Below are 57,671 nucleotides of genomic sequence, written 5' to 3'. Positions count from 1 at the left end.
CGCTGATCAGGTCGGCCGGGGTGTCCCGCATCGCGCGGGCGGTGAACGGGTCGAGCACGGCGCTGCCGCTCAGCCCCAGGTTGACCAGGTCCACGGGTTCGCTCGCGGCCGCCACGGCGGGCCAGATCGAGGTCGGACTCGTCGCGTCGGAACCGTGGCTGATGGAGCTGCCGTGGTGCAGCCACACCCGGCGGCCCCGGTCCGGTACGGGCTCGACGGGAGCGTCCGTGCGCAGGGCGACGAGGCGCGTGGACTCGTCGTGCGGCAGCCAGATCTCCACGTCCTTGACACGGTCGGGCAGGTCGGTGAAACGGGCGGTGCCCACGGGCCCGGGCCGGTGGTCCACGGCGCCGGTGGCCATGTCGAAGGTCAGGGTGTCGCCGCCGGACACGGTGGTCCGGGCGGTGAGTCGGCCGTCCACGAGCAGGTCGTACACCCCGTCCGGGCGCGCGGGCAGACCCGCGTAGACCCGCTTGGTGGGCAGGGCGTCGAGTTCGATCACGGTCGCCCGGGTGCGCAGGAGCAGCCGCACACCCGAGGGCTGGGACTCGGCCAGCGCCAGCAGCGGGTCGGTGTTCTGGGCGCGGGCCCGCGCGGGCAACCGGTGCGGGAGCAGCCCGCGCTCCGTGTGCTCCCATTCGGCTGCGCCGAGCAGGAACTCCGTGCTCAGAGGTGTGGTGGTCCAGTGGTGTCCGGTGCGCATGGTGTCATCCGTGGGTTGTGTCGTTCGGGGCGGGCCAGGTCCGCAGCAGGTGGTCGAGGGCGTCCAGCGTCCGTGACCACGTCTTCTGGGTGTCGGGGGCGCTGTGGCTGAAGCTGCCGCCCATCTCCATGGAGACGTAGCCGTGGAAGACACTGCCCAGAAGGCGGACGGCGTGGGTCTGGTCCGGTTCGTCGAGGTCGTAGCCGCGTAGGAGCGCCCGTGTCATCCGTGCGTGCCGGACTCCGGCGCTGGCCGCCGCCGTCTCCGGATCGAGTCGGAACTGGGCGGCGCAGTAGCGGCCGGGGTGGTCGTGGGCGTAGTCGCGGTACACGTTGGCGAGGGCGACCAGGGCGTCCTTCCCGGACCGGCCCGCCAGGGCGTCGGCGGCCCGGTCGGCCAGCTCCTCCAGTGCGAGCAGGGCGATCCGCGTCCTGAGGTCCTGGGAGTTGCGCACGTGCGAGTACAGGCTCGCGACCCTGACGTCGAAGCGCCGGGCCAGGGCCGAGACGGTCACCTGGTCGAAGCCGACCTCGTCGGCCAGTTCGGCGCCCTCGCGTGTGAGGCGTTGCGGAGTCAGTCCTGCCCTTGCCATGGGGATCCTCCTCGTTTCCGAAAGCGATCCTATGTTTGCCTAAGGGTTTTAGGCAAACATGAGTGTGGTTTAGGCGCTTGGGCGGCGCACTCGGGTACCGGTAGTGCCCGGAAACGACACGAGGGGCCGGGGGTGAACCCCGGCCCCTCGTGGGACGGACGACGTGCCGCCGTCCTCGGGCGGATCAGACGATCAGCGCTTCATCAGGGCGAAGGCGCCCCAGTCGGGATACGCACACCTCGCCGCCATGGACCGTCATGGCGGCGGCGGTCCCTAGCCCTCCAGGGTGTCCCGGATGATCGGTACGATCTCGTCCAGCGCGTGGTTGATGCCCAGGGTGGAGCCGCTGGAGAAGGCGTTGGCCAGCTCCGGATCGTCCAGGACGATCAGGCGTCCGGCCTCGGCGGAGCCGATGCCCTGGAGGACCGGGTCCTCCTTCAGGAACGCGGTGGTCTCGGCGTCACCGATCGGGAAGACGATCGTGAGGTCGGCGTCCAGCTCCTCCACGAGCTCGGCGCTCAGGTCCGTGTAGAAGGCGCCGTCGGCCATCTCGACCAGCTCCGGCTTGTACTCGAAGCCCAGCTCGGTGAGGACGTCCACCCGAGTGTCACCGGGCACGTAGGCCCCGTACTGGCCGTCGAAGTAGGCGCCCACGGCGATGGTGAGGTCGGCGAACTCGGGGTTGTCGCCGCGCAGCTCCTCGAAGCGGCCCTCCAACTCGGTGACCAGTTCCTCGCCGCGTTCCTCCTCGCCCAGGACCTGGGCGACCTGGCGGGTCTGCTGCTGCCAGGTGGTGCCGTAGGTGACCTCGACCTCCGGCGGCGGGCCCACGACGGGCGCGACCGGGGAGAGGAGGTCGTGGCGGTCCTGGGAGTTGTCGGAGCGCGTGTCCAGGATGACGTCGGGATCCAGGGAGGCGATCGCCTCGATGTTGGGCTCCATGGTGCCCAGTTGCGTGGGCTCGGAGTCGAACAGGTCGGCCGCCCAGGGGCCCACGCCGGCGCCGCCGTAGTCCTGCCAGTCGGCCACACCCACCGGCTGTACGCCGAGGGCGAGGGCGGTCTCGGCGTCGGACCAGCCGAGCGCGGCCACGTTCTGGGGGCGGTCCTCGATCTCCACGTCGCCGAAGAGGGTCTCGACGGTGACGGGGTAGCCCTCGGCGGTCTCTCCCGAGGAGTCGGAGGAGGCGCCGGAGCCGCCGCCACCGCACGCGGCGAGCAGGACCGTGGACAGGGCACCGGCGGCGACCAGGCCGAAGCGGGTGGACGGACCGGGGTTCATGGGACCTCGCTGGCGAAGATGAGCTTAGCCTTGCCTAAGCTGGGATGGTCCAGATTAGCGTGGCTTGGGGATGGTGTGACCAGTGGGGGAGGGGTGGCGTGAAACACCCGGTCGGGGCCACTCTCGGCGGCCCCGGAGCGGGAGCGCTCAGTCGACCCCGGCGACGCCCGCGCGCCAGTAGCCCACGAAGGTGATGTCGTCCTTGGATACGGCGCGGTCGCGTACCAGAGCGCGGCGCAGGCCGGTGGGCAGGGCGTTCTCCCCGGCCACCCAGCAGTAGGGGCGGCCCTCGGGCAGGTCCGCCGCGCTCACCGTCTCCAGGGCCAGGCGCCCCGGAGTGGCGTGGGCGTCCTCGCGCGGCAGCCAGTGCACCTCCACTCCCGGCGGCACGTCCAGCTGTCGCACGTCCTGCGGGGAGGGGACCTCCAGGTAGACCTTGGCTCGCAGGTCGCGCGGGGCCTGCTCGACGATGGACAGCAGGGCGGGCACGGCGCTCTCGTCGCCGACGAGCAGGTGCCAGTCGGCCTCGGCCGGGGGCAGGTAGTAGATGCCCTCGGGGAACAGGCCCACCTCGTCGCCCTCGCTGGCAGAGATCGCCCAGGTCGAGGCGGGGCCGCCGTCGCCGTGCGCCACGAACTCGATGTCGAGTTCCAGTGCCTCGGGGTCGAACCGGCGGATGGTGTAGTTGCGGACGTAGGGGCGGGTGTCGTCGCCCATGTCGCGGTACTGCGGGTACCAGCCGTCGTCGTCGGCGTCCGGCAGGACCAGTCGCTCCTGGCCGGGGCGGCGGAGGAAGACCCGCACGCACTGGTCGCGGCCGAGGAACTCGAACCCGGCCAGCTCCGGGCCGCTGACGGTCACGGTGATGAAGTGGTCGGTGGTCCGCTCGGCGCGCGCGACCCGGGCACGGATCATCTGGCGGTGACGCGGGGGTTGGATACGCAAGCGGGTGACCCTTCGCGGAGGAGTGTCGGCGGGTGGTGAGGTTAGGCTAACCAATATCATGGGCGGTCGGCAATGCCCGTATCTGCGACAAAGGGGTCATCCTGGTCGGAGGTCGTGTCACCGATGGCTACGCTGTGCTGGGCCCTGTTCTTCGGATCATTCCGCGCTCGCGACCACCAGGTGCTCTCGCTTTCACCGAAACGAAGCTCGGACGGCCAGCCCGGGCTGGCCGTCGCTCCACGGCCAGCGAGAGAGTGCCGGGCCCCGCTGTGCCACGTTGCGGATCTCGCGTAGCAGCGCAGCGGGGAGAATGGCCGCTCGCGCCGGTGGCGGCTCCGCCACCACCGGCGGAAGCATCCAGAAAACAGGCCCCGGCCGAGACGCCCCTGACGGCCCAGGGGCCACTCGCCGCCACGTCCTCCAGCCCGAACGGAGTCTCCCCGTGACCGCGGCCACCGCCAACGCCACCCCGGTCGCCGCCGAACCGGTCCCCACCACCGCGAAGGCCCTGCGCGCGCGCACCCTGCGCCGCCACCGGGGCCGGGTGACCCTCGGCGTCCTCCTGCTCTCCCTCCACCAGGTGTGTGAGGCCCTGGTCCCGGTGGCGATCGGCGTCACCATCGACCTCGCCGTCTCCACCGGTGACACCACCGCCCTGCTCTGGTGCGTGGGCGGACTGGCACTCCTCTTCACCTGCCTGGCCCTCGCCTACCGTTCCGGCGCCCGCTTCACCCTCAACGCCGTCGAACGCGAGGCCCACCTGCTGCGCCTGGAGTCCGCCCGCCGCGTCCTCCACCCACGTGGTGAACGCAGCGGCCTGCGCTCCGGGGAGGTTCTGGCCGTGGCCACCTCCGACGCCGAACAGGCCTCCACGTTCGTGCGCGCCTGGGCCGTGGGGATCGCCCAGGTCACCGCGATCGTCGTCACCACCGTCGTCCTGCTCACCATCAACCTGCCCCTCGGCCTCGGCGTCCTGCTCGGCGTCCCGCTGATGCTCCTGCTCCTGCGTCTGCCCGCCGCCCGCATCACCCGCCGCACCGAGGCCAAACAGGCCACCGCCGCCCGCGCCACCGCCATGGCCACCGACCTCGTCGGCGGCCTGCGGGTCCTCATGGGTATCGGCGCTCGCCACAACGCCTCCCTGCGCTACCGGCGGGCCAGCGACGTCGCCCTGACCGCGTCGGTGGGCGCCGCCGCCACCAACGGCCTCTACAAGGGCCTGGTCACCGCCGCCGGCGCGGTCTTCCTGGCCTGCGTCGCCGGAGTCGCAGGATGGATGGCGCTCCAAGGGCACCTGACCATCGGCGAACTCGTCATCGTGGTCGGTCTCGCGCAGTTCCTCGCCGAACCCGTCCGGGCGCTGGGCATGGTCGGCCAGATGTTCGCGGTCGCCCGCGCCTCCGCCCAGCGCCTCGTGCGCCTGCTCAACGCCCCCGACGCCGTCGCCCCCGGTGACCGGCTCCTCCCGGACACGCTTCCCGAGGTCCCGCCCGCCGTGGAACTGCGCGGCGTCACCCACCGCAACCTCGACGGCGTGGACCTGACCGTGGCCCAGGGAGAGTTCGTCGCGGTGCTCGCCACCGACCCGCGCGACGCCGAGGATCTGGTCGACCTCCTGACCGGCCGTGCCGCCGGAGCCGGGGGCACCACCCTCGTGGGAGGCGAGCCGGTCAACGAACTCGACCTCACCTCGCTGCGCCGCACCGTCCTGGTGGAGGAGCACGGCAGCGTCCTGTTCGAGGGCACGCTCCGCTCCAACCTCGCCGTCAGCCGCGCCTCCCGCGACGACCGCGCCACCCCCGCCGAGCCCGTCACCGGGGACGGCGCCCTGCTCACCGCACTGGCGGCGGCCGCCGCCGAGGACCTGGTGAGCGGCCACCCCGACGGGCTCGACCGGCCCGTCACCGACAGCGCCGCCAACCTCTCCGGCGGCCAGCGGCAGCGCGTCGCCCTGGCCCGCGCCCTCTTCGCGGACCCGCCCGTACTGGTCCTGCACGACCCCACCACCGCGGTCGACGCGGTCACGGAGGCCGCCATCGCCCAGGGCACCGTCGACCTGCGCGCACGGCGCTCACCCGGCGGCGCCACCCTGGTCATCGCCAGCAGCCCCGCGCTGCTGGCCCGCGCCGACCGGGTGGTGGTGCTGCGGGAGGGCCGGGTGCACGCCGAGGGCACCCACGCACGACTGGCCGAGGACGACCCCCACTACCGCGAGGCGATCCTGCGATGAGCACGCAACCCGTCACCAGGCCCGAACCCCCGGAGACCGAACCCGAGGCCCCCGCGGCGGCCGGGCCCGAACTCCTGCCCACCGCCGACGCCCGGCGCACCTGGGCCGTCCTCGGCGACGGGCTCAGGTCCATTCCCTGGGCCACCGCCCTGGCCCTGCTCACCGTCCTCGGAGGCAGCGCCGCCGGGCTGGTCGCCCCCTGGGTGCTCGGCTCGATGGTCGACGACATCTCCGCGGGAGAGGGCCTGGAGGTGATCCTGCGGTCGGCCGCGCTCATCGCCGGGGCCGCCCTGGTCGGGGGCGTCCTGGTCGGGCTTGGGGCCTGGCAGGTCAGCCGGGTCGGCGAGACCGTCCTGGCCCGGCTGCGCGAACGCGTGATGGAGCGGGTCCTGCACATGCCCGCCGCCCGGCTGGAGAAGGTCCGGATCGGCGACCTGCTCTCCCGGGTCGGCGACGACGTCGCCGTGGTCACCAACGCCATCGCGCGCAACGGTCCCGAGGTCGTCACCGCCCTGGCCATGGTCGTGCTCACCACCGCCGGAATGGCCGCGCTGGACTGGCGCCTGGGCCTGGCCGGGCTGGCCGCCCTGCCCTTCTACGTCTGGGCGGTGCGCTGGTACATGCCGAGGTCGGGCCCCTACTACGCGCGCGAACGGATCGCCATGGGGGAGCGCTCGCACGCGCTCATGGGCGCCCTTCGCGGCCGGGGCACCGTGCGCGCCTACCGCCTGGAGGAGGAACACGAACAGGTCATCGCGGACCGCTCCCGCACCGCGATGCGGCTCACCATCGACGTGTTCTACCTCTTCACGCGGCTCGGTGCGCGTATGAACGGCTCGGAGTTCGTCGGGTTGGGCGCCGTCCTGGTCGTCGGCTTCTTCCTGGTGCGCGGCGACCTCGCCACCGTCGGCATGGTCACCGCCGCCGCCCTGTTCTTCCACCGGCTCTTCGGCCCGATCGGGTTCCTGGTGATGAACTTCAACGACGTCCAACAGGCCGGGGCGAGCCTGGCCCGGCTGGCCGGGGTCATCGATCTGCCCGTGGCAGAGGACCCGCGCCCCGAGGAGGGCCCGGCCGGTACCTCCCTGCGCGTGGACGCGGTCAGCCACGCCTACGCGCCGGGAGCGCCCAAGGCGCTGGACGGGGTGACTCTCGGGGTCGCCCCGGGCGAGAGGGTCGCGCTCGTCGGTGCCAGCGGGGCGGGCAAGACGACCCTGGCCGCCGTGGTCAGCGGCCTGCGCGCGCCCACCTCCGGGACGGTGTTCCTCGGCGGCGTCCCCCTGGACGAACTCGGGGAGGCACGCGTGCGCGAGCACGTCTTCCTGGTGAGCCAGGAGACCCACGTGTTCGCCGGGACCCTCCTGGACGACCTGCGCCTGGCGCGCGCCGAGGCCGCCCCCGCCGAGGTGGAGAGCGCCCTGGAGGCCGTCGGCGCCCTGGAATGGGTGCGCGCCCTGCCCGAGGGGCTGGAGACGGTCGTCGGTGAGGGCGGGCACGCGCTCACCGCCGAGCAGGCCCAGCACCTGGCCCTCGCGCGCCTCGTCCTCGCCGACCCGGACCTGGCGGTGCTCGACGAGGCCACCGCCGAGGCGGGGAGCTCGGGCGCGCGCCGTCTGGAGAACGCGGCGGTCGCCGCCACCAAGGGCCGGACCACCCTGGTGGTCGCGCACCGCCTCACCCAGGCGCAGACCGCCGACCGCGTCGTCGTCATGGACCAGGGCCGGATCGTGGAGGAGGGCACCCACGACCAGCTCGTCGCCGACGGCGGCCGCTACGCGAGACTCTGGCGCAGCTGGCAGGGCTGATCCCGCCGGTCGCAGTGTGAGAGGGGCGTTCGCTCGGGCGGACGCCCTCTCCTTTCCTTTGTGTCGGTGGTGCGTGACTCCGCTCTCGGGGCGACGAGGCGTCGGTGGGAAGCGCCTCCTGTGATGCTTCGAACAGGGAACACCGGCTCAGGGAGGCTGGTACACAACTAGTATCTATGTTGTATCCAACCCCCCGGGAGGTCCAGTGAGCGCGAGCGGTGTCGGCGGAGGAGAACCGGTGGTGGGAGCGGCCACGGAGCCGGAATCGGCGGCCGGACGGGCCTACGCCGTCCTGCGGAACCGCATCCTCGACGGGGAGTTCGAGGACGGCAGCATGCTCAGCGAGGGCCGCGTCGCCGCCGAACTGGGCATGAGCCGCACCCCCGTGCGAGAGGCCTTCCTCCAGCTCCAGGCCGAGGGATGGATGCGGCTGTACCCCAAACGCGGGGCCATGGTGCGCCCGGTCCCGCCGCACGAGTTCCGCGAGGTCCTCCAGGCGCGCCAGATCATCGAGTCCGCGGCGGTCCGCACCGTGTGCGCCTCGGCGGGCGGCTCCGAGCGGCTGGTCCGGCGCCTGCGCGAGGTGACCGAGGAGCAACGGCGCGCCTGGGAGCAGGACGACCTCGCCGCCTTCACCCGGGCCGACGTCGAGTTCCACCGTGAGGTGGTGGCCGCAGGCGGCAACTCGATCCTCCAGGGCTTCCACCAGCTCCTCCAGGACCGCCACCGGCGCATGACCACGCAGTCGATCAGCGACGACACCACCCGCGCCGAACGCGTCCTCGCACAGCACGCCGGGCTGGCCCGGCTCATCGAGGAGGGCGACGCCGAGGGCTACGCCCGGGCCACCGCCGAGCACCTGAGCGACATCCACGGCTCCACCGTGTGACACCCGTCCCGCCCCCGCCCCCCGTTCCCTGAACCCGAACCCCGAGGAAGCAGCAGCAGCCATGGCCACGATCGAGGCCCACAGACCAAGCCCGCACGCACGGACCGGAGCCGGGCGGCGCCGAGCCCTACCGGGTTGGCTCGCCGTCTGCGGCACCCTCTTCGCCGTCGCGTGGGGCGGCAACGAGTTCACCCCGCTCCTGGTCATGTACCGCCTGGAGAGCGGTATGAGCGTGCAGGTCGTCAACGTCCTGCTCGGCGCCTACGTCCTGGGGATCGTGCCCGCCCTCCTTGTGGGCGGGCCGCTCTCCGACCGCCACGGACGCCGCCCCCTGCTTTTCCCGGCGCCGGTCCTGTGCGTGATCGGCAGCGGGCTGCTGGCTCTGGGGCCGGACTCGGTCGCCCTGCTGTTCGCCGGGCGCGTGTTCTCCGGTCTGGCACTCGGCCTGGTCATGGCGGTGGGCACCAGCTGGGTGAAGGAGCTGTCCCAGCCGCCCCACGACACCGGCGCCACGGCCGGGTCCGGGGCGGTGCGCGCCTCGCTCGCGCTCACCCTCGGATTCCTGCTCGGCGCGGTCGTCGCGGCCGCCATCGCCCAGTTCGCGCCGATGTCCGCCGTCCTGCCCTACGCGGTCAACATCGTGATCACCGTGCTGCTCGCGGTGGCCCTGCTGCGGGTTCCGGAGACCCACGGGCGGGGGACGGTGCCCGGCGGGCTCCTGGACGACCTGCGGGTCCCGGCAGCGCTGCACCGCCGGTTCCTGCTGGTGGTCGTGCCCATGGCGCCGTGGGTCTTCGGAACGTCCGCCACCGCCTACGCGATCCTGCCCAACCTGCTCGCCCACCGGGTGCCCGGCTACGAGGTCGGCTTCTCCGGGCTGCTGTGCATGGTGGCGCTGGCCAGCGGGGTCCTCAGCCAGCAGGTGGCCAAACGCGTGGACAGCCCGCACTCCTCACGCGCCGTCCTCGTCGCCCTGGGAACCGCCGCCGTCGGCATGGCCTTGGCGGTGTGGGCCTCGGCCGCCCTCACGATCCCGGCCGCGCTGGTGGCGGCGGCGGTGCTGGGCGCCGCCTACGGTCTGCTGTTGGTGTCCGGCCTCCAGGAGGTCCAGCGCATCGCGGGACCCGACCGTCTGGCCGGGCTGACCGCCGTCTACTACTCGCTGGCCTACCTGGGGTTCTTCGTCCCCGCCGCCCTGGCGGCGCTGACCGGATGGTTCGACTACCCGGCCATGTTCGCGGTCGGAACGGGACTCGCGCTGCTGTGCGCCCTGGCCTTCGCCCTGTCCTGGCGACGCCACCTTCCCGCCGCGCACTGACTCAGCACTCGGGCGGGAACTCGTCGGTGCCCACGAGCGCCCCCTCGCCGCTGGTGTGCGTGCCCAGGTACACGCCGTCGTCGGCGGCCAGGAGTTCGGTGTCGAAGCCCAGTGTGGCGATGTCGTGCTCGGCCTCCTCCTCCAGCGCGGCGGCGGAGGTCACCCCCAGGGTGTACTCGGTCTCCGGGGAGTCCGGCACCACCCGGTAGGCCGGGTCCCCGTCCAGGTCGGTGATGGTCCAGTCCTCACCGGGGGCTCCCAGGTCCACCTCCAGGCGGTCGCCCTCGAACTCACGGGTGGCGTTCAGCCGCCACCCATGGTCCTCCGAGGCGAGTTCGATCCGCGCGGGCGGACTCTCCCCGCACCAGGACACCAGGACCACCGGGAACTGGTGGCGTGCGGAGAAGTGACCGGTGGCCACGGCGCCCACCGCGCCGCCGTCGGGCGCGCAGGAGGACAGGAGGAGACAGGCCGAGGGGAGGAGCGCCAGGCGTCGCAGGGCGGCTCGGTCGAGGACTGACATGCCGTGATTGTGCCAACCGCTGTGGCGTGCCGTGCGGGACGCCCGGCGGCTTCGGGGCCGGGCGGGCGGAACACCACAGGTCACGTGAGGGCCGCGACGAATCCCGCGCGCGGTGTCGCTTCGGCGTGTCCCGTCACCGCGGGTGCGTCTCCGATTCGTGATCCGCCCCGCCCTTGACCTACCTCGCCGGGGTTGCGAAGGATGGCGAAATCGGATTTTCGGTGACTTGTGACACGTGGGGCGGTGCGTCACCGTGGACGGGGGCGGCCGCCCGGAGAGGGATGCGTATGCGTTCACGGCGGTGGTCGATCGCGGCCTCAGGGCTCGGGCTCACACTCCTGGCCACGGCATGCGGCGGCGGAGGCGGGGCCGGAGACCAGGTCGAGGTCTTCTCCTGGTGGACCGGCGGCGGTGAGGAGGCCGGCCTGAACGCGCTCATCGAACGCTTCGAGGAGCAGAACGAGGGGATCGAGTTCGTCAACGCCGCCGTAGCCGGGGGATCGGGCACCAACGCCCAGGCCGTGCTGGAGGGACGGCTCCAGAGCCAGGACCCGCCGGACTCCTTCCAGGGGCACGCGGGGGCCTCCCTCCAGGACTACATCGAGGCGGGCTACCTGGCCCCGCTGGACGACTTCTTCGACGAACAGGGGCTGCGCGAGGCCTACCCCGACCAGCTGGTCGAGCAGATCTCCTACGAGGACAGCGTCTACTCGGTCCCGGTGAACATCCACCGCTCCAACGTGATGTGGTTCAACCCCTCGCTGTTGGAGGAAGCCGGGGTGGACGGGCCACCGGAGACCCTGGACGAGCTGGTCGACGCGTTGGAGGCCGTGGACGCCGAGACCGACGCGATCCCCATGGCGGTGGGCGCCCAGTGGACCGTCGACCACCTGCTGGAGTCGGTGCTGCTGGGCTCACTCGGCACCGACGCCTACAACGCCCTGTGGGAGCCGGGCGCCGACTGGGACACCCCGGAGGTGGCCGAGGCGCTGGAGACCTTCGAGACCATCATGTCCCACACGCAGGAGGAGTCCGCCGCCGAGGACTGGCAGGAGGCGTCGCGCCGGGTGTCCGAGGGCGAGGCCGCCTTCAACGTGATGGGCGACTGGGCGGCCGGGTACTTCGACGAACTGGGAGCGCTCCCCGGGGAGGACTACGACTGGGCTCCCTCACCCGGAACGGACGGCACGTACATGTGGCTGTCGGACAGCTTCACCCTTCCGGCGGGCGCCCCCAACGAGGAGAACGCCTACTCCTGGCTCGAACTGGTCGCCAGCCAGGAGGGCCAGGACCTGTTCAACCCCCTGAAGGGCTCCATCCCGGCCCGCTCTGACGCCGACCCGGCCAACTACGCGGACAGTCCCTACCTGGAGTCCGCGCTCGCCGAGTGGCAGGCCGGACCGCAGCTGGCGGGATCGTTCTGGCACGGGGTCACCGTGGGAAACCGGTGGAAGAACGACATCGACACCGCCGTGGGCCTCTACCTCCAGAGCGGGGACCTGGAAGCACTCAACGCGGCCCTGCACGAGGCCGCCCAGTCCGAATGAGCGCGTCCACAGAACCCGGGGCCGCCGCGAACGGCGGCCCCGGCCACCCGAAACGTCCCGTGACGGGACCCCGCGCGCACCCGACACGCTTCCGACGGGCACTGACCAGGGCCCGCACGTGGTTCCCGGGCCTGCTGATGGTCTCCCCGTCGATCCTGCTCATCGGCGTGTTCGTCTACGGCATGATCGGCTGGAACACCCACCTGGCCCTGAGCGACAAGCACGCCCCGATCCAGGACGGCTCCTTTGTGGGGCTGACCAACTTCGTGCAGCTGTGGCAGGAGGCCCGCTGGCCCGCCGCCGTGAGCAACGCGGTCGTGTTCACCGTGGTGTTCGTCGGCGGCGCGCTGTTCCTGGGCTGGCTCCTGGGCCTGCTGCTGGACAAGGGCATCCGAGGCGAGGCGGTGTTCCGCACCCTCTTCCTCGCCCCGATGGCCGTCTCCTTCATCGCCACCGGAGTCGTGTGGCGGTGGCTGATGAACCCGGCGCCCGCCGAGCGCGCCACCGGACTCAACGCCCTGTTCGTCCACCTCAACCTGGACTTCCTCGTCAACGACTGGTGGACCGCGCCCGACTTCGGCATGGCGGCGATGGCGCTGCCCGCCGTCTGGCAACTGGCGGGGTACGTCATGGCGCTGTTCCTGGCCGGGTTCCGCGGGGTGCCCGAGGAGCTGCGCGAGGCGGCCCGCGTGGACGGGTGCTCGGAGTGGGGCGTGTACTGGCGGGTGGTCATGCCGCAGCTGCGCCCGGTCGTCCTCAGCGCCGTCATCATCCTGGGACACATGTCGTTGAAGGTGTTCGACCTGATCATCGCGGTGGCGGGCCAACAGATCGTCGCCGACGTCCCCGCCGTGTACATGTGGGCGATGGTCTTCGAGGTCCGCGACCCGGCCAAGGGAGCCACGATCGCGTCCTACCTGCTGTTCGCGGTGGCGGTGTTCGTCATCCCCTACCTGGTGTGGACCGTGCGCAAGGAACGGAGCGAGGGCCGATGACCCAGAGCGCACCCGAACGGGTGGTCGCCCCCGGCGGCGGCGCCTCCGGGACCACGCGGCGCGGGCAGGCGGTCAAGTTCACCGTCCTGTTCGTGCTGGCGGCCCTGTTCCTGCTGCCGATGTACGTGCTGGCGGTGACCGGGTTCAAACCCTTCGACGAGGCCACCGCGGCCCAGGCCTGGCTGCTGCCGCGCAACTGGAGTCTGGAGGGGTGGTCGACCGCCTGGTCGTCGCTGGCCCCGGGGCTGTGGAACAGCGTGCTGATGGCGGTGCCGAGCGCGGTCATCTCGGCCGTGCTCGGCTCGATGAACGGCTACGTGCTGGCGCGCTGGCGCTTCCCCGGCGCCGACACGGTGTTCACGCTGTTCCTGTTCGGGATGTTCATCCCCTACCAGGCGGTGATGATCCCCCTCCAGCAGATGCTGGTGAGCGCCGGGCTCATGGGCGGGCTGTTCCCGCTCATCCTGGCGCACACGGTGTACGGCATCCCGATCTGCACGCTCATCTTCCGCAACTACTACGCGAGCATCCCGGGGTCCCTCATCGAGGCGGCGCGGGTGGACGGCGCGGGTCTGCTGCGCACGTACGCCCACGTGGTACTGCCGGTGTCGGCACCGGCGTTCGCGGTCACACTGATCTGGCAGTTCACCTCCGCGTGGAACGACTTCCTCTTCGCGGTGTTCCTGACCGGGCCCAACAGCTGGCCGGTGACGGTGCAGCTGAACAACGTGGCCGGGTCCATGGTGGTGCCCTACAACCAGCAGATGGCGGCGGCGGTGCTCGCCTCACTGCCGACGCTCCTCATCTACCTGGTATTGGGGCGGTACTTCATGCGCGGCCTCATGGCGGGCGCGCTGAAGGGCTGACCGGGATCGGCCGCCGGAGACGCCCCCCGGCGGCCGTCCCGTCAACCCCGCCCGGCCGAGTAGACGCTCAGGTGCGTGTGGGCCAGGGAGAACAGCGGGGTGGGCACTCCGAGTTCGCGGCCTCTGGCGACGAGGTCACCGACGATGTGGTCGCCCTCCACCGGGTTGTCGTGGGTCAGGTCCCAGTACATGGACGTGGAGGTGTCGCGTTCGGTGTCGGAGATCACCTTGTCGGCGAACCCTCTGATCCGGTCGCTGGGCGGGTACCCCGCGGCGGTCGCCACGGTGATGGCCTCCGCGAACATCCCCGCGCTGAACTCGGAACCGCCCGGGGCGCGGTTGACCCTGCCGATGGGGGCCCGCATGAGGCAGGTGACGGCGCCCAGGCTGCCCAGGAAGACCCACTTGTCCCACATCTCCTGGCGGATGTCCTTGGTGGGTCGCGCGGTGTACCCGGCCTCTTCCAGGGCCGTGTGGACCCGGTCCAGGTCCACCACGGGGGAGTCGGAGAGCGGGCCGTAGACGAGCTCGCCCAGCTCCCCCACCTCCACGATGCCGCCGTCCTCGTCCAGGCGGGTCATCACCATGCACACCCCGCCGTACACCCGGTCAGGGCCGAAGCGCTCGACCAGGACGTCCAGGTGACGCATGCCGTTGAGGAAGGGGACCACCACCGTCCGGGGGCCCACCGCCGGCGCCAGGTCCTCGACGGCGCCCTCGAGCCCGTAGGACTTCACCGAGAGCAGGACGAGGTCGTAGTCGTCGGTGAGCTCGTCCCTGGTCACCGGACGGACGGGGATGTTCTCGGTGTGGCCGTCCACGGAGCGGATGTTCAGTCCGTGCTCCCTCAGGAGCGCGGCGCGGGCGGGGCGGACCAGGAAGTCGACGTCACGACCGGCCTGGACGAGCCGCCCGCCGAAGTAGCCGCCGACAGCTCCCGCACCCACGACAAGGATCTTCATGTCTCTCCTGGTTCAGCCCAGCCCGATGGATCAGGCAAAACGTATGACGATGGGACGCAACCCCGCAAGGGGTGCCCCTAGCGCCTGTGGACAACGCGGTCCGGGGAGCGGGTGAACGCGGAGCTGAGCAGCAGTCCCACCCCCGCGGCCGTCGCCGCCACCACCGGGACCAGGCCGGGGCTCGCGGCGACCGCCGCGCCGCCGAGGACGCCGCCCAGAGCGGCTCCCACATAGACCGATCCGCTGTGCACAGCCATCGCCTGCGAGGCCGCGTGCGTGCCCGCACGGTCGAGCATGAGCGTCTGGAGGCTCGGCGGCACGGCCCAGGCCGCGGCGGACCAGGCCACGAGCAGGGGCGTCACCGCCCACAGCGGAGCCGGGCGGGCCAGCCACAGCAGGGCGAGCGCGGACATGGTGAGAGCGAAGAGCACCACGGAGCACCGCAGAGTGCGCAGGGCCCCGATCCGGTCCACCAGGTACCCGGAGGCCTGAGCCCCCAGCAGCCCGCCGACCCCGGAGCACACCAGCAGTACGCCGAGCACTACGGGGGTGACGCCGGAGAGTCCGGACAGCACCACCGCGACGTAGGTCTGGAAGGCGAGGTTCCCGGCCACGGTCAGGACGGTGACGGCGAGGACGACCGCCACGGTCCGGTCGACGAGGGGTCGCACCAGGTCGGTCAGCGTCCGGTCATCCTCCTCGACGACCACCGAGGGCAGGGTGCGGGAGGCCAGGACCAGCGCGGTCAGGCCCAGGAACCCGCAGAACACGAAGGTGGCCTCCCAACCCCACAGGGCTCCGATCCACGTCCCGAGGGGGACGCCGAGCAGTACCGCGCCGGTCAGGCCGGTCATGACGGCGGCCAGGTGGCGGCCCCTGCGCTCCGGTGGGGCGAGGGTGCCCGCCAGGGCCAGGGAGGTGGGCAGGACCACCGCGGCCGCGAGTGCCGCGATCACACGCAGGGCCATCAGCGCCGGGTAGCCGTTCACCAGTGGCACGGCGACGTTGGCCGCCGCGAAGACCGCCAACGCCCCGAGGAGCGCTCGCCGTCGAGGGACCCGGGCGAACAGGACCGCCCACAGGGGAGCGGTGAGGGCGTAGACGAGGGAGTAGACGGTGACGAGCTGTCCGGCGGCGGTCTCCGAGACGGTCACCGCGGAGGCGATCGCCGGGAGTACGCCGATGATCACGAAGTCGTCCGTCTGGACCGCGAACGCGGCCAGTACGAGGGGGAGGAGCCACAGGGGAGGCAGGCGGGGACCACGCATGGAGTAAGGGTAACAGCTGTTTCCTGAATGGAGTCGCGTGTTCGCGCCACCTCCTGCTTCGGCGAACACCCGCACGTTCTCCCGCCCCTGAGCGGCATCGGGCCCGGACCGGAGCAGTCCGAGGACGGCGGGGGAGCCGAGGAACAGGGCTGGCTGTCAGGAAGGGGGATTCCCCTTCGGAGGGGCGTCCCCCTCGGACAGTTCCGCGCGCATCCATTCCAGGGCCCCGGACAGGAGCCGGGACACGTGCATCTGGGAGCAGCCCACCTCGCCCGCGATGCGCGCCTGTTGCCAGCCGTCGAAGTAGCGCCGCCGCAGGATGAGCCGCTCCCTGGGCGTCAGCCGGGTCAGGACGGAGCGGGCCGCCTGCCGGTCGACGACCAGGTCCAGACCCGGGTCGCGGACCCCCATGTACCGCTCCATGGCGTTGGACGACTCCTCACCGCGCGGATCCGGAGCGCTGAGCGAGAACGTGTTGTAGGCCTCCGAGACCAGCAGTGTCTCCTCGACGTCGGCGACCGTCACTCCCATCTCCCGGGCGATCTCCTCGTTCGACGGTTGGCGGCACAGGCGTTGCTCCAGGTCCTGCCTGGCCTGGAGCAGGAGCGGGCGGCGCGCCTGGGGTGCGCGGGGTGTGTGCACCGACCACGTGTGGTCGCGGAAGTGGCGCTTGATCTCCCCGGTGACCGTGGGCAGCAGGTAGGAGACGAAGGGCTTGCCCCGGCCGGGGTCGAAGCCCCGGATGGCCTTGACCAGTCCCAGGTGGGCCGTCTGCCGCAGGTCCTCGATCTCCTCGCCCCGACCTCCGTAGCGTCGGGCGATCCGGTTCAGCAGTGGTCGGTAGTGGGCCACGATGCGTTCCTTGAGTCGGACGGCGACGGCGCTGCCCTCTTCCAGAGACCGCAGCTCCAGGAGGATCGCCTCGGCAGAGGCGTCCTCGGGCGGTTCCTCCACGGTTCCGGAGCCGTCGGACGACACTGGCGCGAACCTCGTCGTGTTCGGACGCATGTGAACCTCACAACCAGTCACGTGTGGGCGGTGGAGCCAGGGCGCGGTGTCCTGGTGCTTCCTGGCGGGATCGCCTGCGGTGCCCGGCCGACCTGGTCGGCGCGCGGTACGTCACGGCCAGCGTGCCCTGGATGGACACTTGGGAGAACCTCACATGTCAGGACTTGACGCGTTGTTGTGGACCTGTTGGGCGGCCATGACCGCCCGCGTCGTGGCGGTGAAGCACCCCGACGTGCCAGGGGCGGGACCTTTCACCTCCGGAGCCGTTCACGCCGGATGGGTTCCCTTGACCCGGGTGTGGGACGGGCGGGACCGTGCGCTGACGAGGACCCGCGTGGAGCCCGGCAGGAGGACCTCCGCGCGTCACCCCGTCCGCCGCGTGTGGCGACGGATCCTCTCTTGTGAGCGGCTCGAACGCGTCCGCCCGTGCCCACGACCGAAGCGGCCGAGCCGGCCGTGCCGGGTAAAGATCGCCTCCGCGCGTGTTTGGCGGGACCGGCGCCGGGTCACTCGCCAGTGGAGAGCGCGAAGGTCCGCACTCCGCTGTCAGGGGGTGCGGGCCCGACGAGCGGCCAGGGAGGGCGTATGAGCCGATCGACTCCGCCCGCACCGGTGAACGGTCGGGAGCGGACACGCGACGAGGATGTTCCGGAGCAGCACCGGCGACGGGTCGCGGCGTCGTTCGCCCGGGCCGTGCGCTCCGGAGACCTCGACCTGCCCCTGCCGGGCGGCGGGGACACCCGGCGCCGCTGGCGGGCGCTCCGGGACCTGGCGCGTGAGGACCTGTCCCTGGCCAGGCTCGCGGAGGGACACGTGGACGCCATGGCGATCCTCGCCGAACTCGGCGCCGCGCCGCCCCGGCACGGACAACTGTGGGGGGTGTGGGCGGCCCACCCTCCCGGGCCCAACGTGACGGCCCGGGCCATCGACGGGGTCTGGCGGTTGAGCGGACTGAAACCCTTCTGCTCCGGTGCGCGCACGTGCACGCACGCCCTGGTGAGCGCCGAGGTCGACGAGGGCGAACGCCGCCTCTTCGCTGTCGCCACGGCGGGGGCGGGGACGGTGGAGGGGACGTGGGCCAGCGCGGGCATGGCGGCCAGCGACACCCTGACGTTCGGGTTCGACGACGTTCCCGCCGAGGCGGTCGGGAGTCCGGGCGCCTACGTCCGACGACCGGGCTTCCACCACGGGGGCGCCGGGGTGGCCGCCTGCTGGCTGGGCGGCGCGGTGGCGGTGAGTGCTCCCCTGGCCGCCAGAGCCGCCCGAGAGACGGCGGACGTCCACCTACGGACCGCGTGGGGGAGCGTGGACCGCGACCTCCACGCGGCCGCGGCGGTCCTGGGACGGGCGGCCGACGAGATCGACGCCGACCCCGAGGACACCCTGGGACGGGCCGCACCCCGCACTGCCCGCGCCCGAGCCGTCGTGGCCGGGGTCTGCGGCGACGTCCTGAGACGGACCGGCGAGGCGTTGGGCGCGGGGCCGCTCGCGGCTGACCCGGAGTACGCGCGCGCCGCCGCCGACCTCGCCGTGTACGTGCGGCAGCACCACGCCGACCGCGACCTGGCCGAGCTGGGCGGGCTCACCGCGACGAAGGAGGACGTACCCCATGAGTTCTGACACCCGCCCCGGCGTCCACCCGATAGACGCTGAGGGGACCCCGGAACGGTTCTGGCGGGAGTGGGGCCTCCTGCGGCGGCTGCCCGCGTTCGCTCTGACGGGAATCGCGGACGCGGTCGTGGTCGCGCCCCACCCCGACGACGAGACGCTGGGATTCGGCGGGGGACTGGCGCTGTTGGCGGCGCTCGGCACACGGATCACCGTCGTGGCGGTCACCGACGGAGAGGGATCCCATCCCGAGGGCTGCGCCCTCGCCCCGGAGGGCCTGGTCGCGGCGCGTGCCGAGGAGAGGGCGCGGGCGCTGTCCATGCTGGGAGCCGGGGACGTCCGTGTCGTGCGGCTGGGGCTCCCGGACGGTGAGGTGACGCGACACCGTTCCCTCCTCACCGCACACCTCACGGACCTGTGCGCGGGCGCCCAGCTCTGCGTCACGTCCTGGGCGGGCGATCTGCACCCGGACCACCGCGCCACCGGCCTCGCGACCCGCGACGCCGTCCACGGCGGGGTCCAGCCGTCGAGAACCGTCCGGGGCCCGGGGCCGACGCTGGTCAGCTACCCGGTGTGGATGTGGCACTGGGCCCGTCCCGCGGACGAGTCGGTGCCCTGGGAGCGGGCGCGGGGGATCGACCTGCCCGCGGCCACGCGGCGGCGCAAGGATCGCGCGCTGGGCGCCTTCACCACCCAGACCGAGCCGACCGGTTCGTCGGCGCGGGACCGGCCGGTGCTCGACGAGGGAATGCTCGCGCACTTCCGACGCGACCGGGAGGTGGTGTTCCGGTGAGCGTCGGACGGCACTACTTCGACTCCATGTACGCGGGGGCCGCGGACCCGTGGGGATTCCGGAGCCGATGGTACGAGGCCCGCAAACGCGCGCTCACCATCGCCTCGCTGCCCCGCGAGAGGTACGCGCGGGCCTTCGAGCCAGGGTGCGCGATCGGGGTGCTCACGAAGGCGCTCGCGGAGCGCTGCGACGAGGTCCTGGCATGGGAGGTCGTGCCGGAGGCGGCCTCCCGGGCCAGACGGGACCTGACCGGCGCCGACCACGTGGAGGTCGTCCACGCCGCTGTCCCCGAGGAGTGGCCGGAGGGAGACTTCGACCTCGTGGTGCTCTCCGAACTCCTCTACTACTTCGACGACACCGACCTCGCGACCGTGTTCGCCCGGACCGCCCGATCACTGGCCGGGGACGGCACGGTCATCGCCGTGCACTGGCGACACCCGGTCGACGATCACGTCCGGTCCGGTGACGACGTGCACCGGGCACTCGACGCTGTACCGGGACTGGGCCGGACGGTGCTGCACGTGGAACGGGACTTCACGCTCGCGGTGTACGAGCGCTCCGACACCCGCGGGCCGCTCTCCGTCGCGCAACGTGAGGGGCTGGCCTGATGGAGGCCGTCGCCGTGGTGATTCCCGCGCATGACGAGTCGGAGACCATCGTGGCCTGCCTGCGGTCGGTTCGGGCCTCCCTGCGCCACTGTGGGGTGCCCCCGTGGCACCGCCGCGTGGTGGTGGTCGCCGATGACTGCACCGACGCGACAGCCACGCTGGCCCGGGCGGAGGGAGCCCACGTCGTGGAGGTCGCGTACCGCAACGTCGGAGCGGTACGGCGTACCGGCGTGGAGCTGGCGCTCGAACTCGCGCACCACCGGTCCGAGAAGGACCTGTGGCTGTCCTTCACCGACGCCGACAGCGTGGTCCCGGAGCACTGGATAGCCGCGCAGCTGGCCCTGGCTCGGACCGCCGACGCCGTGGCGGGCACCGTCGAGGTCACTGACTGGTCCGGGCGACCCGCCGAGCTGGCCGAGCACTTCGCGCGCACCTATCCGGTCGTCCGGGGCGACGAGCACCTCCACGTCCATGGGGCCAACCTCGGGGTGCGGGCCTCCGCCTATCTTGCCTGTGGCGGCTTCGAGGCCCTGCGCCTCTCGGAGGACCAGGCCCTGGTCGCGGAGCTGGTGCGCCGGGGCCACTGTGTGAGTCGTCCCTGCGACCTGCCGGTGGTGACCTCGGCCCGGAGCTCCCCACGCGCCGCCGGGGGGTTCGGGGACTGTCTGAACCGGCTCACGCAGCCCGTGATGCGGTAGGAGCACACACTCCGCCGCCCTTCCCGGCGATGGGGGAATCCTGGCTGGTGGGGGTACTGAGAGGGTCTCCCTCACCCCAGATCCCTGGCCTACGGTGGCTGGTATGGACAACCGAGCGGAAGTGCGTGAATTCCTCATCTCGCGGCGCGCCCGGATCAGCCCCGGGGACGTCGGGCTGCCGGCCGGCGCGAAGCGTCGCGTGAAGGGTCTGCGCCGCAGCGAGGTCGCGACCCTGGCCGGTGTGAGCGTGGAGTACTACACCCGGCTGGAGCGCGGAGCGATCAGCGGTGCCTCCCCGGAGGTGCTCAACAGCCTCGTCAAGGCACTGCGCCTGGACGACGCCGAGAGGGCGCACCTGTTCGACCTCGCGCACGCGGCGAGCCCGGTGGCGCGGCCGCCCAAACGACGGAGCGCGAAGAGCTGGTCCCCGCACACCAGCCTCCAGTGGACGCTCGACGCGATCACCGCCGGGCCCGCCTTCGTCCGAAACGGACGCATGGACCTGCTGGCGGTCAACACGCTGGCGCGGGCGTTCTACAGGGACGTCCACGCGATGCCGGGCCAGCCGCCCAACGTCGCCCGGTTCACCTTCCTGGACGAGCGCGCCCGGACCTTCTTCCCCGACTGGGACATGTTCGCCGAGGTGACCGTCGCGATCCTGCGCACCGAAGCGGGACGGGACCCGCACAACAAGGAGCTGCACGACCTGATCGGTGAGCTCTGCACCCGTAGCGACGAGTTCCGCCACCTCTGGGGCGCGCACGACGTCCGTCACCACGGCACCGGATTCAAGACCTTCGACCACCCCGTCGTGGGTGAGATGACCCTGGCCTTCGAGGGGATGGAGCTGGCCGCCGAGCCTGGTCTGACCCTCACCGTCTACACCGCGGAGCCCGGGTCGGCCTCGGCCGAACGGATGAGCCTGCTCGCCTCCTGGGGAGCCAGCGAGTTCCAGGCCGAGCGGGCCGTCGACGAACCACACCCGTGAGGGCGGCCCCGCGCTCCGGGGCAAAACCGCGGTCAAGAGGCGGCCGCCCCGCCGTTCGCGACGGGTCAACGGTGGACGCGGGCACGACCATGGGAACCGACCACCACGAGACCGCACCACGGGAGGACCGCCTTGGAACACGTCACCGGCACCGCGACCCTCAGGGGACCGTCCGAACGCTTCACCGGCGACGTCTACCTGAACATGATCGAGGCCCCCGCCGAACCGGCCCGCCTGGCCGCCGCGCTGGTGCGCTTCACCCCCGGTGCACGAACGAATTGGCACTCCCACACCCTGGGCCAGGTTCTGCACGTCACGGACGGTGTCGCGCTGGTGGGCACCCGCGACGGCGCCGTCGTGCGCGCCTCCCCGGGCGAGACCGTCCGGTGCCCGCCCGGAGAGGAGCACTGGCACGGCGCCACCGACGAGGCGTTCATGTCACACCTGGCCCTGGTGGTCGGGGACGGCCGCGGCGACGGCACCACCTGGCTGGAGCCGGTCACCGATCACCAGTACACGGAGGCTCTGGCCTCCGCCACCAGCCGAGCGAAGAAGGAAACCTCATGACGACGATCGCGATCATCGGCGCGGGCCCCGGCCTCGGCGCCGCCGCCGCTCGGAGGTTCGGCCGGGAGGGGTTCTCCGTCGCACTGGTCTCCCGCAACGAGGACAGACTCGACCAGCTCGCCCGTGACCTCGCCGCGGAGGGGATCGAGGCGCGCGGCTACGGGGCCGACGTACGCGACCGGCCCTCCCTGACCCGTGCGCTGGAGTCGGCCGCCGGGGAACTGGGGACGATCGAGGTGCTCCAGTACAGCCCGGTCCCCAGCCGCGAGTTCCTCCGCCCGGTGCTGGAGACGACCCCCGAGGACCTGGCCGCGGCGGTGGAGTTCTCCGTCCTCGGCCCGGCCACCGCCGTCGGTCAGGTGCTGCCCGGGATGGGTGAGCTCGGCCACGGGACGATCCTGCTGGTCAACGGCTCCAGCGCCGCGACGCCCAACGGGAACGTCGCCGGAACGTCGACGGCGTTCGCCGGGGAGTCCGCCTACGGACACATGCTCCACGAGGCCCTCGCACCGGTGAACATCCACGTCGGGCAGCTCATCATCCCCGGAGCGATCGGAGGGGGTGACCCCCGCTACGCTCCCGAGGCCCTCGCGGACCGGTTGTGGACCGTCCACGACGAGCGCGGCCCCTTCCGCACGACCGTGTGAGCCGGGCGGGCCGCCCCGAGCTCAGGCTTCGGGGATGTCACGCCCGAAGGCCTCGGGGGTGACCGACACGGGGTCGGGACCTCCCCGGACCCCCGTGTCGAGCGCGTCGATCGTGGTGAGCTGGTCCGTCGTGAGCTCGAAGTCGAAGACGTCGAAGTTCGCGGCGATCCTCTCGCTCCTGACCGACTTCGGGATCGCGGACCGGCCCTCCTGCAGGTGCCAGCGGAGCATGACCTGGGCGGGCGTCCTGCCGTGGGCCGCCGCGATCTCCCGGATCACCGGGTCGTCGAAGGTGGACCGCTCGCCGTGGCCCCGGTAACTGGTGATGCCGCCCATCGGTGACCAGGCCTGGGTCAGGATTGCCTGCTCCGTGTCCGCCGCCTGGGCGTCGGACTGCACGAAGTAGGGGTGGACCTCGATCTGGTTCACCGCGGGTACGACGTCGGTCCGTTCGAGCAGGTCGGCCAGGACGCCGGGCATGAAGTTGCTGACGCCGATCGCCCGGACGCGCCCGTCGTCCAGCAGGGTCTCCAGCGCCCTGTAGGCCTCGACGGTGTCGTCGAACCTCGTGGGGACGGGCTGGTGGAGCAGCAGCAGGTCGATCTGCTCGACGCCGAGCTTGCCCGCGCTCTTGTCGAAGGCGTGCAGGGTCCGGTCGTATCCGTAGTCGCTGATCCAGACCTTCGTCTCGATGAACACCTCGGACCGGTCCAGGCCCGAACGGCGGATGCCCTCGCCGACCTCGCGCTCGTTGAAGTACGCGGCGGCGGTGTCGATGAGCCGGTAGCCGACGCTGAGGGCCTCGGCGACGGACGCGGCGGTGACCTCGGGCGGGGTCTGGAAGACGCCGAAGCCCAACGCGGGCATCTCCACACCGTTGTTCAGGGTCAGATTCATGTCGTTCCTCCTTCGGTCGTCCGATCTGGGGGCCGCGTCGACACCCGTCCGTGATGGCCGACGTCGTTCATGATGTCGAAGGAACGCGGGGACTCTCCAGCGGTCGGGCGTGCGTCTCCCGCTGGGTCCCCGACCCGGACGAACGGCGGTCACACCCGCCCCTGGTTTCTCTGCCGGAGACTAGCCACCATCGAATTCGACAATGCTGGTGTGTGTCAATGTTTATCCGCAATTGTCGCAAAATGGGATGTGATTTGCGGAATGTTGAGCGGTGAAGACCCGATGCGGCCAAGGTGTTCTCTTTCCCTGTCCGGGTTCTTCACCTGACGTCACTGATGCAACAGAGATGCGGGGCCGGGTCATTCCGGTCGCGGCAGTTATGGCTGTATCCAACCGAGTGAAGGAACCCGTGTCGGGCGTGATCTCGATGGTCGGGCGTCGCTTTGACGGTGCGTGCGGGTTCGGGATTCCGGAACCGGCGTCGAGGGACGCAGGGGGTGGGGCCGCTCAGTTCGCCAGGTCCGGGTACAGCTCGTCGTAGGGGACGTCAGGCGTCCGGAACGGATCGGCGTCCACTGAGCAGTCGGAACTGAGGATCGGAATGTGCCGGCCCGCCCCGCGGCCCTCCAACTCCTCCAGATAGTCCACATGTCCGCTGCCAGTCGGCTCGCGGGTGACCCGGAACAGGTGGTTCCGGACGCTCGCGGTCAGGGTGCTCTCGTCACTCGCCTCGAAGCCCAGCAGCGTCGCGCGGGCCGCGATCGTGGCCGCGTCGTAGTAGACCAGGCTGTAGCCGCTGTAGAAGTCCTCCGGAACGGAGGTGCTCTCCGTCTCGGCCCTCACCGTCGTGGTGACGGCCGCCCGGTAGTCGTCGAACCCCTCCGGGCTCCAAGCGCCCTCTTCCAGCCAGGAGGGATCGAAGGCGCTCGCCTGGACGAGGCGGTAGTGCTCCCCGGCCGAGTCGTCGTCGGCGGGCGCGCACTCCGTGCCGGAGTAGGACCTGATCATGTCCGGAAGCAGTCCGAGTTCCATGGAGTACACCGTGATCGGGACGTCGGATTCGGCCCTGCAACCGCGCAGTTCCAAGGATCGCAGGAAGGTCTCCAGGTCGGAGAACCGTCCGGCGAAGAACACCGCGTTGGTCCCCGGGTTCGCGCAGATCTCGTTGGCTATGTGATCGAAGTAGACAGTCGTGTTCGCCGAGCCGGCGCTGCCCTGGAACGTCAGCGAGTTCTGGACGAGATAGGGGTCGAGATACCGGCGGAACTGATCAGCCAGATCCAGTGAGAAGGTGTCGGCCTCGTTCTCGTCGACGAGCAGCAGCCCCCTGGCCGGTTCCTGGTCCGACTCGGCCTCACGGTCCAGGTGGTCGCGCAGAGCCGCCGCGAAGTCCTCGTTGTTGGGGGCCGCTCGGATGAGCCCGGGCGAGTGCACATTGTTGATCGTGGTGGAGGTCGAGGAGCCGGCGACCATGGGAATCCTGAGCTCGGACAGTTCCCGGGCGACTTCCTCGGTCTTGGTGGTGGTCGAGGACTGCCCGATGACCACGGACAGGGGAATGTCGTCGTGGACCATCGATTCGAGGGCGTCGATGACCGCATCGGTGCCTTGCTGCACACTCCCCTCGTTGGCCAAGTAGAGCTGGAAGATCCGGCTCCCCTCGGCGACCACCTCAACTCCGGAACCGGTCTCCGCGAATCCGTTCTGTCGCATGAGCGCGACATAGGTCCCCTCGACGGCGCGGACGATCTGCTCCTCGCTCAGGTCCGCGCTCCCGTCGAGTGAGAACGACGTCATCATCACGATACGGAAGGCCTCGACGTCGTCCCGGGAGGCGGCGAGCTCCTCGACCTCGGTGTTCATGCTGTGGATCCGGCTGGTGAGCCAGTCGAGATCCGCTTCGAAGGAAGAGGAGCCGTCGTTGACGCCGACGCATTCGCCTTCGATCTGCTGGAGGCCCGTCCCGCAGACCAGGTACGGCCAGCCGAACACGCCCCCGACCATGGTGGCGACGAGCGCCACCACCGTCGAGAGGACCGCTGCCGCCCGGGTTCGCCTGAACCGCCGCCGTTGGAGCGGTGAACCGATCCTGCGCACGAGCTCGGATCGGGTGAGCGGGAACTCGAGGTCCCCGATGGAGGATCGGCCCTGTTCCATGCGTCCTCGTTCTCAGAAGTCGATATCGGAGTCGAGTGGGTTCACCGGGCGTTCCAGCGAGATGCTCTCGTGGAATTCGGCCTCGGACTGGAACGGGTGGGAGTCCTCGCAGACGGCTCCCAGCTCGTGGAACGCGGTCCTCACGCGCAGGTGCACGTCCCTGGTGTACATGCTCTCGAAGGGGTCCTCGATGACCCATTTGCCGGCGACGATGCGCAGGATCCTCGACAACCGGTGGTCCAGCGGGGCTCCGTCCGACCGACGAGGACCCCGGTTCTGTACGAGGAACCCGTAGCGCTGCAACGGAGTGAAGCCGTCCGCGCCGGGGTCGTCGATCGGCGGCTGCGGTACCGACGTGGTGTGTCGGATGAGGTCGAGCACCTCGGATTCACGGCCGGGCAGGTCGAGCAGCGCGTCGAGCTCCCGGCACACCGCCATGAGGTCGCCGGACCCGAGCGTGTAGTAGTACCAGTTCGGGGTGTGGCCGCTCGCCCCCTTGTCGGACCGCGTCGCGAGCCGGCGGAAGGCCTCGTCGCGGTCGCAGCGCACCCATGTCGGTTCCTTCTGCCAGCGACGAAGCAGCAACCGCATCATCAGCGCGCGGGCCGAGCGTGCCGCTCCCGAGTTCTCGTTCCATGCCAGCCAGTGGCGGTCGTCGAGTCCGGTGAGGTCCTCGCCGAGGTCGTAGGTCCGGATGAGGTGATCGACGTCCTGGAGGTCCTTGGCGAGCGAGCAGATCGTCAGCGCTTCGAGCGTCCGGCTCTTGAGGTCGAGCTCGGAGTGTTTCAGCAGGGCCTTGATGATGGAGTCGCCCAGGTGCTCCTGCAGTGTCGGGGCGTCCTCAGCGCCGCCGCGCTTCTGACGGAGCAGGTGCTGGAGTCCGTTGTAGGCGCGCAGTCCGTCGATCGCCGGATCCTGGAGCAGATAGCTGGTGGCGGCCACGTATCCCCCGGTGAGTCCGAAGATGAGCCCGGGGAAGTAGTCGTCGATGCGGTGCGGTGTGCGGTCCGCCAGTTCGCGTGCCTCGGAGGGACTGAAGTCCGGGGCCGGGACCGCCTTCACCCTGCTCAGGAGAGGCCTCTCGGGAGTGCTGCTCACCAGCAGCAGTGGTATCCGGCCGGCCCCCTGGTGGGCGGGCGAGGACTGCGCGGACCGGAACAGTGCGAGCAGCCCGCCGCCCCTGCTGGCCGGCTGCTTCAACGCGTCGACGTCGTCCAGGAAGACCACGCGCCGGTACTGGCCGGCGGCTTCGGCCTGATCGCGCAGATCGGCGAGGAAGGCGTGGACGAGCCACTCGTTGTGACTGGTCTGGATCATCCACTCGGTCTCGCGGTCCCGATCAGCCTTCTCGGTTCCGGCCTGTTCCGGATAGGGGTTGATGAGCGAGCCCCAGGCCCGGGTCTTGAACCACTGCTCCACGGCGGCGCCGATCTTCCTGCGCGGCAGCGCGAGGGCGTGGCTGATCGGACGTGCGGCGCCGAGCTGGAACTTGAGGAAGAGCAGATTCACCTCCACCACGACGGTGACGGACGTGGCGGCATTGTCACGACGCCCGCGTCGGGCTCCGCGGTCGGAACGTGCCTGCCGCCTCCAGTGTCTGACCAGATCCGGCCAGAATCTGGTGTAGTCGCTGACGGGGGTGAGGCCGTCGAGCAAGGCGGTGAGCACCAGGTCCAGCCTCGGGAAGTGGCAGCGCGGCAGTCCCGGTGTCCTGGCGCTCAACTGGTCCCGAATATCGCGGAAGAGGTCCGGCACGGTCTCCGGTCGGTATTCGTTGCAGTTGACGAACGCGGTGGGGGTGATCAGCCGCATGATCTCGTTGGACTGGGTGAGCAGGGTGGTCTTGCCGCTCCCGGAGGGGCCGTGGACGATGAGGTTCCCGGACTCGTCCGAGTCGTCCCGGCAGGAATCGAGAATGTCGTCCAGGGGGCGGTCGCGGAGAATGGTCGATCCGGACACGTCGACCTGGGTGGACATGGGACGGAGTTTCATCTGGGAGAGATCTCCTGGATCGGCTTCGACCGAGGATACTCGACAGGGGCGGGATTCGCTGGCCGCAATTCGGATCACGCGAGGTCGGTACCCGCGTGCCGCTTCGTGCAATTCCTTGGAAACCCCTGGTAGAGGTGGAGGGATCGGTCTGTTGAAACTCCTGGCCTGGGCAGGGATTGATCCGCGGAGTTCGCGTGGGACGGCATCAGGGCCCTTGGCGCGGCAGGCTTGCGGTAGTAGACTCTTCTGCCGCGGATTCTCTGTGTCGGGGCTTGTTCGCTGCGCCCGTCGTAAGGATGTGACCGCGCAGGACGGCGAAGATCTCCACGGGCCTGCCTACGGACTCGACTCCTGTCGGTGCCTCAGTCGTGTCGGCTCTCCGGGTCAAGAATGGTTGCGCGTCAAGGCGGCCCTGTGAGCCAGTGCCGAGGCTTCCCTTTTATTGCACGGGTGGTCCGACCGAGGAGCTTTGCGTCTTCTGCATTTCCCCGGGACATGAGGATTCGAGCCCACTTCCTTAAAGTACGTTTCTGTTCGTACCGGAGTGAAGTGCTCTCTGTCTTCACGCCTTGGTTCTCGGCCCGGGTCGGCCGTCCCGAGGACCCTTTCACTCCTATCGGAGGTGATCTTCGGCGTGGAACGCGGTTATATCGGGGAAAGTGCGGAATGGGCCCGGTGCGGCTCCGAACAGCGGTCCGTGCCCGACCATGTCCGAGGCCGCGCGTACACGTCGAACTGGAGGGCGCCGGCGTCGGCGGCCAGGGCCCGTCCCCGAGAACTCCCGGGACGGTTGCCCCTGCCCCCGCCACCCTCCAGGATGGGGCGTACCGGAGGCCCCGGGGCCTCACCGACCGACGAGAGCACAGGTGCCATGACCGCTTTGACGACCTCCAGCCGTGTGGACGACATCCTCCGGCGGAGCGCGGCCAGGACCCCCGCGAACACCGCGCTGGTCTTCGCCGACCGGGAGTGGACCTACTCCGGACTCGACGACGCGGTCACCCGGGCGGCCGCGCGGCTGCTGGCGACGGGCGCGGCCAAGGGTGACCGCGTCGCGGCCTATGGCAGGAACTCCGACGCCTACCTGATCGGTTTCCTCGCCTGCGCGCGGGCCGGGCTGGTGCACGTGCCCATCAACTTCGCCCTCAGGGGCACGGAGCTCGCCTACCTACTGGAGCAGTCCGGCAGCACCGTGGCCCTGGTCGACCCGGCGTTGCGCTCGGCCGTGGACGACCTGCGCACCGAGACCGGCGTCGAGCAGGTGCTGGAACTGCGCGACGCCCCCGGCTCGCTGCTGGAGGAGGCCACGCGGGGGCCGGTTCCCGATCTGGACGCGGAGGTGGCCGACACCGACCTGGTCCAGCTCCTGTACACCTCCGGTACCACCTCCAGACCCAAGGGCGCCATGATGACCCACCGGGCGCTCGTTCACGAGTACCTCTCGTGCCTGGTGGGGCTGGACCTGGACGCCGGGGACAACCCGTTGCACGCGATGCCCCTGTACCACTCGGCTCAGCTGCACGTCTTCCTCCTTCCGTGGCTGGCGGTGGGTGCCCGCAACACCCTGGTGGAGACTCCCGACCCCACGGACCTGCTGAACCGGATCGAGGCCGACGGGCACGGCGCCTTCTTCGCCGCCCCCACCCTGTGGGTGGCGATGGCCAACCACCCCTCGTTCGACGACCGGGACCTGTCCAGCCTGCGCAAGGCCTACTACGGTGCCTCGATCATGCCCGGACCGGTCCTGGACCGACTCCGCGCGGCCCTGCCCGACCTGGGCTTCTACAACTGCTTCGGCCAGAGCGAGATCGGCCCTCTGGCCACCGTGCTGCGCCCCGAGGAGCACGAGGCCAGGCCCGCCTCCGCGGGGCGTTCGGCCCTCTTCGTGGAGCTGCGTGTGGTGGACGAGAACGGGGAGGAGGTCGCGCCGGGCGAGCTCGGCGAGGTGGTCTACCGGTCACCGCAGCTGTGCCTGGGCTACTGGGACAAGCCGGAGGACACCAAGGAGGCCTTCCGGGACGGTTGGTTCCACTCCGGTGACCTGGTGCGCGCCGACGCCGAGGGCTACATCGAGGTGGTCGACCGGATCAAGGACGTCATCAACACCGGTGGGGTGCTGGTGGCCTCCCGGGAGATCGAGGACGTGCTGTTCTCCCACCCCGGGGTGGGAGAGGCCGCTGTGGTCGGAACCGCTGACGAGAAGTGGATCGAGGCGGTGACGGCGTACGTGGTGCCCGCGGCGGACGCCGACACCGAGACGCTTCCGGAGCAGTTGGTGGCGCACGTGCGCCACCAACTGGCGCCGTTCAAGGTGCCCAAGACGGTGCGGGTGGTCAGCGAGCTGCCCCGCAACGCCTCGGGCAAGATCCTCAAGCGCGAACTCCGCGACCGGTCGGCCTGACCCCGCGCGGCCCTCCGGTCACACCGTGACCGCCCCCTGGAGGGCCTTCCACGCCTCGACCACGTGGTGGTCCCGAGTGAACGTCCCACCTGTGGCGAACCGGAGGATCAGGCGCCCCTCCCGTTCGGAGTGGGTCAGGAACGTCGTCCCCTCGGTGTGCGGGGCCGGAGAGCGCGCATACCTCGCATCCGTCCGATCGGGGCGGTTTCCCCTATGGTTGGGGCGAACGGCTTCTGGCTGGGAGGGATCGCCGTCCCGAGACGGTCGGAGACCGCCCGGCCGCGTGGCGCGGCCCCCTGTGTGTAGAGGTAGATGCTCCTATGTCCGACGGTTCCTCCCAGTCCACCGCCGGCGGTTTCGACCGGCCCTCCCCCATCGACACCACCCGGACGCACTCGGCCCGGATCTGGAACTACTGGATGGGCGGCAAGGACCACTACCCGATCGACCGCGTCGCGGGCGACCAGGTGGCCGAGTCCTTCCCGGAGATCGTGGACCTGGCCCGCACCAGCCGGGAGTTCCTGAACCGCGTGGTGACCCACCTGACGGAGGAGGCGGGGATCCGCCAGTTCCTCGACATCGGCACCGGGATGCCCACCGCGAACAACACCCACGAGGTGGCCCAGGGGATCGCTCCCGAAAGCCGGGTGGTCTACGTGGACAACGACCCCCTCGTGCTCACGCACGCGCGCGCCCTGCTCGTGGGAACCCCCGAGGGCGTCACCGACTACATCGACGCCGACCTGCGTGACCCCGAGGCGATCCTGGAACGGGCAGCGAAGACCCTGGACTTCGACCAGCCCATCGCCCTCATGCTGATGGGAGTGCTGGGCCACGTCCCGGACGAGGAGCTCCAGCCGATCGTGGGGAAGCTCCTGGACGCGCTGCCCTCCGGCAGCTACCTGGCCAGCTACGACGGCACCAACACCAACGAGGCCTACAACGAGGCCATCGAGGAGGGCAACAAGCACGGCGACGACCCCTACCGCCTGCGCAGCCCGGAGGCGGTCGCCGCTCGCTTCGAGGGCCTGGAGCTGCTCGAGCCGGGCGTGGTGCCCTGCCCCCGGTGGCGTCCACTGGAGGGTGAGCTCAGCGCCCGTCGCGGTTTGGACCAGTACGGCGGAGTGGCCCGCAAGCCCTGAGAGCCGGGTTCCCCGATTCCGGCGTGAACCGCCCCGGGGGCACCCGACCAGGGCTTCCCCCGGACCCGGGATCAGGTGTTCAGGTGTTCAGGTGCCGCCAGCGGACCGGATCGAAGTGGGCGCGGATGCCCTCGCTCCGCGGTAGGTCACCGCGTTCGGAGCACTCCAGGACCAGCATCTCCTCTTCTCCCGGATCGAAGGCGTACTCCACCCGCTCCACCCGCGAGGACACCCCGCAGTCGGCCAGGAACTCCCGCATCCGGTCCAGCGCCGGATAGCGCGTGAAGTCCGAGTGCCGGAACAGCGGGTACAGCCGCACCTGCCAGCGGGACAGCCGCACCAGCTCCAACAGCGCCTCCCTGTGGAACTCCTCGTCCAGCTGCCTGCCGTACGAGAACAGCAGGTGGGAGCTGAGCACCAGGTCGAAGGAGTGGTCGGGGAAGGGCAGGTGCGGCAGGGAACCCTCCACGTAGCGCTCCGGGTGCGCGGTCACGTCCGCGCCGAACCTGCGCGCCGACTCCGAACGCAGCCGCGTGTACTGCTCCGGACCCTCGAACCACGTCCACACGAAGTCCGACTGGTGTTCGACCAGATCGGCGTGCTTGTGCTCGTTCTCCAGCAGGGCCAGCTCGGCCAGCTTCCCCCGGTTCTCGCCGTACTCGGGATCCACCGCCGTGACGTCGGAGCCCCGGGCGCGGGCCTCGGCCGTGAAGCTCGCGGCGCCGCCGGGGCAGTCCAGGATCCTCAACGACAGGTCGTGGTCGGAGAGCCCGAACATGGACCGGTACTCCGCGAAGTCGCGCGCGCTGACGAACACCCGCTCACCCCCGCCCGACGAAGGGCATCGACGTGGGCAGCACCGTCAGGTACTGCACGTTGGCCCCCGGCGGCATCGAGGCCATGAGGAGCAGGGCCTCGACGAAGCGGTCCAGGGGGAGGGTCTGTTCCACGGCCGTCCCTCCGTCGGCCTGCCTGGCCGGGGGTTGGGGGCGCCCGTCGGAGGGTTCCACGTTGCCCACGTCGATCTGTCCGCAGGCGATGTCGTGCTCGCGCCCGTCCAGCGACAGCGCCTTGGTCAGGCCGAGGACCGCGTGCTTGGCCGTGGTGTAGGCGACGGCGTTCGGCCGGGGCGCGTGCGCGGAGGGCGCCCCGTTGTTGATGATGCGCCCGCCCCGGGGCGACTGCTCCCGCATCACGCGGAACGCCTCCTGGGCGCACAGGAACGTGCCGGTCACGGTGGTGTCCATGATCCGGTTCCAGTCCTCGAACCGGACGTCCTGCACCGGCACCCTGGGCACGACCGCCCCGGCGTTGTTGAACAGCAGGTCCACCCGGCCGAACCGCTCCCGCACAGCGGTGAACAGCGCCGCCACCTCCTCGGGACGTCCGATGTCGGTCGGGACGGTCAGCATCCGGTGCGCGTCCCCGCCGGCCAGGGAGACCGTCTCCTCCAGCGCCTCCTTGCGTCGGCCGGCGATCGCCACGGACCACCCCTCCGAGAGCAGGGCGAGCGCCGCGGCGCGTCCCAGCCCGCTGCCGCCGCCGGTGACCACCGCTACCCTGCGTTCCGGGGTGGCACCCTCGCTCATCGGGCACCCGCGCTCATCCAGGCCCGCAGCACGCGGCGGCTGCCCGGACCGGGCACGTCCACGTAGGGCGACCGTCCGTGCAGGACCCGCGAGTTGCGGATGACCAGCAGGTCACCGGCGTCCAGCAGGAGCTGGAAGGCGATCTCCGGCCGGTAGAGGACCTCGTCGAGGACGTCCAGGGCCTCCCACTGGCGGTCGGTCAGGGGCGGGCCGCCCCTCTCCGGGGAAGTGCGTACCGTGCGGGTCTGGTAGTAGCAGCCCACGGTCCCGTCCTCCTGGGTGAACAGGATGGGGGAGACGATCACCTGCTGTCCCGCCCGGCCGGTGCGGTCGAAGGTCCAGTCCTCCTCCAGCGTGGCGAGCACGTCCGGGCGCTCACCGCCGATGATGCTCCGCACGTGACGGGCACTGGCGAGCTTGGTGTACCCACCGCCCCGGACCGCGGGCTGGAGGCACAGCAGCACCAGGAGGTCGCAGGTGTCGCAGTGGAACCCGAGTTCGGTGTTCCCGTCGCCGTCCTGGTCCCGAAGCACCCGGAACAGGTCGCCCTCGGCGTTCTGCGGGATGATCTCGCCGAAGTCCCGCAGCACGAAGGAGAGCGCCGAGACGATGTCGGCATCGTCCGCCGCGGGGTCGATCAGGTTCGGCACGTGGGCGAAGCCCACTGATCGGATGCTGTCGGCGCTGAACGCGCGCAGCCGCTCGCGCACCCGTGAGGCACCCTCCCAGCGCTCCGCCCGAGCGTCCCGCCACAGCAGCGAGCGCTCCTCGTCGGAGAGCGGCATCGACCACAGGTCGCGCCGGGTGTCCAGGGTCGTGCTTCCCCAACCGATCTCGGTCGTGGTGTTCTCGGTCATCTGGCGGGCCGTTCCCTTCGTCGTGGGATTCACTGGGGCGGTTCGGGGAGGAAGCCGACGTCCGTGGCCCAGGCCATGGCCGCCGACCACCACTCGCGGGTCGGCGGCGCGAAACGCACGCCGACGCGATCGAGCGCGGACGTCGTGTGGGAGCTGTCGACCACCACGTTGCGCGACCCCAGCTGGGACCAGGCGGAGGCCAGCCGGGCGGCGGTCGGGTGGGTCCGCTCCACCCGGGACAGCGCCGCGGCGAAAGCGTGGTCATCGGTGAGTCTGACCGGATGGCCCAGGGAGACCAGCCAGGCCACCAGTTCGTCGTGCGGGACCGTGTACGGGGACTCCACGTGGTACACGCCCGGCGCCGCGTGCGTGTGGGCCACCATCGCCGCGATCCCCGCAGCCACCGTGTCCACGTGGGAGAACGCGAACGACTCCGAGGGGCGGCTCGGAGCGGCACCGGCCAGGACGTAGCCGCGCACCAGCTGGTAGATCCGGTTGTCCTCCACGTTTCGTTGGAAGGCGCCGGTCCGGCTGTGCGCCGCGACGTGGCCGCTGCGGTGGACGTAGCACTGGCGTCCCGAGGCCGCCCACGAGCGGACCTCCTCCTCCGCCGCGAACTTGGTCCTCTCGTAGGGGGTGCGGAACCGCTGCCCGATCCGCAGGTCGGCCTCGCTGAACCTGCGCGGTACGCCGTCCACGCCCCCCGCGACCGCGAGCGTGGACAGGTGGTGCAGGCGGGCGCCGGGCACCTCCGCGTCGATCCACGCGAGCAGGCGGCGGACCCCCGCGACGTTGGTGCGTTCCAGGTCGTCGGGGGGCGCGACCAGGCGCACGTCCGCCGCCGCGTGGACGACCGCCCGGACGTCCCGGACCCGTTCCAGGCCGTCCTGCGACAGCCCCAGACCCACCTGGTCGACGTCACCGGCGACCACGTCGAACCCGCCGACCCGTCGGTCCGCGCCGTCGATCGCGGAGGCGAGCCGCCGAGCCGCGTCGGCGTCGTCCGCGCCCCGGACCAGGCAGGTGACGTGCGCGTCGCGGTCCAGGAGAGCGGCCAGCAGGTGGCGGCCCAGGTATCCGGTGGCACCGGTGAGCAGTACGCGGACCGGTTCCCGGACCCGGACGCTCGCGCGAGCGGTTCCGGGCTTCGGGGCGCCGGTGAGCAGCAGCTGGCCCGAGGTGGAGACGGCGCTCCTGTCGGGCTCAGGGGGAGCGCTCCCGACCTCGCCGGCCACGGTCCCACCGAAGGCGGAGACGATCCCGTGGGCGTCCTCGTGGGACAACCGCGGCCAGGCGTACACGAGGTCGGCCACCAGCCTGCCCTCGACGATCCGCGTGGTGAGCCGCAGACGGTGGTGCGGGTCCGCGCTGGGACAGCGCGCCGCCCCGCCGTTCTCGGGGGCGACGGACCAGGCCAGCGACGGTTCGTCGGGCAGTTCGAAGGTGCCCAGGAAGTTGAACCCGGCCTCGGGGCGCGGGACGTCGGCGTCCATCGGGAGCTGCCGCGCCTCCCGCACCAGGTGCTCGACCCGCGCGGTGGTCTCGGCCGAGGCGGAACGGACCACGGTCCGCACGTCCACGGCTCCGCCGACACTTCCCGAGCCGGTGGCGGAGCCCGGGTCGGTGCCGGGAGCCGCCACGGTCACGTGTTTGACGGCCGTGAACCAGCCGACGGTGTCCATGTAGGCGTCGCCGCGGCTCGTGGTGTCGCGACCGTGGGTCTCCACCTCCACGGTCAGCCGCGGCCGACCGTTCCGGCGCAGGACGGCCTCGGAGAAGGCCGAGATCAGGAACGCCTCCAACCGCTGGGAGCGCCCGTGACGGCGGACCAACCTGGCGGTGGCGCCCTCGTCCAGGGACCAGGTCAGGGCCGCCGGCTCCATGCCGGGGTCGGCGGGCGGCCGCGTGCGGAGCGGAGCCGCCCGTTCCGGTGCGGGGGGCGCGGCGGTCGCCGCCCACCGGTAGAAGTCGGCGGTCACGGGCATGCGGGGCGCGCTCCCGGTGAGCGCCGCCCGGTAGGCGTGGGCGAGGTCGTCGAGCAGGACCCGCCAGGAGAGCCCGTCGATGGCCAGGTGGTGCACGATGACCGCCAGCCGGTCGTCGGCCCCGGCACCGGAGAAGTCGCCGCCCGTCCCGGAGAACAGGTGGATCCGGACCAGACGGCCCGACTCCGGGTCCAGCCCCCGGTGCAGCTCGGTACAGGTGGCCTCGACCGTCTCCGAAACCCCGGCGGGGTCGGTGGGGAGCCGGGAGAAGGTCACCGCGTCCGTCTCCTCAGCGGGGCGGGGGAGACCCGGACCTCCCGTCGCCACGGGCTGGCGCAGCGCGGGATGGCGGCGCAGCACCTCCACCACGGCGCGGGAGAGGGCGGGCGGGTCCACCGGGACCCCGCACCGCAGGACGGCCGACTGGTTCCAGTGCCTGGGGTCACGCACCCGCTGTTGGAAGAACCAGCGCTGGGCCGGTGCCAGCCTCCCGATTCCGTCGACGCCCGTGTCTTCCGTCGGGTCGGCGGCCTCCTCCTCCGAGAACGGGGTGGCGGCCGCCGCCAGCCGCACCGCCGTGGGGTTCAGGTAGAAGTCCTCGAACGCGACCCGGTACCCGGACCTGCGCAGCGCCGTGACCGTGCGCATGGCCAGGATCGAGTCACCGCCGAGCTCCAGCACGTCCGTGTGCGGGGCGACCAGGGGCAGACCGAGAGCGCTCGCCCAGAGGTCGGCGATGGTCTTCACGAGGGGGTCCCCGGCCGGTGCGCGGACCGCGTCCGGGGGCGCCGACACGTCGGAGGCGGTCGCGGGATTCCTCCCCCCGAGTTCCAGGACCCGGTCCACCAGCACGGACAGGCCGTCCCTGTCCAGCTTGCCGTTCGGGCCGGTGGGGAACTCCGGCACCACGACCAGCGGTTGGGGGACCGAGTACGCGGGGAGCCGGTCCAGCAGGTAGGAGCGCAGGGAGGCCACCAGGGCCGCCTCCGCTCCGCCGTCCTCGCCGGTCACCGGTCGCACCGCCGCCAGGAGCTGGGCCCCCGCGGGGTTGCGGCGCACGATCACCGCCGACCGCGCCACCCCGGAAAAGCCGTCGATCACCCGCTCCACGTCCGCCGGGTCCACCCGGTAGCCCCGTATCTTCACCTGACGGTCGGTCCGACCGGCGAAGACGAGGTCGCCGTCCGGACGGCGGCGACATCGGTCACCGGTCCGGTACCTCGGTCCGTCGTCGTGCGGGAGGAAGCGGAGCGCGGTCTCCTCCGGGCGCCCGAAGTACCCCGGCGTCACACCTGGACCGCCGATGAGCAGCTCACCGTCGGCGCCGTCCGGTACCGGACGGCCCTCGGCGTCCACCAGGTACAGGCCGTTCTGGCCGATGGCCGTCCCGATGGGGACCGTCGCCTCGTCCTCGGGAAGCTGGGAGGGGGAGACGGCCACGAAGCAGCTCGCGCCGATGGTGGCCTCGGTCGGACCGTAGTGGTTGACCAGCCGGCCGGCCACGCCGTCGTCGAGGAGCCCGGCCGCCAGGGAACGGGGCAGCGCCTCACCGCCCAACAGCAGGGTGTGCAGTCGCGGAGCCCGACGCGGCCGCCCCTCCAACAGGGCGGTCATGTGGGAGGGGGTGGTCTTGAGCACGGATACCCCCGCCGCGGCCAGACAGGACCAGAAGGCCTCCGGGTCGCGGGCCCGGTCGTCGGGCACCACGTGGACCGACCCGCCGGTCGCCAGGGCCAGCAGCCAGGAGGTGTGCCCGAGGTCGGCGGCGAGCGTGGTGACGTGCGCGACGCACGGCGCGTCCTCACGGGTGAGGCCGAGGCGGTCCCGCAGGGAGAACGCGTAGTGCACGGTGTTGGCGTGGGTGACCGTGACCGCCTTGGGTTCCCCACTCGAACCCGAGGTGAAGGAGAGATAGGCCGGGTCCGAGGCACGCACCCGCGGCGGGGCCGCGCCACGGGGCTGGCCGCCGTGAGCCCCGACCATCGCGTCCAGGTCCACGACCTCGGTCCCGCGCGCCCCGGGCGCGGTGTGCCCGGGATCGGAACTGAGCACGTGCCCCACGGCGATCGCGTCCAGACGCCTGCGGACGTCGGGGCCGCTCCACGCGGGATCGACGACCACGGCGGCCGCGCCCGCGCGCAGGACCCCGTACAGCAACACGCACACCCGGATGTCGCGCGGACCCAGCACCGCGACCCGGTCACCCCGACCCACGCCCTGATCGGCCAGGCGGGCAGCCACCCGGTCCGCGGCGGCGAGCAGCCCCCCGTAGTCGAGGGAGCGAACCCCGTCGGAGAGCGCCGGTCGGTCCGGGTGGGAGCGCGCGCCGCGCGCCAGCAGGTCGGAGAGTGAGAGGTCCGGGATCGTCGTACCTGTCAAGGGGGTGGGTCTCCAGTTCAGGCGGTGTCTGCTTGGGACGGCCCGGCGCCTGTCCCCCTGGGCCTTCGTCCCCGCCCGTCACCGGCGAGGGGTTCAGGAGAACAGGACCCGTCTCACCCGGCCGGTGCGTTGTCCGGGGCACCCGCCACGAACGCCTCGGTGCGTTCGTCGGGCGCCAGGCGCCCGTACAGGGCCCAGGCGACGGTCCGGTGCAGCCCGTCCAGGTGGATGAGTCCGGTCCGCACCTCCAGGTCGGAGTAGTCGGAGTGCGGCACCGGGCGGGTGCTCAGGTAGACGGGCGTCAGGGGCCTTTCCCCGAACAGCGCAAGCTTCTCCGAGCAGATCGGGTTGGCCGCGGACATCTCCGCGCCGCCCGAGCGGACCAGCTCCGCGGCCTCGCCCACCGTCCGGCCCGACCGGGGGACCAGCTCGCGGCCCCCACCCTCACTCAGGTGCCAGGGCAGCACGATGCCGAGGACCTCGTCCCTGGACAGCAGGACCCGGTGCCAGGTGCCCAGGAGCTCGTCCGCCATGTGCAGGACGTCCTCCCCGTCCTGGTTGGTGTTGGACACGTGGGCGCGGTCGACGGGGTGGTCGCCCCGGTAGACCTCCAACACCTCCGAGAAGGGCACCGTGCCGATCAGTTTCATGTGGTGGAGTCCCGTCCCGTCGTGTACTCGGTGAAGTGCCGCTCGGCGAACAGCTCGGGCCAGCGCCCCCCGCTGAGGTCGAGCTCGCGCGCCCGAGCGAGCATATGCCGCCAATAGGGCTTCACCGGATGCCATCGCGCGTCCGCCTGGCAGTAGGAGGCGTCCACGAAGTAACGGGGGTGAGGGTCGCCCTCCCCCTCGGGGGCGGGTCTGCGCGCGTGGAACAGGGCGGAGTTCATCAGGACCGTCGAGCCCGGGGGGAGCCGGTCGATGACGGCCTCTCCCGGGAGCTCCTTGGTGCCCAGGTGGGCACGGGACTGCTTGGAGGCGTGCTCCAGGTGGGAGCCGGGCAGGACCGCTAGGTGGCCGACGCTGGGGTCGAGTCCACCGAGGTAGTGCAGGGCGTGGACCATCAGCAGGCTCGGGTCCTCACGGTCGTTGGCCTCGTGGTCGTGGTGCCAGGCCTTGCCGCCGGTCGACTCACCGTGCCGGTCGCTGTGCAGGTGGTGGAAGACGAAGGAGGGCCCCATGAGTTCGGCGATCACCCGCATCAGCGGTTCGTGGGTGAGGAGTTCGCCGTGTGCGGGAAGCTCCAGCTCCAGGACCGGGGGCGTGCCGTGGGTCTCCGGGTCGACGCAGGCGGCGATGGAACGCGCGCGCAGCCCCTCGTCCACCCAGCGGTCCACCTCGGGCAGGAGACGCTCGACCAGGTGCGCGGGCAGGAAGCCGGGGAGGACGAGGTAGCCGGACTCCGTGAACTGTCTCCGCCGCGCGGTGGCGCCGTCGAGTTCCGGGGAAAACGTGTGGGTCAAGTCTTCGCCCCTTGTTCGTGCTCGGGTGTCGGGTCGATCTCCGGGGAACGACGGATTCCCTCCCGGAGGAATCCGTCGTGGAAAAGGCGCCGTGCCCGGGTGCGAGGGGAGGCGCGCCTGGCCAGGGGTGCGGGTGAGGGCTATTGGTGTGGCTGTCCGTGGCCATCAGGGGTGGGTGCCCGGAGGGTCGAGAGTATTAGTTTCACTTTGTCCGGATCGTTGTCAAGAGAATCGGGGAAACACGATCCTGGCCTGGAACTTCTCCCCCCGGGGAGTGCTTGCGGGAAATTCACGGCACCCGTCGAGTATGAATTCATCGGGGGAAGGGTAAGGGTGGTTGCGGCGGCCGTGCGCTCCCGGGGAGGGGAGCGGTCCTCGGGGCACCCCCACCTGAAACGAGTCGCGTGACCCCTGCTCAGGGTGGGTGCTGCTGGACGCCTCGCGGAAGGCCCGAAGGCCGGTTTCCGTCGTCGAAGCCCCGTGTCGGCGGGGTCCGCATGAGAGGAGTTCCTTCCTTTTTCCCAGGTCGATTCGGGCATTTGGGATGAAGGATGAATGCCGTAACAGCTTTGGAACCGAGTTCCTGAAAGCAATCCGAAGATCGTTTATCCGTTCCGGAGAGTGGCCGATTCCGGACGGTCGAATGGACCCGTGTGGGTGCTGGCCCCAGGGGTTCCTTCATGATATCGATAGCCCCCGCCGCTTTATCTCCGCGTTCCGGAAGAACGGATACCGAGGCGTGCTTGGGGGTGGAGTCGCAACGGAGATCCAGGGCGGGGAAACGCACCATGGGCTCCCCGCGTCATCGCGGGACGGACTGAGAAGGAGTGGGACGGTCCCCTTGCCGGTGCGCACGAGGACCGTGATGATGAATCCGACCCTCGCGCCTGAAGGGGCGTCCCGGCCACGGGCGGGCGTTCGCGCACTCTCCCACAGCGGGGTCGGCACTACCTGACCCGACGAGGAGAGAACGGAAGGTGAGAGGTCGGAGTGAACGCCGCCGGTCCCGCCCCCGACTGGGGCGCGACTACTGGAAGCTGTGGTCCGCGAGCGGGATGACCAACCTGGGGGACGGGCTCATGACCGTCGCCGTGGTGTGGCTCGCCTCCGCGCTGACCCGCGACGCCCTCCTGGTCTCGCTTGTCGCCCTGACCACCCGGCTGCCCTGGCTGCTGTTCTCCCTGCCCGCCGGGGTGATCACCGACAGGTACGACCGGCGCCTGCTGGTGGCCTGGACGGACACCGGACGCTTCGTCGTGGTCGCGGCCTTCGGTGCGTTCGTCCTGCTCACCGAGGGAGGACTGCCCACCCCCGAACAACTGGCCACCGGTGGGGGAGCCCCCGCCTCGGCGACCGCGCTGCTCATCGGCCTCTACGTGATGTCGTTCCTGGTGGGCTGCGCGGAGGTGGTCCGGGACAACGCCGCCCAGACCCTCCTCCCCTCCCTGGTGGACCACCGGCTGCTGGAACGGGCCAACGGCCGGCTCTGGGGCGTGGAGGTGACCGCCAACAACTTCGTCGGGCCACCGCTGGCCGGGGTCCTGATGGGCCTGGCCCTGGCCGTCCCGTTCCTGTTCAACGCCGGCCTGCTCGCCGCCGGAGCCGTGCTGCTGTTCACCCTCTCCGGTACCCACCGCCCACGGGGAGTCCCGGCCGGGGCCGGCCGGATCGCCTGGCGCGCGGAGATCGGCACCGGCCTGCGGTGGCTGTGGAACAACCCGGTCCTGCGCGCCCTGGCACTGCTGCTGGGAGCGCTCAACCTGGCCTCCGCCATGATCATCTCCCTGTTGGTGCTCTACACGCAGGACGTGCTGGGCCTGTTCGAGGGCTGGCAGTTCGGGATGGTCCTCACCGGTTCGGCCACGGGTGCGCTCCTGGGGTCGCTGCTGGCCGAACGGATCATCGCCGCCGTGGGGGAGGGGCGCTGTCTGCTCGGCTCGATCACGGTGATGGGGGTCGGGCTCGCGCTCTTCGGACTGGTGCCCGTGACCGCCGTCGTGTGGGTGTCGGGCGCTGCGGTCGGCGTCGCGATCGTGGTGTGGAACGTCATCACCGTCTCTCTGCGCCAGCGCGTCATCCCCGACCACCTGCTGGGCAGAGTGAACGCGGTCTACCGGTTCTTCGGCTGGGGCACCCTGTCCGTGGGCACGCTCCTGGGCGGCCTGGTGGTGGTCGGCCTCGAACCGGCCCTGGGGAGGGAGTGGGCGCTGCGCGTGCCGTTCCTGTTGGCCGGTGCGGCCCACCTGCCCATGCTGGTGTTCGCCTGGGGCCGGGTGACCGGGGAGAGCCTGGCCCGCGCCCGGGAGGCGGCCCCGGGGCCCACCTGACCCCGTGTGTCTCAGTCGATGGGCAGGGGCGAACTGGGTTTGGTGACGCTGATGGCGAAGGTCGTCTCGATGGAGGAGACGGCCGGGATGGCGCGCAGCTTGGTGCGCATCAGCTCCTCGTAGGCGGGGAAGGAACGGGCGGCCACCTTCAGCAGGTAGTCGTGGTCGCCCGCCAACAGGTAGGACTCGGTGACCTCCGGGATCCCCCGAATGGCCTCCTCCACCCGCTCCGCCACACCCGTGCCGTGGGAGTCCAGGCGCAACCGCACGAACGCCGTGATGTCCAGCCCGACCGAGGCCGGGTCGACCACCGCCGTGTACCCGGCGACCACGCCGGACTCCTCCAACCGCCGCACCCTGCGCAGGCAGGGGGAGGGCGAGAGCCCCACGCGGTCGGCCAGGTCCTGGTTGCTGATCCGTCCGTCGCTCTGGAGTTCGTGCAGGATCCGCAGATCGATCTCGTCCAACCGTTGCATGTGGCAGATTCTGCCAAAACCATCTTGCCTGGAGCAATAAACAGCAATCGTCGGTCGCGGCGATCCCCGTACCTTCACTCCCATGAGCAGACCTACCGGCGCGACACCCTCGCTCCCCCTATCCCTGGCCGCGATGGCCGCGACCGTGGTGCTGTGGGCCGGGTTCGCCCTGAGCATCCGGGGGATCGGCGCCTCCGACCTCACCGCCCTGGACGCCGCCCTCCTCAGGTTCCTGACCCCGCTGGTGGTGCTGGCGCCGTGGATCCCCCGGGCCGTGCGGCGCGTGCGACACGAACGCCCCGGCGTCCTGGTGGCGCTGTGCGTCGGCGCCGGACTCCCGTACTTCCTCCTCGCCGCCTGGGGCGGCTCCCTGACCAGTGCGGCCCTCGTGGGGATCGTGATCCCCGGGACCGTCCCGCTGTTCGTCACCGCGCTCGCGTTCGCGCTCTGGCGCACCCGGGCCCGCCCCGCGCAACTGGGCGCCCTCGTGCTGATCGTCCTGGGCGCGGCGGTGCCCGTGGCGGCAGCGGTCGCCCCGGACCAGGCCACGGGGGTCGCGATCCTGCTCTGCGCGGGGCTGGTGTGGTCGGTGTACACCCTGGCGCTGCGGGAGACCACCCTCGATCCGGTCAGCGCCGCGATCGTCCTCTGCGCGCCCTCGGCCCTCCTGGCCGGGGTACCCGTTCTGCTGGGCCTGGTGCCCTCCGCGTTGCTCGGGGGCGCCGCACCCCGCGACGTCCTGGTCTACGCCGCCGTCCAGGGCATCGGCGTCGGCGTGCTCGCCGCCCTGTGCTACGCGACCGCCATCCGCGGCCTCGGAGGTCCGGCCGCCGCCACCCTCGGCGCGCTCAGCCCGGTCGTCACCCTGGTCGCGGCCGTCCCGCTGTTCGGCGAACCCGTCACCCTCGCGACCACCGTCACCCTGCTGCTGGTCCTCACCGGTGTGGTCGCCTTCAACCTGTTCGGCGCGGGGCGCCCCACCGGGACGGTACCTCCCTCCCCGCTGCCCGCCGCCCACCCGACTCCACCCTCCTCGGTCGAGGCCGTGGACCGCCGTCCCGAACTGGAGACCTCGTGCTGATGCCGTCCACGTTCCCGCCGCGCACCGACCCCCTCTGGAGGCTCACCGCCGCCTGCGACGCCGACACGCGTCCCGACCGCCTCGATCTCCTCGTCGGCGTCTACCGCGACGACACCGGGTCCTCCCCGGTCTTCGGAGCGGTGGCCGAGGCCGAACGGAGCCTCGCCGCACGCTCACCCTCCAAGGAGTACCTGGGCCCCGCCGGCAACCGCGACTTCACCAACGCGCTCACCCGCATGCTGTTCCCCTCCGAGGACGTCCGAGCCCGTACCCTGGCGGTGCAGTCCGTGGCGGGCACCGGGGCGCTGCGGCTCCTGGCCGAACTCCTGGCCGCCACCGGCCCCGACCGCACCGTTCACCTGGGCACACCCGCCTACCTCAACCACCGCACCATCCTCACCGCCGCGGGTCTGCGCGTACGCGAGTACCCGATGCTGCTCCCCGACGGCCGCCCGGACCCGAACGCCTCCCTCGCGGCCGTCGCCACGGCGGCACCAGGCGACGCACTGCTGATCCAGGGGTGCTGCCACAACCCCACCGGTGCCGCGATGCCCACCCAGAGCTGGGAGGAGCTTGCCCACGCGATGGCCGAGCGCGGGGTGGTGCCCTTCGTCGACCACGCCTACTTCGGTCTGGGCGACGGTCTCGACGCCGACCTGGAGGGCGTGCGCCGCATGCTCGACATCCTGCCCGAAGCGGTGGTCGCGGTCAGTGCCTCCAAGGCCTGGGGCCTGTACAACGAACGCACCGGCTGCGCGATCGTGGTCTCCGACGACCCCGCTCGCCGCGCCCTCGCCCACAGCGTCCTGGAGACCACCGCCCGCGCCGGGTACTCGCAGCCACCCGACCACGGGGCGCGGATCGTCCACGAGATCCTCACCCGCCCCGAACTGCGCACCCGCTGGTCGGCGGAGCTCGACTCCATGCGCCTGCGCCTGGGGCACCTGCGCGAGGGGCTCACCGACGCCCTGGTGCGACGGACCGCCTCCGCGGAGTTCGAACCGTTGCGGGAACAGCGCGGCATGTTCCTGCGTCTGCCCCTCAGCGAGGACCAGATGGGACGGCTGCGCGACGAACACGGGATCCACGGCCTCCCCTCAGGGCGGATCAACCTCGCCGGCGTGCCCACCCTCCTCGTCGACCGCGTCGCCGACGCCATCACCCGGGTCCACGGCGGGCCCGAGGCGGCACGGCCGGTCCTCACGGGCGCCCGGGGGTGAGTCCGGAGGGGCGTGCTGGCCCCGGCCGTGGGCCCCCACCGGACCGGGGGTCAGGCCGTGGCCCCGGACTCCTCTGCGCGCTCGCCGTCCGCCCGCCCGGACTCCGCGCCCTCCTCGGAGGACCCGGACGAGGAGGACGCCCGGTTGCGCAGGAGTGCCGCGAGGACCGCGGCGACCGGGGTGGCGAGGAACAGGCCCGCCACCCCGCCGAGGATCCCGCCGACCGTCACCACGACCAGGACCACGGCGGACGGCAGCTCCAGGGCGCGGCCGTAGATGCGCGGAGCGAACACGTTGCTCTCCAACTGCTGCACCAGCAGCACCGCCCCGAGCACGATCAGTGCCACCACCCAGTTCTCGGTCACCAGAGCCACCAGGACGGCCAGCAACCCGCTCAGGAAGGCACCGATGATCGGCAGGAACGCGCCCACGAAGGTGAGCACGATCAGCGGGATGGCCAGGCTCGTGTCGATCAGCAGGATCAGCGCGATACCGATGCCGATCGCGTCGATCACCCCCACGAGCGCCACCCCGCGCACGTAGTTGCCCATCACCTCGTAGGAGACCCCCGCCGAGTGGCGCAGCACCGGGCGGGACCGGACCGGCAGCAGACTGGCGATCCAGTCCATGAGCTTGTCGCCCGAGTGCACGAAGTAGATGGTCAGGACGATGATCAACACGATCCCCAGCACGACGCGGGTCACCGCGGTGGTCGCCGTCCATGCCCCGCTCAGGACCTGGTTGCTGTTCTCGGTGATCAGGGACTGCACCTGCTCCCAGGCGCTGTCGATCGCCTCGGTGAGCAGTGCCGGGTCCAGGCCGAAGGGCAGAGCCATGGTCTGGAGCTGGGACACGGCACTGTTGACGCTGGCCACGAGGTCGTCGAAGCTCGCGATCGCCGGGGTCACGATGAGGGTGACCACGCCGCTGTAGATCGCCAACGCGATCAGCATGGTGATCGTCGTGGACGACCCCCGGCCGAACCCGCGGCGTCTGATCAGGTTGGGGCGGCGCAGCCAGTTGGCCAGGGGCATCAGGAGGGCGGTGAGGAACACCGCGATGATGAGGGGGAGCGTAACCACGGACAGCCTGGTGAGCGCGTAGACCAGAAGCCCCGCGACCACACCGACGACCAGGATGCGCCAGGCGGCGTCGGCGGCCACACGGAGCAGGTCACCGGCGCGCGCGCCGTCGTCCGGGTCCGGTGTTCCGGGGCCCGACCGTTCGGCCTCGGACCGCTCACGTGCCCGCTCCCGCTCGACACGGGCCCTGCGGGTGGCGTTCCACTTGTTCACGAGGGCCCCGACGCCCGGCCACTGGGCTTGCACATGCGCTCCGTTCTCCGATCGGCGCGGACACCGTCGTCACGCGCCACGAACCGCGTCGACCAGCACTCCAGAACCTTCGGTGAGTGATCAGCGACACGGGGTGACAACGAGTCTGGCGTCCGCGCGCGGCACGCGGCGGGAGGCGCGCACCGCGTCACCGGATGGGCGTGTCGCCCGGAGTGCCCCACTCACCCGCCGCTGTCGGTACCCCCGAACGCGGCGCCGGGCCGCGAGCGGGCCAGGGCCCGACACCCGAGCCACCGTTCACCCCGGCTCGGAAACGCCGGTCCGGGCGCGACAGGGGATCACTCGGAGGGTTCGGGCAGGTCCGGGCACTCGATGGTCGGGTTGACACCGACGTAGTTCAGCGGACCGACGAAGATCGTGACCACGACACTGCCCACGGAGGAACAGGACGCCTCCGAGGCACTGAAGTCACCGCGCTGGACCGCTGCCGCCACACCGATGGCGAGCCAGACGAGGACGAGTACCGAGAGGGTGGCGCTGGTGCGCATTGCTGCCTCCTGGGGGGCGGGGCCGGTGACTCTCCGACTGACCTACCCCGGGAAGGCCCCCGCCTACCGGACCCGGGGCCCGAGCCGGGAGCGCCGCCAGCGCGAAAAGCCGTGGCGGCCCGGCCTTGCCGTCCGTAGGGTGCCATCCCATGAACGACACTCCCGTTTCCCCCGCCACCACCCCGCGACTGGTGGAGATCACCGACAACAACTTCCAGGACGCCCACCGGATCAGGGTCCGCGAGGACCAGGACCAGTACGTCGCCCCCGTGGTGTACTCCCTGGCACAGGCCTACACGAACCGCGACACCGCGTGGCCCCGCCTGCTCATGGACGGCGACGAGGCGGTCGGGTTCATCATGGTGAGGTTCGCCCCCGACGACGAGGACTCCGACTTCCGCGCCGAGATCTGGCGGCTCAACATCGCGGAGAAGCATCAGGGGCGGGGGTACGGCCGCCACGCGGTGGAGGGCGCGCTCGCCGAGGCCCGGCGCCGTGGCTTCTCCCGGGTCACCGTCACCTGGGTTCCGGGCGAGGGCAGCCCCGAGGGCTTCTACCTCGGCCTGGGCTTCCGAAAGACCGGCCGTGTGGAGGACGGGGAGATCGTCGGCGCCATCGACCTCGACTGACCCCCGGCGCGGTCCCGGAACGAGTGGGATTGCCGCGAGGAAACCAGAACCGAACACGGGCACCGGCGCATCGAACGGTGCGTGGCCCAGACGGCGCCCCGAAGCGTTGACGCCGTAACCGCTGTCTGGTTTCGTACAGAAGCCCGAATCCCTCGGGCCCCTACACCAGCGACCCCCGATCCCACCTCCCCCGCCGCCGGAGGCCGGACACGTCCGCGGTAGCCGAAGGAGTACGTGGATAGTGAGCCGTAAGACGGTGCCCACCGACCCCACCCCCCACGAGCGGGGCCGATCCCGGCGCCTGCTCGGCACCCTCGCTCAACGCACCCGCGCCGGATCCTCCGGGCTGGTGCTCAGCCTCATGGCCACGGCCCTGGTCAGCACGGCGTTCGGCGTCGGTGCCCTGGGCCGGTCCGACGACATGTCCGACGGCGCCGCCTGGCTCTGGAGCGCGGTCACCAAGGAAGCGGTCCGTGTCAACGGCAACAACGCCGAGATCGACCTCGTGGCCTCCCTGCCCGAGGCGGGTGAGGGGCCCGTCGAGGTCGAGCAGAACGACGACTACCTCCTCCTCACCGACCCGCAGACGGGCAAGGTCACCTCGGTCGACCTCAACAACCTCGGCTTCTCCGGCAGGCTCGAACTGGGCTCCGGCGACCACGGGGTGGTGCTCGGACGGGAGAGCGCCGTGGTCATCGACCGCGCGGGCGGCCAGATCAGGGCCGTCAACCCCGCCACCCTCCAGGCCACCGGAGCCTCCCTCACCCTGGAGGGCCCCCTGGTCGGCGGCGCCTTCGACGACGCCGACACCCTGTGGGTGGGCGCGCCCACCCAGGGCCACGCCGTCGGGATCAAGGTGTCCGAGGGCGAGGCGGCCGTCACCCAGACCGTCGCGGTGGCCTCACCGGGTTCCGACATCGGCGTCACCGTCTTCGACGACGGCGCGCTCGCCGTCGACCGCGGCGGAGAGGACGTGGTGGCCATGCGCGAGGGGGACGACCCGGTGATGGTCACCATGCCCGCGCCGATGGCGGGCTCGGCCATGCCCGCCCGCACGCGCGGCGAGATGGCCGCCGTCACCAGGACCAAGGACGACGAGATCGTCACCCTGATGCACCCCTACGGTGCGGCCGAGACCACCCGGTTCCCGGTGGGCAGGCCCGGCGGCGGACTGGCCGTCCCGTTCTCCGGGCGCGTCTACGTGCCCTTCGAGGACGAGGGGGTCGTCCGCTCCTACGCTCCCAACGGGCGAGAACTGGACACCGTCACCCTGCCCGGGGCCGAGGGGGCGCTCGAACTCCAGGTGCGTGAGGGGAGCCTGTTCGTCAACTCCCCGGAGACCAGTGTGGCCGCGGTGGTGGACGACACCGGTCAGGCCACCCTGGTGGACACCGACGAACCGCCGCCCGGGCCCGGTGAGATCCGCGGGGACACCCCCGCGCCCGACCCGGTGGCGCCCGCACCGCCCAACGGACCCGCGACCGAGGCGGGAACCGGCGGCCCGGGGGAGGGGACGGACGGCGGTTCGGCCGGCGGAGGGACCGGAGCGCCGACGCCTCAGAGCGAAGGCGAGCCCGAACGATCCACAGGCCCACCCGGTGCGCCCACCCCCGTCACGGCCGAGGCCGGAGACGGCAGTGTCGAACTGAGCTGGCCCGAGGCCTACTCACCCGACGCCTCCGTGGAGTCCTACGACATCACCTGGGAGGGTGGCCAGACCACAGTCGAGGGTTCGGAGCTGCACACCCTCATCACGGGCCTGGACAACGGCACGGCCTACCGGTTCCGGGTGAAGGCCACCAACGCGCACGGCACCGGGCCCGCCGCCCAGTCGCCGCAGGTCACCCCCAGCCAGGAGGCCCCGAGCTCGCCCGGCGGCGTCTCGGTGGAGGTGAGCGGCAACGAGACCGCGACCGTGTCCTGGACCGGCGCCGACAACGCCGTGGACTACCTGGTGTCCGCGGCCGCCGAGGGCGGGGCCTCCGCTCCCAGCAACCGCACCACCGGGGAGACGTCGCTGGAGGTGACCGGTCTGGAGCCGGGCGCCACCTACACGTTCACGGTCACCTCACGGGGCGAGGGCGGGGTCACCGGCGAGTCCGCCAGCAGTTCCCCCGTGACCATGCCGGAGATCCAGGTGGGTACCCCGGGCGAGGTCGCGCACAGCGTGTCGGGCAGCACGGTGACCGTCACCTGGACGGCTGCGGACAATGCCGAGGGATACCGGATCACGCCGCACGGCGACGGTGTGGAGATCGGTTCCGAGACGACGGTGGATGGCGGGGCCACCTCCCACGCCTTCACCCGGGGCGACCAACGGTGTTTCTCCTTCACGGTCACCGCCGTGGGGTCGGGGACCACCGAGGGCGGCTCCGCCCGGAGCACCCCGGCGTGTGAGAGGTGGTGACGGTGGCGGACCAGTCAACGGATCAGAAGGGGAGCGCGACGGTGCCCAGGAGCGTGTTCGGTAGGGGACGTTGGGCGGCGGTGGCGGCCGCCACCACGGTGATCGCGTCCGGACTGGTGCTGACCTCGTCCACCGCCGCGCAGGGTGCCTCGCCCGCCGAGCAGTGCACGACGGCCCATCCGATGAACGACGCACCCGACTACACCCAGGATGCCGACGGTTGGCCGAAGACGATCCCGGGTGACCCCGGCGGCTCGGTGTACGTCTTCTACGAACCAGTCCACGGCTACAACTGCGCGATCGTGGTCTCCAACGGCGACTCCACCTACGTCGACATCGGCCTGCGCCGCAGCGACGGTGCCGGGGAACCGGGATGGATGGACACGACGGGGGCGAGCGCCGGTCCGGTCCTGATCCCAGCCATGGAGGCCTGTATCGACGTCACGGCCGCCGTTGGGGAACGATCCATCACCAGCCGGAACACCAACTGCGGATCCTGACCCCGCGCGAGTGCCCGGCTGGGCGTCCGCCGCTCCGGGGAAACGCTCCCGGTCAGCAGGCGCCCCCAGAGACGCCTGAACCGGGGATCCCCTGGCCCATCAGGTCCTCGCAGCGTTTGATCGCTGGAGACACGTGGAGCCCAGGCCACACCCCTTCCGTGCATCGCTCAGCGGTCCCGGTGCTTCGAGCCCTCGGGACGCCACACCGGCGAGATCGTTTGGTGCCGACAGGGCCTGGTCGGCGAAGGTGTCCGAGACTCATGTGAGTGGGCCCTCAGCTCCTCCTGCGCGCGGCTCGCCAGCCCGGTGCCCCGAATCCCCGGGCCCACCGCTGTGGCGGGGATGGTCTTCGCGCGTGCTGATCACCGGGGATGTGGGTCGGTGGGGCGAAGTTTCAGCTCCTCCTGCGCGCGGTCCAGCTGTCCCGGTGGTTCGTGCACCCCGGGACCCCGGGGCCCGCCACATTTCGCGGGCCCCTTTCACCCGCACCGGAACCTCACTCCACCGGGTCGGTCCAGGCCACCTGCACCTGCTCGGGCGGGCGCCCACGGCGGGCCAGCAGCGCGCGGCCCGGGGGGAGGCGGCGGGAGACGACCCCGTTGGCGAGCCGCCCCTCCATCCGGTCACCCGAGAACAGCAGCCCCGGAGTGGCCATGTCCGTGAGCGTCTGGGAGACCGGATCGAACATCGACCTCGACGCGCCGCCGGTCCTTCGCGCCGTGACCAGGTGCAGACCCAGGTCGGCTCCCTGGGTCAGGAGGTCGGCCAACGGGCTCAGGGGGTTGCTGCGCCCCGCCACCATGTCCAGGTCGTCCACGAACACGAACACCTCCAGCCCCTCCCACCAACTGCGCTCACGCAGCTGCCTGGGCGTGACGTCCGGCCCGGGGAGACGTTTGCGGACCAGTCCGGCCAGTTCCCCGGCGACCCCCTCGGTCTGCTGGGGACTGGTGCTGTACGCCAACAGGTACTCCGGGGGGACCAATCCCAGGTGCGCGCGGCGGTAGTCGACCATCACCACGCCCACCTCGCTGGCAGGACGGGAGATCACCTGCCGGACCAGGGCCCGGATCAGCGTGCTCTTGCCGGTCTGCGGGTCCCCGAAGACCATCAGGTGCGGGTCCTCGTGCGGGTGGTACAGCGCGGGCCCCAGGTCACTCTCTGCCATGCCCATGACCAGGTCGGAGCCCTGCTGCCTGGGCAGGAGCTCCGCCAGGGAGACCAGGGCGGGCAGCACCCGGACCCTGCGCACCGGGAGGTCGGGCCACCGGGCCGAGAGTCTGTCCACCGCGTCGCGCACGCCGTCGCCGAGATCGGCGTCCTCCGCGACACCGTCCAAGCGGGGGAGCGGCACCTGCACGAACGACTCGTCCGCTCTCAGCCCCCGGCCGGGCACGTCCTTGGGTAGGCGCTCGGCGACCTTGCGACCCAGCTGGGAGTCGTAGGGGTCGGTCAGACGCAGCTCGAAACGGCCGCCGAAGAGCGATTGCAGCTTGGTGCGGACCTGGTTGGAGGCGGAACTGGTCAGCACCGTGTGCACGCCGAGGGAGGGGCCGCGCGAGACGATGTCGGTGAGGACGTCGTCCACGTCCGGGTAGGCCTCACGCAGCCCCGCCCAGCCGTCGATGAACAGGAACACGTCTCCGTGGGTTCCTGCGGGGACGTTCCCCTCCGCCCGCGCCTGGCGTAGAGCGGCGGGTGAGTCCAGCCGCCTCTGACGGAAGACCGCTTCGCGCTGGTCCAGCTGGACGCGCACGTCCGCGAGGATGCGCTGGGCCAGCTCCAGCTCGGAACGGCCCGCCACCCCCGCCACGTGCGGCAGTTCGGCGAACGGTGCGAGGGAGCCACCGCCGAAGTCGATGGCGTACACCGCCACCCGCCCGGGCGGGTACCGCCAGGCCAGGGTGGCGATCAGGGTTCTGATCAGGGTCGACTTCCCGGACTGGGGGCCGCCCAGAACCACGATGTTGCTCTCCCCGCCGGTGAAGTCCAGGTCGGCCGGGCACTGGCGCTGTTCCCGGGGCAGGTCCGCCAATCCGATGATCGCCCGAACCTCGTCGGGGGCGGGCTCGATCGCGGTCCCGTCCTCCCGCGTCCGGGTCTCGTCCAACTGTTCCAGCAGCTGGTCGAGGGTGAGGACGGAGGGGAGCGGCGGGACCCAGACCGGGCGGACCGGTTCCCTCCCGGAGTCCACGATCCGGTCCACCGCCACCTGGAGGGTGGTGGGAGCGTCCTGCTCCGGCCTGTCCTCGGTGTCGGCGCTCTCCGCCCGCTGGGCGGGCCGCACCAGCGAGGCCAGCCCGTTGAACGAGATCAGCGGCAGGACCTGCGGAACCTCCTCGACCTCCTCGCGTGTGGGCGGCACGTACGGCTGGGAGACCATGGCCGCCTTGAAGCGCTCGAACACCGTGGTGTCGACCTTCAGGTAGCCCGATCCGGGCTCCGGCGGCAGGTGGTAGGCGTCCCCGACCCCGATCGCCTCCCGGCTCTCGGCCTCGGAGAAGGTCCGCAGACCGATCCGGTAGGACAGATGGGACTCCAGGCCCTTGATCTTGCCCGAGTCCAGCCGCTGGGTGGCCAGCAGCAGGTGCACGCCGATCGAACGGCCGATCCGGCCGATGGCCACGAACAGCTCCGCGAAGTCCGGGTGCGCGGTGAGCAGCTCGGAGAACTCGTCGATGATCACCAGCAGGTGGGGGAGCGGTTCCAGCCCGGGTCGGCGGGCCCGCGCCCCCTCGTAGGCGTGCAGGTTGGGCAGGTTGCCCGCGTCCTTGAGGACCTGCTGGCGCCGGTTCAGCTCGCCGAACATCGCCTCGCGGAAGCGCTCCACCAACCCGTCGTCGTCGGCGAGGTTGGTGATGAGACCGGCGCTGTGCGGGAGCCGGTCGGTGTCGGCGAAGGTCGCGCCGCCCTTGAAGTCCACCAGTAACAGGGCGAGCTGGTCGGGCGGGTGGTTGATCACCAGTGAGGCCACCAGGGTGCGCAGCATCTCCGACTTGCCCGAACCGGTGGCGCCCACCACCAGCCCGTGCGGCCCCATGCCCCCGAACGCGGACTCCTTGAGGTCGAGCAGCACGGTGTTGGCCTCGGGGCCCACCCCGATCGGCACCCGCAGGAAATCCCCGGTGCCCCGGGGCCGCCACGCCCGCTCGGTGTCCAGTCGGGCGACGTCGGGCACGCCCAGGATCTCCGGCAGCCCCACCGTGGCGTGCATGGCGTCCGAGCTGTCGCTGGCAGCCAGTCGCAGCGGCGCCAGGGATCGCGCGAGGGTGGTGAGGAGTTCCCCGCCGACCCGGTCGAAGGAACCCTCTAGGGGAGGGTCGTCCTCCGTCTCGGGGCCCTGGCCGGGCTGCTGCGGCCTCGGTGCGCGGTCCTCCCTCAGGGAACCGTCAGCCGACACGTACAGCCGGGTGTCCACGTGCCCGGGCTCCTCCCGGCGGTCACCCACCAGGAAGACCAGGTGGACGCCGATGTCGGCCAGCGAGGTCACCGGGGGCTCGGCCGCCAGCCCGGACAGGGTCGCCTGGAACTCGCCGTCCACGAGCACCACGAGCCGCTGCGTGCCCGGTCCGGGAGGCGCGCCCCGCCTGCGCTGCATGTCGATGGTGCGCTGCTCGATCTCGGCCGTCAGCAGCTCGGTCATCTCCACGGTGTTGCCCGCCACCAGCCGGGCGGGCAGCGGACCGTCCTGGACCCCGTCGAGGGCGTTGTGGGGCAGCCACTTGGTCCAGTCCCACTCCGCCGTCAACCGCTGGTGCCGCACCACACCCAACCGCACGTCCTCGGCGGCGGAGAAGGTCACCAGCTGCGCCGCCAGGGCGCGGGCCACCTCCCGGCCCGCCGCCCGGTCGCCGACCACCGACACCACCCCGCACTCGCGCAGGCGTAGCACGAGCGGCTGCTCGGACACGTCCGAGTACAGGTCGACGATCTGCTCGGCGATGCCCTGGCAGACGGGGTCGTAGACGATCAGGGGGTTGGTGCGGTCGATGTTCAGGTTCAGCCGTCTGGCCAGGGGGCGCGAACCCTCACCGATCCGCAGGTCGAGGAAGTCGGGGTCCCCCGGGCGCCGTTCCCAGCGCCGCGCGGTGAGCCGGGCGGTCTCCTCCAACAGGTGCGGCTCCGGGTGCCGGAACAGCGACGCGGCGCGTTGCAGCCCCGCCACCTCCCGAACCGTCTCGCGCAGGTGGTCCAGGTAGTCCAGGTACCGTTCCCGCTGCTCCCGGATGCGCTTGCGCGGCCCGTTGCGCTGGGCGACGAACATGACGATGCCGACCGCGACGCTGGCCAGCATGATCATGGCCCCGGCCACCGCGAACAGGGGGCGGTTCCCCATGGTGATGGTCATCATCAGCGAACCGGACCCGGTGATGATCGGCATGATGATCATCGCCGAGGAGCTGGCGGCCGGGGGGTTCTCCGGCAGCTGCGGCGGGGTCGCGATCACCAGGGGTGTCCTGCCGGGATCCGGGACCGCAGTGCGGGCGGGACGATGAACCAGCGTCGTTGTCACTGGCGCCTCTCCTGTCGCGTGCGCCCGGATCGCCCGGTACGCGCTCTTGCTACCGTGATGATCCCGCGCCCCGGCGGTGCCGGACAAGCGGCGACCACGGGCCTGTGGACAACCGGACCACGGACCGGTGTGATCCTCGTGCGGGCCCAACGGTTCGCGCCCGCCAACGGACGGTCGTGCGCCGTCCACAACTGACGTCGAACGCGGGGAGCCCCCAGGTGAGCGGATACTGCCGGGTCACGGTGACCGGACCGGATCGGTGGGCCGACCTCGTCCTGCCCGGCGCGGTGTCGGTGGCGGCACTGATGCCGCAGGTCGTGCGCGTGTGCTCCCCGGCCGACGACGGGCTCCAGTCCGCCCGCTGGAACCTCGTCGCGGTGGACGGCACCCCCATCCCCTCCGCCGGTTCCCTGACCGACGCCGGAGTCCGTGACGGGGACGTCCTGCTCCTGGACCGGGTCACCGCCCCGGACCGACCGTCGTTCGTCGACGACGTACGCGGCACCGTCGAGGACCGCGTCGACGAGCGCGCCTGGCTGTGGAAGCCCACCACCACGTTCGGGTTCGGCCTGGCACTCACGGCGCTGGGACCGCTGCTGCTCATGGCGGCCATGGTCCTGATCCGCACCTCGCCCCTCGACCTCGCCGTGTCCGTTCTCGGGCTTCTGGCCGCGCTGGGTGCCCTGTGGTTGGCCGGGTCCAGGAACCTTCCCGGAGTGGCCCACGCCGCGCAGGTCGCCGCCTGCGGCTGGGGCGCCCTGACCATCGTGCTCGCCGTCCTGGGAGTGAGCGCCGTCGCGCCCTCGCCCATCGTTCTGGCGCTGTTCGCCTGCTTCGGCGCGCTGGCCGCCTCTGCTGGCGGCTGGGCGCTGGCCCACTTCCTGCTGCCCTACCTCGCCGGGCTGAGCGTCGTCACGGTGTCCATGGTGCTGCTCGTGGGCTTCGGCCTGTTCACCGACGGCCCCATGGCGGTGCGCCTGCTCGCCGTCCTGCTGGCCCTGGGCATCGGCGCCCTGCCCCGGATGGCGCTCGCCCTGGGCGGGCTGTCCGGGCTCGACTACGAGGTGCGCCAGGTCGGCCAGACCGACAACGAACGCTTCGAGGAGAGCCTGGCCAACAGCGACCGCATGCTGACCGGAACCATCCTGGGGGTGTCGGCCGCCGCCACGATCTCCGTGGGCCTGCTCGCGTTCACCGGTGACGCGCGCCGGGACCTGGTCCTGGCCGCCCTGGTCTCGCTCGCCCTGCTGATGCGGTCGCGCCTGTTCGACCGGGTCTCCCACGTGCTGCCGGTCCGGCTCACCGGCGTGCTGGGACTGGCCGTGACCGGGGTGGCCGCGACAACGGCTCACCCCTGGATGTCGGGTGTGCTCCCGGCAGTGGGGCTGGTGCTGTGCGTGGCGGTGGCGGCCGTGAGCGCTATCCGTCTGACCGACGTGCCCAGGGCCTCGCTGCGCCGCATCCTCAACGGGGTGGAGATCGTCGTGGTCGCGGGGATGTGCGTGGCCGCCGTCTGGGCCCTCGGCGTGTACGAGGCCGTCTCCACCATCCGCATCGGAGGCTGACCTCCGCTCGCGTGAGGGGGAAGGCGAGGAATTCACCCTCCGCCTCCTGATCGGCTTCGAAGACGCGTCCGGCGGCGGCCTCAGCGTCGCGCGAGATGGTCGTGCCGTTGGCCTCGCCCGTCCGCACGGCCTGCTCGTGGTCGATGTGGAAGTTGGAGAAGGCACCGTTGATCCTGGCCTCCACAGCGGCCTCGTCGAGGTTCTCCGCCACCGTCCCGAAGCGTGGGGGGACCCCGTCCAGGGCACCGCTCACCCGCTCGGCGATCCGTGCCGCCGCCCCGGCCTCCGCAGGGTTGGCTCCACCCTCTGAGTCACCCGTGGCCCGCCCTTCTTCGCTTCCGGGAGCGGGGACCACCCCCACGAGGAGGGCGGCGACGGGTGCGCGGGAAGGGCGCCAGCGAACTGTGGGACGCCGATGAGGGCCCTGGAGGTGAGAATCTGTCCTGTTTCGGTCACTTGGCGTCCTTGTTCTGCAATCGCGTTGACAGGGGACGCCGCCTTCACTACTTTCCGGTTCGAGTCGTGAATCTGTGACCGCGAGCAGACCTCCCCGGTGCTCACAGAGCGACCACGCCCCTGATACCGGCGTCGAGTTCGGACCAAGGGGAGAGTCCACGGGGAGAGGACGGACAGTTGACCAACAACGTCGGCACGGAACAGAGCAACACTCTGTCCCAGGGCGGTACGCGCCTGGACGAACAGAGCCGTGGTCTCAGTGACCGCATGCAGTCCCTGATCGACGTCCTGGACCAGGACGGTCAGGCGCTCCAGGGCAACGCCCTCCGGGCCTACCGCCAGGGCCAGGCCGAACTGGTGACGGGCTTCCAGGCCCTCATCGACTGGTGCAACAAGTACGGCGTCAACCTCAACCTCGGCCAGGAGAAGATCAACTCCGCCGACGCCCAGAGCGAAGAGGACTTCTCCAAAGCCCAGAGCGAGCTCAGCTACCTGAGCCGGAACATCTGAGTCGGAACCTGAGACCGAAGTGGGGGAGAGGACGCCATGGGCGTGAACAAGTACGAGGTCGGCGCGGACATTGACGCGCTGGACCAGCTGAGCGTCGACCAGCGCCAGTACCTGGGCTACTTCAAGGCGATCATGCAGGAGCTCGACACCCAGGCCAAGGACACCGTCGCCAGGTTCGAGGGCGGCGACGAGGCCTTCCAGGCCAGGGCGGCCGAGTTCAACAACGCCTTCGAGATGACCAACCGGGGCTTCTCCAGGATGATCGACGCCGTCGACGGCACGGTGGACGGCTACCGCGAGACCAAGAGCTACCTCAACAACCTGTTCGAGTGAGCCACCCCTACGGGCACCAGGGTGCGGCGGGGGGCCCCCCCCCACCCAGGGCCCCCCCCCCCCCCCCCGGGGGGCCCCCCCCCCCCCCCCCCCCCCCCCCCCCCCCCTC

The 57,671-nt window shown here is 71.4% G+C and carries 46 protein-coding genes (1 of these 46 cut by a window edge); 25 read left to right on the top strand and 21 right to left on the bottom strand.

The genetic code is table 11. The features are described from left to right. The 4 genes from BDW27_RS20420 to BDW27_RS20405 form a co-directional block, all read right to left on the bottom strand. Positions 1 to 703, bottom strand: the 5' portion of a protein-coding gene (locus BDW27_RS20420; protein ID WP_110051093.1) for a GDSL-type esterase/lipase family protein. It extends 488 nt beyond the left edge of the window; only the first 703 of its 1,191 coding nucleotides appear in the window; the start codon lies at positions 701 to 703; its stop codon lies off the left edge, out of view. Between the two features lie 4 nt (positions 704 to 707). Next, on the bottom strand, positions 708 to 1,295 hold the full coding sequence (locus BDW27_RS20415) for a TetR/AcrR family transcriptional regulator (RefSeq protein ID WP_110051091.1): 588 nt from the start codon (positions 1,293 to 1,295) through the stop codon (positions 708 to 710). 273 nt (positions 1,296 to 1,568) lie between these two features. Next, positions 1,569 to 2,576 carry an ABC transporter substrate-binding protein gene (locus BDW27_RS20410; protein ID WP_110051090.1) on the bottom strand — a complete coding sequence of 336 codons (1,008 nt, stop codon included), beginning with the start codon at positions 2,574 to 2,576 and terminating at the stop codon, positions 1,569 to 1,571. A 147-nt stretch (positions 2,577 to 2,723) separates the two neighbouring features. Beyond that, on the bottom strand, positions 2,724 to 3,491 hold the full coding sequence (locus tag BDW27_RS20405) for a siderophore-interacting protein (protein ID WP_017547143.1): 768 nt from the start codon (positions 3,489 to 3,491) through the stop codon (positions 2,724 to 2,726). A 472-nt stretch (positions 3,492 to 3,963) separates the two neighbouring features. Between BDW27_RS20405 and BDW27_RS20400 the strand changes: the two genes are divergently transcribed. The 4 genes from BDW27_RS20400 to BDW27_RS20380 all read left to right on the top strand — a co-directional run bounded on the left by BDW27_RS20400 (position 3,964) and on the right by BDW27_RS20380 (position 9,763). Further along, positions 3,964 to 5,751 (top strand): ABC transporter ATP-binding protein, encoded by a 1,788-nt coding sequence (locus BDW27_RS20400; protein ID WP_233515854.1) that lies wholly within the window; start codon positions 3,964 to 3,966, stop codon positions 5,749 to 5,751. Next, positions 5,748 to 7,556: an ABC transporter ATP-binding protein gene (locus BDW27_RS20390; RefSeq protein ID WP_233515853.1), complete on the top strand. Its 1,809-nt coding sequence runs from the start codon at positions 5,748 to 5,750 to the stop codon at positions 7,554 to 7,556. Before BDW27_RS20400 ends, BDW27_RS20390 begins: the two co-directional genes overlap by 4 nt. Before the next feature lie 205 nt (positions 7,557 to 7,761). Next, entirely contained in the window at positions 7,762 to 8,445 is a 684-nt protein-coding gene (locus tag BDW27_RS20385) for a GntR family transcriptional regulator (RefSeq protein WP_110051086.1), read from the top strand. A 61-nt stretch (positions 8,446 to 8,506) separates the two neighbouring features. Next, on the top strand, positions 8,507 to 9,763 hold the full coding sequence (locus BDW27_RS20380; protein ID WP_110051084.1) for an MFS transporter: 1,257 nt from the start codon (positions 8,507 to 8,509) through the stop codon (positions 9,761 to 9,763). Between the two features lies 1 nt (position 9,764). On the opposite strand, the gene BDW27_RS20375 is transcribed toward BDW27_RS20380, so the two are convergent. Next, complete coding sequence (locus BDW27_RS20375) at positions 9,765 to 10,286, bottom strand: hypothetical protein (RefSeq protein ID WP_110051082.1); 522 nt, start codon at positions 10,284 to 10,286, stop codon at positions 9,765 to 9,767. 287 nt (positions 10,287 to 10,573) lie between these two features. Between BDW27_RS20375 and BDW27_RS20370 the strand changes: the two genes are divergently transcribed. The 3 genes from BDW27_RS20370 to BDW27_RS20360 are packed head-to-tail and all read left to right on the top strand — an operon-like array spanning position 10,574 to position 13,694. After that, a complete protein-coding gene (locus BDW27_RS20370) occupies positions 10,574 to 11,833 on the top strand; it encodes an ABC transporter substrate-binding protein (protein WP_110051081.1) in 1,260 nt (419 codons plus the stop codon). Continuing rightward, the gene (locus tag BDW27_RS20365; RefSeq protein WP_017547150.1) at positions 11,830 to 12,828 is read left to right on the top strand and encodes a carbohydrate ABC transporter permease; all 999 of its coding nucleotides are present in this window, start codon (positions 11,830 to 11,832) and stop codon (positions 12,826 to 12,828) included. Before BDW27_RS20370 ends, BDW27_RS20365 begins: the two co-directional genes overlap by 4 nt. Continuing rightward, positions 12,825 to 13,694, top strand: a complete 870-nt coding sequence (locus BDW27_RS20360) for a carbohydrate ABC transporter permease (protein WP_017547151.1) — start codon at positions 12,825 to 12,827, stop codon at positions 13,692 to 13,694. The genes BDW27_RS20365 and BDW27_RS20360 overlap by 4 nt, the downstream gene beginning before the upstream one ends. 41 nt (positions 13,695 to 13,735) lie before the next feature. Here BDW27_RS20360 and BDW27_RS20355 read toward each other — a convergent pair whose 3' ends face one another. The 3 genes from BDW27_RS20355 to BDW27_RS20345 all read right to left on the bottom strand — a co-directional run bounded on the left by BDW27_RS20355 (position 13,736) and on the right by BDW27_RS20345 (position 16,932). Beyond that, positions 13,736 to 14,656, bottom strand: a complete 921-nt coding sequence (locus BDW27_RS20355; protein WP_199560717.1) for a ketopantoate reductase family protein — start codon at positions 14,654 to 14,656, stop codon at positions 13,736 to 13,738. Between the two features lie 77 nt (positions 14,657 to 14,733). After that, positions 14,734 to 15,924 (bottom strand): MFS transporter, encoded by a 1,191-nt coding sequence (locus BDW27_RS20350; protein WP_110051079.1) that lies wholly within the window; start codon positions 15,922 to 15,924, stop codon positions 14,734 to 14,736. 156 nt (positions 15,925 to 16,080) lie between these two features. After that, the gene (locus BDW27_RS20345; RefSeq protein ID WP_110051077.1) at positions 16,081 to 16,932 is read right to left on the bottom strand and encodes a sigma-70 family RNA polymerase sigma factor; all 852 of its coding nucleotides are present in this window, start codon (positions 16,930 to 16,932) and stop codon (positions 16,081 to 16,083) included. Between the two features lie 585 nt (positions 16,933 to 17,517). Here BDW27_RS20345 and BDW27_RS20340 point away from each other — a divergent pair. The 7 genes from BDW27_RS20340 (at position 17,518) to BDW27_RS20310 (ending at position 22,841) form a co-directional block, all read left to right on the top strand. Beyond that, positions 17,518 to 18,552 (top strand): acyl-CoA dehydrogenase, encoded by a 1,035-nt coding sequence (locus tag BDW27_RS20340; RefSeq protein ID WP_233515851.1) that lies wholly within the window; start codon positions 17,518 to 17,520, stop codon positions 18,550 to 18,552. Further along, positions 18,542 to 19,333, top strand: coding sequence for a PIG-L deacetylase family protein (locus BDW27_RS20335; protein WP_017547156.1), 792 nt, complete (start codon positions 18,542 to 18,544; stop codon positions 19,331 to 19,333). The genes BDW27_RS20340 and BDW27_RS20335 overlap by 11 nt, the downstream gene beginning before the upstream one ends. Further along, positions 19,330 to 19,941 (top strand): SAM-dependent methyltransferase, encoded by a 612-nt coding sequence (locus BDW27_RS20330; RefSeq protein WP_017547157.1) that lies wholly within the window; start codon positions 19,330 to 19,332, stop codon positions 19,939 to 19,941. Before BDW27_RS20335 ends, BDW27_RS20330 begins: the two co-directional genes overlap by 4 nt. After that, positions 19,941 to 20,639: a glycosyltransferase family 2 protein gene (locus BDW27_RS20325; RefSeq protein ID WP_110051074.1), complete on the top strand. Its 699-nt coding sequence runs from the start codon at positions 19,941 to 19,943 to the stop codon at positions 20,637 to 20,639. Before BDW27_RS20330 ends, BDW27_RS20325 begins: the two co-directional genes overlap by 1 nt. 103 nt (positions 20,640 to 20,742) lie before the next feature. After that, complete coding sequence (locus tag BDW27_RS20320) at positions 20,743 to 21,627, top strand: helix-turn-helix transcriptional regulator (RefSeq protein ID WP_110051072.1); 885 nt, start codon at positions 20,743 to 20,745, stop codon at positions 21,625 to 21,627. 132 nt (positions 21,628 to 21,759) lie between these two features. Beyond that, positions 21,760 to 22,194 carry a cupin domain-containing protein gene (locus tag BDW27_RS20315; protein WP_110051070.1) on the top strand — a complete coding sequence of 145 codons (435 nt, stop codon included), beginning with the start codon at positions 21,760 to 21,762 and terminating at the stop codon, positions 22,192 to 22,194. Continuing rightward, positions 22,191 to 22,841, top strand: a complete 651-nt coding sequence (locus tag BDW27_RS20310) for an SDR family oxidoreductase (protein ID WP_017547161.1) — start codon at positions 22,191 to 22,193, stop codon at positions 22,839 to 22,841. Before BDW27_RS20315 ends, BDW27_RS20310 begins: the two co-directional genes overlap by 4 nt. A 21-nt stretch (positions 22,842 to 22,862) precedes the next feature. Here the strand turns inward: BDW27_RS20310 and BDW27_RS20305 are convergent, their stop codons facing one another. The 3 genes from BDW27_RS20305 to BDW27_RS20295 all read right to left on the bottom strand — a co-directional run bounded on the left by BDW27_RS20305 (position 22,863) and on the right by BDW27_RS20295 (position 27,872). Then, positions 22,863 to 23,738, bottom strand: a complete 876-nt coding sequence (locus tag BDW27_RS20305; protein WP_110051069.1) for an aldo/keto reductase — start codon at positions 23,736 to 23,738, stop codon at positions 22,863 to 22,865. A gap of 507 nt (positions 23,739 to 24,245) precedes the next feature. Continuing rightward, positions 24,246 to 25,895: a hypothetical protein gene (locus BDW27_RS20300; protein ID WP_110051067.1), complete on the bottom strand. Its 1,650-nt coding sequence runs from the start codon at positions 25,893 to 25,895 to the stop codon at positions 24,246 to 24,248. Positions 25,896 to 25,907: 12 nt separating this feature from the next. Continuing rightward, complete coding sequence (locus BDW27_RS20295) at positions 25,908 to 27,872, bottom strand: hypothetical protein (protein ID WP_146223283.1); 1,965 nt, start codon at positions 27,870 to 27,872, stop codon at positions 25,908 to 25,910. Between the two features lie 886 nt (positions 27,873 to 28,758). On the opposite strand from BDW27_RS20295, the gene BDW27_RS20290 reads away from it, so the two are divergent. Next, the gene (locus BDW27_RS20290; protein ID WP_026129700.1) at positions 28,759 to 30,288 is read left to right on the top strand and encodes a fatty acyl-CoA synthetase; all 1,530 of its coding nucleotides are present in this window, start codon (positions 28,759 to 28,761) and stop codon (positions 30,286 to 30,288) included. A 320-nt stretch (positions 30,289 to 30,608) separates the two neighbouring features. Then, positions 30,609 to 31,430, top strand: a complete 822-nt coding sequence (locus tag BDW27_RS20285; RefSeq protein ID WP_110051063.1) for an SAM-dependent methyltransferase — start codon at positions 30,609 to 30,611, stop codon at positions 31,428 to 31,430. 79 nt (positions 31,431 to 31,509) lie between these two features. Here BDW27_RS20285 and BDW27_RS20280 read toward each other — a convergent pair whose 3' ends face one another. From BDW27_RS20280 to BDW27_RS20255, 6 genes are all read right to left on the bottom strand, one after another. Next, entirely contained in the window at positions 31,510 to 32,247 is a 738-nt protein-coding gene (locus tag BDW27_RS20280) for a methyltransferase domain-containing protein (protein WP_017547167.1), read from the bottom strand. 4 nt (positions 32,248 to 32,251) lie between these two features. After that, entirely contained in the window at positions 32,252 to 33,019 is a 768-nt protein-coding gene (locus BDW27_RS20275) for an SDR family oxidoreductase (RefSeq protein WP_110051061.1), read from the bottom strand. After that, the gene (locus BDW27_RS20270; RefSeq protein WP_017547169.1) at positions 33,016 to 33,876 is read right to left on the bottom strand and encodes a TauD/TfdA family dioxygenase; all 861 of its coding nucleotides are present in this window, start codon (positions 33,874 to 33,876) and stop codon (positions 33,016 to 33,018) included. The genes BDW27_RS20275 and BDW27_RS20270 overlap by 4 nt, the downstream gene beginning before the upstream one ends. Positions 33,877 to 33,905: 29 nt before the next feature. Further along, entirely contained in the window at positions 33,906 to 38,240 is a 4,335-nt protein-coding gene (locus tag BDW27_RS20265; protein ID WP_110051060.1) for a non-ribosomal peptide synthetase, read from the bottom strand. Positions 38,241 to 38,353: 113 nt separating this feature from the next. After that, positions 38,354 to 38,890 (bottom strand): DUF6309 family protein, encoded by a 537-nt coding sequence (locus tag BDW27_RS20260; protein ID WP_110051058.1) that lies wholly within the window; start codon positions 38,888 to 38,890, stop codon positions 38,354 to 38,356. After that, entirely contained in the window at positions 38,887 to 39,702 is an 816-nt protein-coding gene (locus tag BDW27_RS20255; RefSeq protein ID WP_110051057.1) for a phytanoyl-CoA dioxygenase family protein, read from the bottom strand. The genes BDW27_RS20260 and BDW27_RS20255 overlap by 4 nt, the downstream gene beginning before the upstream one ends. Before the next feature lie 977 nt (positions 39,703 to 40,679). On the opposite strand from BDW27_RS20255, the gene BDW27_RS20250 reads away from it, so the two are divergent. Then, the gene (locus BDW27_RS20250) at positions 40,680 to 42,029 is read left to right on the top strand and encodes an MFS transporter (RefSeq protein ID WP_110051055.1); all 1,350 of its coding nucleotides are present in this window, start codon (positions 40,680 to 40,682) and stop codon (positions 42,027 to 42,029) included. A gap of 11 nt (positions 42,030 to 42,040) precedes the next feature. Here the strand turns inward: BDW27_RS20250 and BDW27_RS20245 are convergent, their stop codons facing one another. After that, positions 42,041 to 42,505 (bottom strand): Lrp/AsnC family transcriptional regulator, encoded by a 465-nt coding sequence (locus BDW27_RS20245; RefSeq protein WP_110051053.1) that lies wholly within the window; start codon positions 42,503 to 42,505, stop codon positions 42,041 to 42,043. Between the two features lie 82 nt (positions 42,506 to 42,587). Here BDW27_RS20245 and BDW27_RS20240 point away from each other — a divergent pair, with 82 nt between their 5' ends. Together BDW27_RS20240 and BDW27_RS20235 are read left to right on the top strand one after the other, a co-directional pair. Beyond that, complete coding sequence (locus BDW27_RS20240) at positions 42,588 to 43,586, top strand: DMT family transporter (RefSeq protein ID WP_233515850.1); 999 nt, start codon at positions 42,588 to 42,590, stop codon at positions 43,584 to 43,586. Continuing rightward, positions 43,586 to 44,806, top strand: coding sequence for an aromatic amino acid transaminase (locus BDW27_RS20235; RefSeq protein WP_233515849.1), 1,221 nt, complete (start codon positions 43,586 to 43,588; stop codon positions 44,804 to 44,806). The genes BDW27_RS20240 and BDW27_RS20235 overlap by 1 nt, the downstream gene beginning before the upstream one ends. A gap of 50 nt (positions 44,807 to 44,856) precedes the next feature. On the opposite strand, the gene BDW27_RS20230 is transcribed toward BDW27_RS20235, so the two are convergent. Continuing rightward, on the bottom strand, positions 44,857 to 46,134 hold the full coding sequence (locus BDW27_RS20230; protein WP_110051048.1) for an AI-2E family transporter: 1,278 nt from the start codon (positions 46,132 to 46,134) through the stop codon (positions 44,857 to 44,859). Positions 46,135 to 46,439: 305 nt separating this feature from the next. Further along, positions 46,440 to 46,649: a hypothetical protein gene (locus BDW27_RS20225; protein WP_110051046.1), complete on the bottom strand. Its 210-nt coding sequence runs from the start codon at positions 46,647 to 46,649 to the stop codon at positions 46,440 to 46,442. Between the two features lie 149 nt (positions 46,650 to 46,798). Here BDW27_RS20225 and BDW27_RS20220 point away from each other — a divergent pair, with 149 nt between their 5' ends. The 3 genes from BDW27_RS20220 (at position 46,799) to BDW27_RS20210 (ending at position 50,185) form a co-directional block, all read left to right on the top strand. Further along, positions 46,799 to 47,278 carry a GNAT family N-acetyltransferase gene (locus BDW27_RS20220; protein ID WP_110051044.1) on the top strand — a complete coding sequence of 160 codons (480 nt, stop codon included), beginning with the start codon at positions 46,799 to 46,801 and terminating at the stop codon, positions 47,276 to 47,278. A 241-nt stretch (positions 47,279 to 47,519) separates the two neighbouring features. Further along, positions 47,520 to 49,685: a fibronectin type III domain-containing protein gene (locus BDW27_RS20215; RefSeq protein WP_110051042.1), complete on the top strand. Its 2,166-nt coding sequence runs from the start codon at positions 47,520 to 47,522 to the stop codon at positions 49,683 to 49,685. Between the two features lie 41 nt (positions 49,686 to 49,726). Further along, positions 49,727 to 50,185: a hypothetical protein gene (locus BDW27_RS20210; RefSeq protein ID WP_233515848.1), complete on the top strand. Its 459-nt coding sequence runs from the start codon at positions 49,727 to 49,729 to the stop codon at positions 50,183 to 50,185. 496 nt (positions 50,186 to 50,681) lie between these two features. Here BDW27_RS20210 and eccCa read toward each other — a convergent pair whose 3' ends face one another. Continuing rightward, on the bottom strand, positions 50,682 to 54,575 hold the full coding sequence (gene eccCa / locus BDW27_RS20205) for a type VII secretion protein EccCa (protein ID WP_233515864.1): 3,894 nt from the start codon (positions 54,573 to 54,575) through the stop codon (positions 50,682 to 50,684). Positions 54,576 to 54,916: 341 nt separating this feature from the next. On the opposite strand from eccCa, the gene eccD reads away from it, so the two are divergent. The 3 genes from eccD (at position 54,917) to BDW27_RS20190 (ending at position 57,562) form a co-directional block, all read left to right on the top strand. Further along, entirely contained in the window at positions 54,917 to 56,263 is a 1,347-nt protein-coding gene (gene eccD, locus BDW27_RS20200) for a type VII secretion integral membrane protein EccD (RefSeq protein WP_110051037.1), read from the top strand. A gap of 633 nt (positions 56,264 to 56,896) precedes the next feature. After that, on the top strand, positions 56,897 to 57,229 hold the full coding sequence (locus tag BDW27_RS20195; protein WP_017547183.1) for a hypothetical protein: 333 nt from the start codon (positions 56,897 to 56,899) through the stop codon (positions 57,227 to 57,229). 36 nt (positions 57,230 to 57,265) lie between these two features. After that, a complete protein-coding gene (locus BDW27_RS20190; protein WP_110051035.1) occupies positions 57,266 to 57,562 on the top strand; it encodes a hypothetical protein in 297 nt (98 codons plus the stop codon). Positions 57,563 to 57,671: the final 109 nt, after the last annotated feature.

Origin of the sequence: Nocardiopsis sp. L17-MgMaSL7 (assembly GCF_003182025.1) — a bacterium.
Lineage (GTDB): Bacteria > Actinomycetota > Actinomycetes > Streptosporangiales > Streptosporangiaceae > Nocardiopsis > Nocardiopsis prasina.
The sequence above is the reverse complement of the archived record's forward strand: the minus strand, read 5'-3'. Positions and strand labels throughout refer to the sequence as shown.

Coding starts and splice junctions, on each gene's coding strand:
- BDW27_RS20235 (WP_233515849.1), top strand. CDS start 43,586: ATGCCGTCCACGTTCCCGCCGCGCACCGACCCCCTCTGGAGGCTCACC.
- BDW27_RS20405 (WP_017547143.1), bottom strand. CDS start 3,491: ATGATCCGTGCCCGGGTCGCGCGCGCCGAGCGGACCACCGACCACTTC.
- BDW27_RS20310 (WP_017547161.1), top strand. CDS start 22,191: ATGACGACGATCGCGATCATCGGCGCGGGCCCCGGCCTCGGCGCCGCC.
- BDW27_RS20305 (WP_110051069.1), bottom strand. CDS start 23,738: ATGAATCTGACCCTGAACAACGGTGTGGAGATGCCCGCGTTGGGCTTC.
- BDW27_RS20225 (WP_110051046.1), bottom strand. CDS start 46,649: ATGCGCACCAGCGCCACCCTCTCGGTACTCGTCCTCGTCTGGCTCGCC.
- BDW27_RS20325 (WP_110051074.1), top strand. CDS start 19,941: ATGGAGGCCGTCGCCGTGGTGATTCCCGCGCATGACGAGTCGGAGACC.
- BDW27_RS20275 (WP_110051061.1), bottom strand. CDS start 33,019: ATGAGCGAGGGTGCCACCCCGGAACGCAGGGTAGCGGTGGTCACCGGC.
- BDW27_RS20355 (WP_199560717.1), bottom strand. CDS start 14,656: ATGAAGATCCTTGTCGTGGGTGCGGGAGCTGTCGGCGGCTACTTCGGC.
- BDW27_RS20320 (WP_110051072.1), top strand. CDS start 20,743: ATGGACAACCGAGCGGAAGTGCGTGAATTCCTCATCTCGCGGCGCGCC.
- BDW27_RS20360 (WP_017547151.1), top strand. CDS start 12,825: ATGACCCAGAGCGCACCCGAACGGGTGGTCGCCCCCGGCGGCGGCGCC.
- BDW27_RS20290 (WP_026129700.1), top strand. CDS start 28,759: ATGACCGCTTTGACGACCTCCAGCCGTGTGGACGACATCCTCCGGCGG.
- BDW27_RS20260 (WP_110051058.1), bottom strand. CDS start 38,890: ATGAAACTGATCGGCACGGTGCCCTTCTCGGAGGTGTTGGAGGTCTAC.
- BDW27_RS20365 (WP_017547150.1), top strand. CDS start 11,830: ATGAGCGCGTCCACAGAACCCGGGGCCGCCGCGAACGGCGGCCCCGGC.
- BDW27_RS20240 (WP_233515850.1), top strand. CDS start 42,588: ATGAGCAGACCTACCGGCGCGACACCCTCGCTCCCCCTATCCCTGGCC.
- BDW27_RS20390 (WP_233515853.1), top strand. CDS start 5,748: ATGAGCACGCAACCCGTCACCAGGCCCGAACCCCCGGAGACCGAACCC.
- BDW27_RS20300 (WP_110051067.1), bottom strand. CDS start 25,895: ATGGAACAGGGCCGATCCTCCATCGGGGACCTCGAGTTCCCGCTCACC.
- BDW27_RS20245 (WP_110051053.1), bottom strand. CDS start 42,505: ATGCAACGGTTGGACGAGATCGATCTGCGGATCCTGCACGAACTCCAG.
- BDW27_RS20335 (WP_017547156.1), top strand. CDS start 18,542: ATGAGTTCTGACACCCGCCCCGGCGTCCACCCGATAGACGCTGAGGGG.
- BDW27_RS20285 (WP_110051063.1), top strand. CDS start 30,609: ATGTCCGACGGTTCCTCCCAGTCCACCGCCGGCGGTTTCGACCGGCCC.
- BDW27_RS20190 (WP_110051035.1), top strand. CDS start 57,266: ATGGGCGTGAACAAGTACGAGGTCGGCGCGGACATTGACGCGCTGGAC.
- BDW27_RS20270 (WP_017547169.1), bottom strand. CDS start 33,876: ATGACCGAGAACACCACGACCGAGATCGGTTGGGGAAGCACGACCCTG.
- BDW27_RS20375 (WP_110051082.1), bottom strand. CDS start 10,286: ATGTCAGTCCTCGACCGAGCCGCCCTGCGACGCCTGGCGCTCCTCCCC.
- BDW27_RS20295 (WP_146223283.1), bottom strand. CDS start 27,872: ATGTCCACCCAGGTCGACGTGTCCGGATCGACCATTCTCCGCGACCGC.
- BDW27_RS20370 (WP_110051081.1), top strand. CDS start 10,574: ATGCGTTCACGGCGGTGGTCGATCGCGGCCTCAGGGCTCGGGCTCACA.
- BDW27_RS20415 (WP_110051091.1), bottom strand. CDS start 1,295: ATGGCAAGGGCAGGACTGACTCCGCAACGCCTCACACGCGAGGGCGCC.
- BDW27_RS20350 (WP_110051079.1), bottom strand. CDS start 15,924: ATGCGTGGTCCCCGCCTGCCTCCCCTGTGGCTCCTCCCCCTCGTACTG.
- BDW27_RS20340 (WP_233515851.1), top strand. CDS start 17,518: ATGAGCCGATCGACTCCGCCCGCACCGGTGAACGGTCGGGAGCGGACA.
- BDW27_RS20220 (WP_110051044.1), top strand. CDS start 46,799: ATGAACGACACTCCCGTTTCCCCCGCCACCACCCCGCGACTGGTGGAG.
- BDW27_RS20410 (WP_110051090.1), bottom strand. CDS start 2,576: ATGAACCCCGGTCCGTCCACCCGCTTCGGCCTGGTCGCCGCCGGTGCC.
- eccCa (WP_233515864.1), bottom strand. CDS start 54,575: ATGATCATCATGCCGATCATCACCGGGTCCGGTTCGCTGATGATGACC.
- BDW27_RS20380 (WP_110051084.1), top strand. CDS start 8,507: ATGGCCACGATCGAGGCCCACAGACCAAGCCCGCACGCACGGACCGGA.
- BDW27_RS20345 (WP_110051077.1), bottom strand. CDS start 16,932: ATGCGTCCGAACACGACGAGGTTCGCGCCAGTGTCGTCCGACGGCTCC.